Source organism: Luteolibacter sp. SL250 (assembly GCF_026625605.1).
Taxonomy (GTDB): Bacteria; Verrucomicrobiota; Verrucomicrobiia; order Verrucomicrobiales; family Akkermansiaceae; genus Luteolibacter.
The window spans coordinates 2,692,874-2,747,336 of record NZ_CP113054.1 but is presented as its reverse complement, the minus strand read 5'-3'; the positions used below and the strand labels follow the sequence as shown (position 1 = coordinate 2,747,336).

At 61.2% G+C, this 54,463-nt stretch carries 63 protein-coding genes and 2 tRNA genes (2 of these 65 cut by a window edge); 40 read left to right on the top strand and 25 right to left on the bottom strand.

All coding sequences use genetic code 11. From position 1 onward, the window contains the following. The 3 genes from OVA24_RS12130 to OVA24_RS12120 form a co-directional block, all read right to left on the bottom strand. On the bottom strand, positions 1–607 hold the 5' portion of the coding sequence (locus OVA24_RS12130; protein WP_267670074.1) for a hypothetical protein. It extends 149 nt beyond the left edge of the window; only the first 607 of its 756 coding nucleotides appear in the window; the start codon lies at positions 605–607; its stop codon lies off the left edge, out of view. A 74-nt stretch (positions 608–681) separates the two neighbouring features. Beyond that, a complete protein-coding gene (locus OVA24_RS12125; protein WP_267670073.1) occupies positions 682–2,304 on the bottom strand; it encodes a LamG-like jellyroll fold domain-containing protein in 1,623 nt (540 codons plus the stop codon). Between the two features lie 6 nt (positions 2,305–2,310). Then, positions 2,311–2,856, bottom strand: a complete 546-nt coding sequence (locus OVA24_RS12120) for a sigma-70 family RNA polymerase sigma factor (protein ID WP_267670071.1) — start codon at positions 2,854–2,856, stop codon at positions 2,311–2,313. A 173-nt stretch (positions 2,857–3,029) separates the two neighbouring features. Between OVA24_RS12120 and OVA24_RS12115 the strand changes: the two genes are divergently transcribed. From OVA24_RS12115 to OVA24_RS12095, 5 genes are all read left to right on the top strand, one after another. Continuing rightward, positions 3,030–3,896 carry a hypothetical protein gene (locus tag OVA24_RS12115; RefSeq protein WP_267670070.1) on the top strand — a complete coding sequence of 289 codons (867 nt, stop codon included), beginning with the start codon at positions 3,030–3,032 and terminating at the stop codon, positions 3,894–3,896. Positions 3,897–3,985: 89 nt separating this feature from the next. Further along, positions 3,986–4,879 (top strand): phosphatidylserine decarboxylase, encoded by an 894-nt coding sequence (locus OVA24_RS12110; protein WP_267670069.1) that lies wholly within the window; start codon positions 3,986–3,988, stop codon positions 4,877–4,879. 43 nt (positions 4,880–4,922) lie between these two features. After that, a complete protein-coding gene (glnD, locus tag OVA24_RS12105) occupies positions 4,923–7,676 on the top strand; it encodes a [protein-PII] uridylyltransferase (RefSeq protein ID WP_267670068.1) in 2,754 nt (917 codons plus the stop codon). Positions 7,677–7,816: 140 nt separating this feature from the next. Then, on the top strand, positions 7,817–8,068 hold the full coding sequence (rpsP, locus tag OVA24_RS12100) for a 30S ribosomal protein S16 (RefSeq protein WP_267670066.1): 252 nt from the start codon (positions 7,817–7,819) through the stop codon (positions 8,066–8,068). An 86-nt stretch (positions 8,069–8,154) separates the two neighbouring features. After that, positions 8,155–9,120, top strand: a complete 966-nt coding sequence (locus tag OVA24_RS12095; RefSeq protein ID WP_267670065.1) for an SAM-dependent methyltransferase — start codon at positions 8,155–8,157, stop codon at positions 9,118–9,120. Between the two features lie 225 nt (positions 9,121–9,345). Here OVA24_RS12095 and OVA24_RS12090 read toward each other — a convergent pair whose 3' ends face one another. After that, entirely contained in the window at positions 9,346–10,698 is a 1,353-nt protein-coding gene (locus OVA24_RS12090; RefSeq protein WP_267670064.1) for a hypothetical protein, read from the bottom strand. Between the two features lie 146 nt (positions 10,699–10,844). Here OVA24_RS12090 and OVA24_RS12085 point away from each other — a divergent pair, with 146 nt between their 5' ends. From OVA24_RS12085 to OVA24_RS12055, 7 genes are read left to right on the top strand one after another with little or no spacing between them, the layout of a single operon-like run. Further along, positions 10,845–11,345: a low molecular weight protein-tyrosine-phosphatase gene (locus OVA24_RS12085; RefSeq protein WP_267670063.1), complete on the top strand. Its 501-nt coding sequence runs from the start codon at positions 10,845–10,847 to the stop codon at positions 11,343–11,345. 40 nt (positions 11,346–11,385) lie between these two features. Beyond that, positions 11,386–12,357, top strand: a complete 972-nt coding sequence (locus OVA24_RS12080) for a UbiA family prenyltransferase (RefSeq protein ID WP_267670062.1) — start codon at positions 11,386–11,388, stop codon at positions 12,355–12,357. An 8-nt stretch (positions 12,358–12,365) separates the two neighbouring features. Beyond that, the gene (locus tag OVA24_RS12075) at positions 12,366–12,785 is read left to right on the top strand and encodes a SufE family protein (protein ID WP_267670061.1); all 420 of its coding nucleotides are present in this window, start codon (positions 12,366–12,368) and stop codon (positions 12,783–12,785) included. A 13-nt stretch (positions 12,786–12,798) separates the two neighbouring features. Continuing rightward, positions 12,799–13,602: a TerC family protein gene (locus OVA24_RS12070; protein ID WP_267670060.1), complete on the top strand. Its 804-nt coding sequence runs from the start codon at positions 12,799–12,801 to the stop codon at positions 13,600–13,602. A gap of 3 nt (positions 13,603–13,605) precedes the next feature. Beyond that, a complete protein-coding gene (locus OVA24_RS12065) occupies positions 13,606–13,974 on the top strand; it encodes a winged helix-turn-helix domain-containing protein (RefSeq protein WP_267670059.1) in 369 nt (122 codons plus the stop codon). Positions 13,975–14,025: 51 nt separating this feature from the next. Next, a complete protein-coding gene (locus OVA24_RS12060) occupies positions 14,026–16,245 on the top strand; it encodes a TonB-dependent receptor plug domain-containing protein (protein ID WP_267670058.1) in 2,220 nt (739 codons plus the stop codon). Positions 16,246–16,263: 18 nt separating this feature from the next. Further along, the gene (locus OVA24_RS12055; RefSeq protein WP_267670057.1) at positions 16,264–16,749 is read left to right on the top strand and encodes a molybdopterin-dependent oxidoreductase; all 486 of its coding nucleotides are present in this window, start codon (positions 16,264–16,266) and stop codon (positions 16,747–16,749) included. Positions 16,750–16,777: 28 nt separating this feature from the next. Here OVA24_RS12055 and OVA24_RS12050 read toward each other — a convergent pair whose 3' ends face one another. The 6 genes from OVA24_RS12050 to OVA24_RS12025 form a co-directional block, all read right to left on the bottom strand. Beyond that, positions 16,778–17,212: a hypothetical protein gene (locus tag OVA24_RS12050; RefSeq protein ID WP_267670056.1), complete on the bottom strand. Its 435-nt coding sequence runs from the start codon at positions 17,210–17,212 to the stop codon at positions 16,778–16,780. A 2-nt stretch (positions 17,213–17,214) separates the two neighbouring features. Beyond that, positions 17,215–17,634, bottom strand: coding sequence for an ExbD/TolR family protein (locus OVA24_RS12045; RefSeq protein WP_267670054.1), 420 nt, complete (start codon positions 17,632–17,634; stop codon positions 17,215–17,217). Between the two features lie 8 nt (positions 17,635–17,642). Next, positions 17,643–18,281 carry a MotA/TolQ/ExbB proton channel family protein gene (locus OVA24_RS12040; RefSeq protein WP_267670053.1) on the bottom strand — a complete coding sequence of 213 codons (639 nt, stop codon included), beginning with the start codon at positions 18,279–18,281 and terminating at the stop codon, positions 17,643–17,645. 30 nt (positions 18,282–18,311) lie between these two features. Then, entirely contained in the window at positions 18,312–19,112 is an 801-nt protein-coding gene (locus OVA24_RS12035) for an energy transducer TonB (protein WP_267670052.1), read from the bottom strand. Positions 19,113–19,310: 198 nt separating this feature from the next. After that, entirely contained in the window at positions 19,311–20,450 is a 1,140-nt protein-coding gene (locus tag OVA24_RS12030; protein WP_267670051.1) for a glycerate kinase, read from the bottom strand. Continuing rightward, the gene (locus OVA24_RS12025; RefSeq protein ID WP_267670049.1) at positions 20,447–21,346 is read right to left on the bottom strand and encodes a YihY/virulence factor BrkB family protein; all 900 of its coding nucleotides are present in this window, start codon (positions 21,344–21,346) and stop codon (positions 20,447–20,449) included. The genes OVA24_RS12030 and OVA24_RS12025 overlap by 4 nt, the downstream gene beginning before the upstream one ends. Before the next feature lie 212 nt (positions 21,347–21,558). On the opposite strand from OVA24_RS12025, the gene OVA24_RS12020 reads away from it, so the two are divergent. From OVA24_RS12020 to thiH, 4 genes are all read left to right on the top strand, one after another. Beyond that, positions 21,559–21,906 carry a hypothetical protein gene (locus tag OVA24_RS12020; RefSeq protein ID WP_267670048.1) on the top strand — a complete coding sequence of 116 codons (348 nt, stop codon included), beginning with the start codon at positions 21,559–21,561 and terminating at the stop codon, positions 21,904–21,906. A gap of 255 nt (positions 21,907–22,161) precedes the next feature. Next, complete coding sequence (rpoN, locus tag OVA24_RS12015; protein WP_267670047.1) at positions 22,162–23,562, top strand: RNA polymerase factor sigma-54; 1,401 nt, start codon at positions 22,162–22,164, stop codon at positions 23,560–23,562. 103 nt (positions 23,563–23,665) lie between these two features. After that, positions 23,666–24,859: a carboxynorspermidine decarboxylase gene (gene nspC / locus OVA24_RS12010; protein ID WP_267670045.1), complete on the top strand. Its 1,194-nt coding sequence runs from the start codon at positions 23,666–23,668 to the stop codon at positions 24,857–24,859. A gap of 262 nt (positions 24,860–25,121) precedes the next feature. Beyond that, positions 25,122–26,255, top strand: a complete 1,134-nt coding sequence (gene thiH / locus OVA24_RS12005) for a 2-iminoacetate synthase ThiH (RefSeq protein WP_267670044.1) — start codon at positions 25,122–25,124, stop codon at positions 26,253–26,255. A 13-nt stretch (positions 26,256–26,268) separates the two neighbouring features. On the opposite strand, the gene OVA24_RS12000 is transcribed toward thiH, so the two are convergent. Continuing rightward, positions 26,269–26,604, bottom strand: coding sequence for a hypothetical protein (locus OVA24_RS12000; RefSeq protein WP_267670042.1), 336 nt, complete (start codon positions 26,602–26,604; stop codon positions 26,269–26,271). A gap of 115 nt (positions 26,605–26,719) precedes the next feature. Between OVA24_RS12000 and OVA24_RS11995 the strand changes: the two genes are divergently transcribed. Continuing rightward, on the top strand, positions 26,720–27,616 hold the full coding sequence (locus tag OVA24_RS11995; RefSeq protein ID WP_267670041.1) for a nucleotidyltransferase family protein: 897 nt from the start codon (positions 26,720–26,722) through the stop codon (positions 27,614–27,616). A 15-nt stretch (positions 27,617–27,631) separates the two neighbouring features. Here OVA24_RS11995 and OVA24_RS11990 read toward each other — a convergent pair whose 3' ends face one another. The 4 genes from OVA24_RS11990 to obgE all read right to left on the bottom strand — a co-directional run bounded on the left by OVA24_RS11990 (position 27,632) and on the right by obgE (position 31,000). Then, entirely contained in the window at positions 27,632–28,153 is a 522-nt protein-coding gene (locus OVA24_RS11990; protein WP_267670040.1) for a P-loop nucleotide/nucleoside kinase family protein, read from the bottom strand. A 311-nt stretch (positions 28,154–28,464) separates the two neighbouring features. Then, positions 28,465–29,121 (bottom strand): class I SAM-dependent methyltransferase, encoded by a 657-nt coding sequence (locus OVA24_RS11985; protein WP_267670039.1) that lies wholly within the window; start codon positions 29,119–29,121, stop codon positions 28,465–28,467. Between the two features lie 417 nt (positions 29,122–29,538). Continuing rightward, complete coding sequence (locus OVA24_RS11980) at positions 29,539–29,937, bottom strand: gamma-glutamylcyclotransferase family protein (protein WP_267670038.1); 399 nt, start codon at positions 29,935–29,937, stop codon at positions 29,539–29,541. A 10-nt stretch (positions 29,938–29,947) separates the two neighbouring features. After that, positions 29,948–31,000, bottom strand: a complete 1,053-nt coding sequence (gene obgE / locus OVA24_RS11975) for a GTPase ObgE (RefSeq protein WP_267670037.1) — start codon at positions 30,998–31,000, stop codon at positions 29,948–29,950. A 106-nt stretch (positions 31,001–31,106) separates the two neighbouring features. On the opposite strand from obgE, the gene OVA24_RS11970 reads away from it, so the two are divergent. The 11 genes from OVA24_RS11970 to OVA24_RS11920 all read left to right on the top strand — a co-directional run bounded on the left by OVA24_RS11970 (position 31,107) and on the right by OVA24_RS11920 (position 38,937). Continuing rightward, positions 31,107–31,622: a hypothetical protein gene (locus OVA24_RS11970; protein WP_267670036.1), complete on the top strand. Its 516-nt coding sequence runs from the start codon at positions 31,107–31,109 to the stop codon at positions 31,620–31,622. A 7-nt stretch (positions 31,623–31,629) separates the two neighbouring features. Then, a complete protein-coding gene (locus tag OVA24_RS11965; protein WP_267670035.1) occupies positions 31,630–32,694 on the top strand; it encodes a M23 family metallopeptidase in 1,065 nt (354 codons plus the stop codon). A gap of 6 nt (positions 32,695–32,700) precedes the next feature. Next, positions 32,701–33,162, top strand: coding sequence for a RidA family protein (locus tag OVA24_RS11960; RefSeq protein WP_267670034.1), 462 nt, complete (start codon positions 32,701–32,703; stop codon positions 33,160–33,162). Positions 33,163–33,189: 27 nt separating this feature from the next. Continuing rightward, on the top strand, positions 33,190–33,966 hold the full coding sequence (locus tag OVA24_RS11955; protein ID WP_267670033.1) for a TatD family hydrolase: 777 nt from the start codon (positions 33,190–33,192) through the stop codon (positions 33,964–33,966). Between the two features lie 292 nt (positions 33,967–34,258). Continuing rightward, complete coding sequence (gene pdxH, locus OVA24_RS11950) at positions 34,259–34,894, top strand: pyridoxamine 5'-phosphate oxidase (RefSeq protein ID WP_267670032.1); 636 nt, start codon at positions 34,259–34,261, stop codon at positions 34,892–34,894. Positions 34,895–34,911: 17 nt separating this feature from the next. Continuing rightward, on the top strand, positions 34,912–35,370 hold the full coding sequence (locus tag OVA24_RS11945) for a hypothetical protein (RefSeq protein ID WP_267670031.1): 459 nt from the start codon (positions 34,912–34,914) through the stop codon (positions 35,368–35,370). 219 nt (positions 35,371–35,589) lie between these two features. Continuing rightward, a complete protein-coding gene (locus OVA24_RS11940) occupies positions 35,590–36,051 on the top strand; it encodes a MarR family transcriptional regulator (RefSeq protein WP_267670030.1) in 462 nt (153 codons plus the stop codon). 108 nt (positions 36,052–36,159) lie between these two features. After that, positions 36,160–36,786, top strand: coding sequence for a laccase domain-containing protein (locus tag OVA24_RS11935; RefSeq protein ID WP_267670029.1), 627 nt, complete (start codon positions 36,160–36,162; stop codon positions 36,784–36,786). Beyond that, positions 36,783–37,622 carry a 4-(cytidine 5'-diphospho)-2-C-methyl-D-erythritol kinase gene (gene ispE / locus OVA24_RS11930; protein ID WP_267670027.1) on the top strand — a complete coding sequence of 280 codons (840 nt, stop codon included), beginning with the start codon at positions 36,783–36,785 and terminating at the stop codon, positions 37,620–37,622. The genes OVA24_RS11935 and ispE overlap by 4 nt, the downstream gene beginning before the upstream one ends. A gap of 266 nt (positions 37,623–37,888) precedes the next feature. Continuing rightward, positions 37,889–38,587, top strand: coding sequence for a phosphatase PAP2 family protein (locus OVA24_RS11925; protein WP_267670026.1), 699 nt, complete (start codon positions 37,889–37,891; stop codon positions 38,585–38,587). Positions 38,588–38,766: 179 nt separating this feature from the next. Next, complete coding sequence (locus OVA24_RS11920; RefSeq protein WP_267670025.1) at positions 38,767–38,937, top strand: hypothetical protein; 171 nt, start codon at positions 38,767–38,769, stop codon at positions 38,935–38,937. A gap of 601 nt (positions 38,938–39,538) precedes the next feature. Here the strand turns inward: OVA24_RS11920 and OVA24_RS11915 are convergent. Beyond that, positions 39,539–39,608: transfer RNA gene (locus tag OVA24_RS11915), tRNA-Ser, on the bottom strand. 6 nt (positions 39,609–39,614) lie between these two features. Between OVA24_RS11915 and OVA24_RS11910 the strand changes: the two genes are divergently transcribed. From OVA24_RS11910 to OVA24_RS11900, 3 genes are all read left to right on the top strand, one after another. After that, positions 39,615–39,809: a hypothetical protein gene (locus tag OVA24_RS11910; protein WP_267670024.1), complete on the top strand. Its 195-nt coding sequence runs from the start codon at positions 39,615–39,617 to the stop codon at positions 39,807–39,809. 207 nt (positions 39,810–40,016) lie between these two features. After that, positions 40,017–40,994 carry an adenine-specific methyltransferase EcoRI family protein gene (locus OVA24_RS11905; protein ID WP_267675284.1) on the top strand — a complete coding sequence of 326 codons (978 nt, stop codon included), beginning with the start codon at positions 40,017–40,019 and terminating at the stop codon, positions 40,992–40,994. Continuing rightward, positions 40,991–41,797, top strand: coding sequence for an EcoRI family type II restriction endonuclease (locus tag OVA24_RS11900; RefSeq protein WP_345783441.1), 807 nt, complete (start codon positions 40,991–40,993; stop codon positions 41,795–41,797). The genes OVA24_RS11905 and OVA24_RS11900 overlap by 4 nt, the downstream gene beginning before the upstream one ends. Before the next feature lie 191 nt (positions 41,798–41,988). Here OVA24_RS11900 and OVA24_RS11895 read toward each other — a convergent pair. The 6 genes from OVA24_RS11895 to OVA24_RS11870 all read right to left on the bottom strand — a co-directional run bounded on the left by OVA24_RS11895 (position 41,989) and on the right by OVA24_RS11870 (position 46,564). Beyond that, a tRNA-Asn gene (locus OVA24_RS11895) sits at positions 41,989–42,063 on the bottom strand. A gap of 119 nt (positions 42,064–42,182) precedes the next feature. Then, complete coding sequence (gene thiS / locus OVA24_RS11890; RefSeq protein WP_267670022.1) at positions 42,183–42,395, bottom strand: sulfur carrier protein ThiS; 213 nt, start codon at positions 42,393–42,395, stop codon at positions 42,183–42,185. Beyond that, a complete protein-coding gene (locus OVA24_RS11885) occupies positions 42,392–43,765 on the bottom strand; it encodes a DUF2851 family protein (protein WP_267670021.1) in 1,374 nt (457 codons plus the stop codon). Before OVA24_RS11885 ends, thiS begins: the two co-directional genes overlap by 4 nt. 37 nt (positions 43,766–43,802) lie before the next feature. Beyond that, positions 43,803–45,320 (bottom strand): TIGR03790 family protein, encoded by a 1,518-nt coding sequence (locus OVA24_RS11880; RefSeq protein ID WP_267670020.1) that lies wholly within the window; start codon positions 45,318–45,320, stop codon positions 43,803–43,805. Positions 45,321–45,426: 106 nt separating this feature from the next. Further along, a complete protein-coding gene (locus tag OVA24_RS11875) occupies positions 45,427–45,837 on the bottom strand; it encodes a hypothetical protein (RefSeq protein ID WP_267670019.1) in 411 nt (136 codons plus the stop codon). 43 nt (positions 45,838–45,880) lie between these two features. Further along, entirely contained in the window at positions 45,881–46,564 is a 684-nt protein-coding gene (locus OVA24_RS11870; protein ID WP_267670018.1) for an MBL fold metallo-hydrolase, read from the bottom strand. 196 nt (positions 46,565–46,760) lie between these two features. Here OVA24_RS11870 and recN point away from each other — a divergent pair, with 196 nt between their 5' ends. From recN to OVA24_RS11830, 8 genes are all read left to right on the top strand, one after another. Next, the gene (gene recN / locus OVA24_RS11865) at positions 46,761–48,410 is read left to right on the top strand and encodes a DNA repair protein RecN (protein WP_267670017.1); all 1,650 of its coding nucleotides are present in this window, start codon (positions 46,761–46,763) and stop codon (positions 48,408–48,410) included. A gap of 2 nt (positions 48,411–48,412) precedes the next feature. After that, a complete protein-coding gene (locus tag OVA24_RS11860) occupies positions 48,413–48,931 on the top strand; it encodes an ATP-dependent zinc protease family protein (RefSeq protein WP_267670015.1) in 519 nt (172 codons plus the stop codon). Between the two features lie 108 nt (positions 48,932–49,039). Further along, complete coding sequence (locus OVA24_RS11855; RefSeq protein ID WP_267670014.1) at positions 49,040–49,432, top strand: ArsR/SmtB family transcription factor; 393 nt, start codon at positions 49,040–49,042, stop codon at positions 49,430–49,432. After that, entirely contained in the window at positions 49,429–49,908 is a 480-nt protein-coding gene (locus OVA24_RS11850) for a DUF6428 family protein (protein ID WP_267670013.1), read from the top strand. The genes OVA24_RS11855 and OVA24_RS11850 overlap by 4 nt, the downstream gene beginning before the upstream one ends. Before the next feature lie 7 nt (positions 49,909–49,915). Beyond that, complete coding sequence (locus OVA24_RS11845; RefSeq protein WP_267670012.1) at positions 49,916–50,596, top strand: MIP/aquaporin family protein; 681 nt, start codon at positions 49,916–49,918, stop codon at positions 50,594–50,596. Continuing rightward, positions 50,593–51,030 carry an arsenate reductase ArsC gene (locus OVA24_RS11840; protein WP_267670011.1) on the top strand — a complete coding sequence of 146 codons (438 nt, stop codon included), beginning with the start codon at positions 50,593–50,595 and terminating at the stop codon, positions 51,028–51,030. The genes OVA24_RS11845 and OVA24_RS11840 overlap by 4 nt, the downstream gene beginning before the upstream one ends. A gap of 217 nt (positions 51,031–51,247) precedes the next feature. After that, positions 51,248–51,625 (top strand): Hsp20/alpha crystallin family protein, encoded by a 378-nt coding sequence (locus tag OVA24_RS11835; protein WP_267670010.1) that lies wholly within the window; start codon positions 51,248–51,250, stop codon positions 51,623–51,625. A 38-nt stretch (positions 51,626–51,663) separates the two neighbouring features. After that, positions 51,664–52,029 (top strand): Hsp20/alpha crystallin family protein, encoded by a 366-nt coding sequence (locus OVA24_RS11830; protein ID WP_267670009.1) that lies wholly within the window; start codon positions 51,664–51,666, stop codon positions 52,027–52,029. Positions 52,030–52,049: 20 nt separating this feature from the next. Here the strand turns inward: OVA24_RS11830 and OVA24_RS11825 are convergent, their stop codons facing one another. Beyond that, positions 52,050–52,172 carry a hypothetical protein gene (locus OVA24_RS11825; protein WP_267670008.1) on the bottom strand — a complete coding sequence of 41 codons (123 nt, stop codon included), beginning with the start codon at positions 52,170–52,172 and terminating at the stop codon, positions 52,050–52,052. A gap of 7 nt (positions 52,173–52,179) precedes the next feature. Here OVA24_RS11825 and OVA24_RS11820 point away from each other — a divergent pair, with 7 nt between their 5' ends. Further along, positions 52,180–52,857, top strand: a complete 678-nt coding sequence (locus OVA24_RS11820; protein ID WP_267670007.1) for a hypothetical protein — start codon at positions 52,180–52,182, stop codon at positions 52,855–52,857. Positions 52,858–52,890: 33 nt separating this feature from the next. On the opposite strand, the gene OVA24_RS11815 is transcribed toward OVA24_RS11820, so the two are convergent. Beyond that, positions 52,891–54,144, bottom strand: coding sequence for an MFS transporter (locus tag OVA24_RS11815; RefSeq protein ID WP_267670006.1), 1,254 nt, complete (start codon positions 54,142–54,144; stop codon positions 52,891–52,893). Positions 54,145–54,156: 12 nt separating this feature from the next. After that, positions 54,157–54,463: the final stretch of an FAD-dependent oxidoreductase gene (locus OVA24_RS11810; protein WP_267670005.1), read on the bottom strand. The gene runs 1,241 nt beyond the window's last position; the window shows 307 of its 1,548 coding nt (coding positions 1,242–1,548); its start codon lies off the right edge, out of view — the gene reads right to left on this strand; the stop codon is at positions 54,157–54,159.

Sequence of the window (54,463 nt, the reverse complement as noted above, 5' to 3'; positions counted from 1 at the left end):
CGGTGAGGAGGATGAGTTCATGCCACTCCGTGTCCGCCTTGAATGGAACGGTGACACTCTTGGTTTTCAGCAGCGCTTCCAGATCGGCCGGGATCTTTCCCCCCTTCGCCAGAGCTTCGTCCCGGCGGCGGCGGTTCTCCAGGTTCATGATCCCCGTCTTGTGATCCACCAGCGTCACCGTGCCTTGGCGGACAAGACCGTAGCAGAGATGGCCCGCGTGCACGCCTTGGGTCGCGCGGTCCACAAAGCCGAGTTGCAGCACCTCATCCCGATTCATTTCCGGGAAACGGAAGCGAATGACGGCTCCCCCATCCGTGAATCCGGCCTCGTGGTGGATGTGGGCCGCATGGCCCGCTTCCTTCGTCGCGCTGGCCACCTTGAGGATCCCGTCATCCAGATCCGCCTGCTTGATCTCCGGCACGCGATCCGCCGTGGCGCTGTTCCAACCGTTGCCGATCGCCTTGGCCAGATTGCCCTGCTCCTCGCGGTCGAAGGCGTCGTGGAAGACCAAGGTGGCGTGCTTCTCCAGCCAGGCGGTCGAGTCCTGCGCCCGCACCGGGGCCACAAAAAGCGGAATCAGCAGAAGCGGACACAGGATGGAGTTCATGGCGGATGTTCCCGGATGCAGGGACACACGAATTTCAGGATAGTCCGACGAAGGGCAATCCCAAAGCCGGAATTTCAGCGCGCGGCCCGGCGGATTTCCTCGTTGCTCAGGCTGCGGTTGATCATGGCGAATTCGTCGATGCGGCCGTTGAAACTCCGGCTCTCCCCGTACTTGACCCGTTCACCGGGAGGCGCGTCGAAGTTCCCGAGATTCGCAAGACCCAGCCGGACCGGAGTCGGGCGGCTGATGGGGCCGGAGGCGACCTGCTCGCCGTTGACGAAATGCCTCATCACCTTCGCATCGCCATCAATGACGGTGGCGATGTGCATCCAGCGGCCGAGATCCCTCCGCGTCACCACCACGGGACTTTCAAGACGCTCCCATGAGCTGTACTTGAGCTCTTTCGAAGCGCGCATTCCAATGATGATCCGACCGGATTTCCCCAGTTTCCAGTGAAGTTCCCCGACTTCCTCCGGACTCATCGTGAGGAGCGAGCTGTGTTCAAGAAGGATGCTGTCCACGCGCACCCAGGCCATCAGCGTGAGGGAGGGCATACTCCCGGAAGTCCGGAAGCGGACCCGGTCGCTGGTCTTGGTGAAGCCGATGGCACTTTTTCCCGGCCAGCGCCCCGAGAGCGCTTCGCAACCGACCACCGTCCCGGAACTTCCGATGTCCGCCTTGGCCGCCCGGTTGGGAAGGATGGAGCTGCCCGGCTCACGGTTCTCAAAATCGAAATAGACCAGGAGGCCCGGAGTCGAACGGAACGAATCCGACGCCTCCCTCCATGTCTTCCATTGCGCCTCGCTTTCGAGCGCCTCCTCCTTGTAAAGCACGGCGGGATCCATGAACGAACCACGGTCCGCCCTCAGGTTGACCACGGTTCCCTCCCGGATCGCCAATGCGTCCCCCTGCCGGAGTTTGCGCGGGGCGGAGACGGGCACACTTCCCTGGAGCTCCACCTCCCCCTTGAAGACGTGGACCTCGCAATCCCCTGGCTTTCCGACGTTCATGCCGAACTCGGTCCCCCTGTCCACCACCTGGAGATCCGCGCTCACGATGGTGAAGCCTTCCGCGGGGGGCGGCACGTTCGCCGTCAGCTTGCCCTTGTCGAGCCTCATGCGAAACGGAGACAGCAATTCGAGCGAGGCGGGCCCCTCCACGATCACGGTGGCTCCGCTGTAGAAATCCAGGCGGAGGGTCCCCTTTCTGAAATGCAGCCACCCCTTCGGCAGCGGGCTTCCCGCCACCTGGCGCGGAGTGCCGTCACTCCAGTCCACCCCCGTGGTCTGGCCCAGCATCGCGACATCCGCATGCAGTGGATACTTCCGCGGCTGCGCGGAGATCCGGGGTATCTCCGGCGTTTTCTCCAGCACGGTCGCCGGAGGATCTACAGGGCGATGGAAACCCTGCCATGCCAGAAACAGGCAGGCGGCGATACCAGCCCCCGCACAAAGGAGCTTCAGCAACCGCCGCGGTGGCCGGGGCACGGGTGTGACGCTCTCAGGCGGAGATTCCAGCGACATTTCCCTCAACGCCCATTCGCGCGTGAGGCCATGCCAGTTGGTATGATCGAGAAAGATCTCCCTTGCCCGCGATGAGCCGAGCAACATCGCTTCGAACTCCTTTTTCTCGTCCGGCGTCAGCCTTTGGTCGAAATAGGATTCAATGAGGTGGTTCAGTCTGGCTTCGTCGAACATCGGGGATCAAGGCGTGCTGGTGGACATCTTCCGGGTCACACATTCCCTGAGGAAAGCGCGCGCCCGTGAGAGGGTGACATTCACCGATTGAACGGTGCATCCCATGAGATTCGAAATTTCAGGGGGCAGATGGTCGTTCTGGTAACGGAGGATGATCGAACGCCTTGCCTGCGGCGCGAGTTCGGAAAGGCAGGCGGCCAGAAGGCACAGACGTTCGTCCGTCTGGAGGGGGAACTCCCTCTGTTCCGCACCCAACGCTTCGAGAACCTCTTCCGAGAGCGTTTCGAACCGGCCACCGACCGACGTCCGGATCGTCTCCAGTGCCTTGAACCGGGCGATGACTTTGACCCATGCCGGAAAACTCGACCCGAGGGTGAAGCTGCCGGCTTTCCTGGTGATCACCAGAAACACCTCCTGCATCACGTCATCCGCGAGGGAAAAATCCGGAATCATCGAGAGGATGTAACTCCGTATCGCGGGCTGGTGCTGCAGATACAGCCTCTGGACCGCCTCCGTGTGGGCTGCTTCATGGATTTCGGAATTCTCGGACATTTTGCAAAGGCTCTTATCAAGAATGATTCCAGGAGCCGCGAAACTTAGCACGCCAGCCTCATTTTCGTGCGAACTGGCAAAAATTTCGTCCAGTCATGCTAAGTCGGGAGGGGTCGCAACTCATTTTACCATAACGCATGGGAACAATCCATGCCGTCAAAAAACCAAACCCAATGAAAAGAATCCCATCCTTGGCCATCGCGGTCCTGGGCTTGGCCGGCGGACTTTCATCCGCCGCAAATCTCATGCTCGATTTCGGACCGACCGCGGTCGGCTCCGACTACCAGACCCTGAGCCCGGGACACAATTCCGGCACGGTTCCCACCAGCCAGGTGACATGGAACCAGATCAGTTCCACGACCCCGCCGTCCCTGTTCTACGGAGATGGAACCGCGGCAGCCGCGTTAACCCTCACGATGGGGCAGGAAAGCACCCCCGGCAGCAATACGGTCGATTTCTTCACCCCCATCACCAACCAGGCTCTGGCAGGCACCGGAGGAGGCACCGCCGGAAGGCAGAACCTGCTCACCACCGGCTCGATCTATGGCAACAACTCGAGCAGCACCGCGGTTTCCAGGGATGGGTTCTTCGGCGGTGGCACCGGCTCCGTTGGTTCCGCCGTCGGCCTCCGGGTGGACGGACTGGCATCCGGCCAGTACCTGATCTACGTGATGGCGAGAAACACGAACTCCAATGCCAGCCCCGGCGCGGCGATGAACATTTACGCGAATACGGCGGAGGTTTCGGGAGAGAGTGGCGGATCCTTCGATTTCAGCTCCCTGTCGGCGTTCAGCCAGAGCAACATCACCTATGCGACCTCGGGCTACACCGACCAATACACCCATTTTGTGAATGGCGGAAACTATGTGGTGATCGACATCACCATCGCCGACAATACCTCCCTCTTCCTTGCGGTCGATGGCACGGGTTCCGAGAACCGCGGTTTCCTGAACATGGTGCAGATCGTCCAGGTTCCGGAACCGGCGTCCGCATTTCTGGGGGCGGCGGGATTCCTGCTCTTTCTCCGCCGCAGGAAGTGAGACCCGGCGGAAACGGCCCCGGAAGCCATCACATCAATCTACGGTGAGTCCCTCTTGCCCTTGTCCGCTTCCCGGTCTAGAAGCGCGCCGTGGAATCCATCCAGTACCATAACCGCGAAACCGGCGCCCTCGAAACGGAGAAAGTCTACGGAGAATCCTTCCTGCGCTGGGCTTACGGGAACCCGCTGGGACCGCTCGCGCTGAACTCCTTCATCAAGAAGCCGTTCTTCTCCGCGTGGTATGGGAAGCGGATGAGCACGCCGGAGTCGAAGTCCCGCGTCGCGCCTTTCATCGCGGAATACGGGCTGGATCCCGCCGATTTCGCGGAATCCCCGGACGCCTATGGGAGCTTCAACGAGTTTTTCTACCGCAAGCTGAAGCCGGAAGCCCGGCCCATCGACCGGGATGCGAACAGCGTGGTCTTCCCGGCGGACGGCCGGCACCTGGGCTTCCAGAAAGCGTCGGCCATCGAAGGTGTGTTCGTGAAGGGCCAGAAGTTCGATCTACCCGCACTGCTGGGTGACGCCGCGCTGGCGGAGAAGTATGCGGACGGCGCGCTGGTGCTGTCGCGCCTGTGCCCGGTGGATTACCACCGGTTCCACTTCCCCGCCGCGGGCATCCCGTCGGAAACGGTGGTCCTCAACGGCCCCCTGTTCTCCGTCTCCCCCATCGCCCTGCGGAAGAACCTGGGCTACCTGTGGGAGAACAAGCGCACGCTCACCCGGCTGGAGACGCCGAACCTGGGCACCGTGCTGTGCCTGGAGATCGGCGCGACCTGCGTGGGCACCATCGCGCAGACCTTCGCACCGGGCAGTCCGGTGGACAAGGGTGCGGAGAAGGGCTACTTCGCCTTTGGCGGCTCCTCGACGATCACGATTTTCGAGCCGGGTTCCGTGTTGCTGGAGAACGACCTGCGGCACCACTCCGCGAAACAGGTGGAACTCTACGCGAAGATCGGCACCCGCATGGGCTACGCGTCTTGACCTTCGGCCGGAAAGGCGCAGTTTTCATCCGCCCCGACTTTCCATGCCCACCCACCTGAAAACGCTCGAAACCCACGCCCGGAAGGCTCTCGAACCGGCGTTGAACGGACAACTGTCCCCCGCGGAACGGATCTCCCTCTACAAGCGTTTCCTGAAGATCGAGCAACACCGCATCTACCTCCGCCACCGGGCCGGAGCCGGCGGGCTGGAGATCGCCCGCGCCCGGGCCGGGCTGATCGATACGGTGGTCGGCTCCATCTACCAGGCAGCACTGAACAACCGTGGTGGCAGCGAGCTGCCGATGGCGGTGGTGGCGATCGGCGGTTATGGCCGCGGAACGCTCAACCCGCGCTCGGATGTCGATATCCTCTTCCTCCTCCCACGGGCCTCCTCGAAGCTCCCCAAAGCCCAGCAGGAGCTGTTGCAGGAAGTGCTGTATCTCCTGTGGGACGTGGGCTTCAAAGTCGGGCACGCCTGCCGCTCCATCGCCGAGTGCATCCAGGAAGCCGCGAACGACCAGCTCAACAAGACGGCTTTGATCGATGCCCGGTTGGTGGCCGGCGACGCGGGCCTTTTCGCCGAGTTCGAGAAACGCTTCGCCACGGACTGCCTGGACAAGAAGAAGGATGAGTTTTTCGACCTGCGGAGGCAGGACCTCCGCAGCCGCCACCAGAAGTATTCCTACACCGTCTTCCTCCAGGAGCCGAACGTGAAGGAAAGCTGCGGCGGTCTGCGGGACTACCAGAACATCCTCTGGGTTTCCCGTGTGAAGCGGGGGAACTCCGACCTCCGGTCACTGGTGGATGACCGACTGCTGACCTCCACCGCCTACAAGGAAATCGAGGAAGCCTACGATTTCCTGCACCGGGTCCGCAACGAGCTGCACTACCACACCCGCAAGGGCACGGACCAGCTCACCCTCCAGCTCCAGGGCGTGGTCGCCACCTCCTTCCGCTATCCCCAGCGCGGCATCCTGCGCCGGACGGAGGAGTTCATGCGGGACTACTACCGCCACACCCGGAACATCTACCAGCACACCACCTCGCTGATGGAAATCTTCGAGATCGAGCAGGAGCACAAGGCGGACACCCGCCTCACCTCCTTCCTCACCTTCCGGAAGAAAAACCGCGAGGAGTTCGACGGGTTCGTGGCCCGGGATGGCCGGATCTACCCGGAGAACAACGACATTTTCAAGGACGACCCGAACCGGTTGATGCGCCTTTTCCAGCACCTCCAGGTGCGCGGACTGCGCCTCAGTCCGCCGATGCGGAAGCTGGTGAAGGCCCACTGGGAGGACATCGACCGCCCTTTCCGCTACTCGAAGGCGAACCGCCAGACCTTCCAGGCGATCCTGGAGCGGAAAGGCGATGTGGCCCGTGCATTGCGGCGCATGCACCGGGTCGGCGTGCTGGGACGCTATCTGCCGGAGTTCGGTGCCCTGGACTGCCTGGTGCAGCATGAATTTTTCCACCGCTACACTGCGGACGAGCACACGCTCCGCTGCATCGAGGAACTGGACAAGCTGGTCGGTGAGACGAATCCGTCCCGCGCGATCTACAGCCGCCTTTTCCACCAGATCGAGGACGCCTACGGCCTCTACCTCGCCGTGATCCTGCACGACACCGGCCGCGCGGAGAACGTACGCGAGCACATCGACGGATCCGCGATGCTGGCCGCGCGGCTCTGCAACCGCCTCCAGATCCACGGGGAACGCCGCTCCCTCATCATGTATCTGGTGGACAACCACCTCACCTTCTGGCGCACCGCAACCACCCGGAACCTGGAAGATCCGGAGGTGATCGACGAGTTCGCCTCCATCGTCAAAACGCAGTCACGTCTGGATGCCCTGTTCCTTTTCACCTTCGCGGACTCGAACGGCACATCACCGGATTCCTGGAACAGTTGGAAGGAATCGCTGATGCTCCAGCTCTACAAATCCACGACGAACTTCCTGAAAAGCGGCCGCGAGCAGTATTCCAGGCAGCTCGACGAGGACCGGACCGCGCTGCGCGACGAAGTCATCTCCATCATGCGGGAGGACTACCATCCCGATGTGCAGCGGCATTTCGAACGGATGCCCGCCGCCGCTTTCACCTTCCGCCAGCCGCAGCACATCGTCACCCAGGTGCGTACCATCCGCCATTTCCTCCAGCGTGAGGCGGACTCGAACGACCCGAACGCGACGTGCATCAAATGGATCGACCACCCGGACGGCGGTTACACGGAAATCGTGCTCGCCACCTGGGACAAGCCGTTGCTGCTGGAAAAGATCTGTTGTGCCCTCGCCGCGGAACAGATCAACATCCTTTCCGCCGATTTCTTCACCCGCACGGACGGCATCGTGGTCAACATCTTCCGGATCAACACCACCAACTTCGAGCCGGTGTCCGACGCCGGGCTGCGGAGACGATTCCTCGAGACTTTCGAGAAAATCCTCCGTTCGGAAAAGCACGAGCCGGAACTCTACCTGCGGCGCAGGGTGAATTTCCTGAAGCCGCGTCCGGAGCAGGATCTCCCCATCCCGGTCCGCGCCCACGTGACCAACGACGTCCACCCCACCTGCACGACGGTGGAGATCCAGGCACTGGACCGGATCGGCCTGTTGCACGATCTCTTCCACACCATCAACCGCCACGGCCTGAACACGGCCCACGCCCGCATCTGCACGGAAAAGGGTGTAGCGATGGATACCCTCTACATCACGACCCAGAATGGCGAAAAGGTGGGCGATCCGGTGGTGCTCGAGCACCTCCGCGAGGACTTCGCCAAGCTGGTGGAACGCAGCGAGAATGATTGATCCAACCGCGGGAATCCGGAGATCATTTAAGGAATCTTAAGAAAAATGAGAAATCACGGAAGATTCTGCTTGGCATCCGCCAACAAATGATCCAATTTCCGCGCCCGCCCGCTACCGGGCAACCCGAAACTTCTTCTATCATGGCCGTAGCTCTCCGTCTCAACCGCAAGGGAACCAAAGACCGCCCTTATTACAAAATCGTCGCTGTGGACAGCCGCAAGCGCCGCGATGGACGTTATATCGAGCAAGTCGGCACCTATGATCCCCTTCTTGAAGGCGTGAACTACACCATCGACCTGGAGAAGGCTGACAAGTGGCTCGGCGTCGGCGCGAAGCCTTCCGAGACCGTCAACAGCATCATCCGCAAGGCCCGCACCGCCTCCAAGGCGTGATTGGGCGCTGGCATCCGCCGGCATATCCTTCTTACATCAACCGCGTTCCTGAAAGGGATCGCGGTTTTTTCTTTTCGTGACCCCGCATGTCCGGAAACCAGCCACTCATCCGCTTCGACCGGTTCATGGATCGTGCCCTGCATGATCCGGAGACGGGATACTATGCCCGGCGGATCACCGGCGTGGGCCGCGGCGGAGACTTCACCACCGCCCCCACCCTTTCCAAAGCCACTGGAAAGGCAGTGGCCGCGTGGGCGGCCGCGGCGATGAAGGAATGCGGCAGCTTCGATCTGATTGAGATCGGCCCGGGCGAAGGAAAGCTGGCTGCGGCGATGCTGGAGCATCTGCCGTGGTTCACCCGCCTGCGGACGAAGCTGCACCTGGTCGAGACGTCCCGTCCCTTGGCGGAGATCCAGCGGAAACTGCTGGGAAACCGCGCCACCTGGTACCGGACACCCGCAGAGGCTCTGCAAGCCTGTGGCGGCAAGGCGGTCATTTTCTCCAACGAACTGGTGGACGCCTTTCCCTTACGTTGCTTCCAGAAGACGGAAAGTGACTGGAAAGAACTGGCGGTAAGACTGGGGCCACCGGTGGAGGAGGTGCTGCTGGATGTGGACGCCCTGCCTTCATCCTCATCCTTCGCTGTGGGGCATCCTGTCGGCCAGCGGATCGAGGTCCATGAATCCTACCAGCACTGGCTGGCTGGATGGATGCCCCTCTGGAAAGCGGGGCGGATGCTCACCATCGACTACGGCGCGGAAGCGGGCGACCTGTACCACCGCCGCCCCAGAGGTTGCCTCAGGGCCTACCTGCTGCAGCAGCGGCTGGAAGGCCTGGCCATCTACGGAAATCCGGGAAGACAGGATCTCACGGCGGATGTGAACTTCACCGACCTGCGTGACTGGGGGCGGGAGTGGTCAAAGAACACCACCCTCCGGACTTTCGGAGAGTTCCTGGGCCCCTTTCTCGATCCAAGCAAACCGGCGGACGCCTATCTGGCGGACCCCAGCGGCCCGGGCGGGGCGTTCCTGGTGCTGGATCAGGGGAAGTAAGGAGATCGGTAAGGAGGGAGGACACTCCTGTCCTCCGGCGGCATTGGCGAATCATCAAAGATCTACCGCAAAGTCGCAAAGGTTGCTAAAGAGGCGCAAAGAGGAAATGGGATTCCTCAAGTTCGTGGTGATCTGTCTTCCGTTTTCTTCCCTGAAAACTGAACACTGAAAACTTCTCCTCCTTTGTATGCCATTGCAGCCGGAGGACAGGAGTGTCCTCCCTCCTCACCTCCTTGGACCGCGGCCACCCCATCGGCCACCACCCTCCAACATGCGTTGCTTCATGTTGTCCGGGATCGACGCCGAGCTCTGGATGTAGTTCTTCGCCGCGGTCTCATCCTCGCGCATCCAGCGCATGGCGGCCATGCCGACGGTGCGGTTGCGGTCGCCTTCATCCGTGATGGTTTCCGCGAGGGCGATGAGTGTGGAAGGCTCGCTCTTGCGGTCAAACTGGATCATCTCCTGAATCCCGCGGTCGCGGACCGGTCCCTGCGCCAAGCCCTGCACATAGTTCAGGGCGGCGGCATTGTCCGTGGCGGCGAGGTTCTGGATCACCGGACCGATGGATCTTTCCTGCTGTTCCGGAGTCAGCGTGGAAAGTTGTTTGAGGGCTGCCGTGGAATTCTGCTTCGACAGATTCTCCAACACGTTGCGGAGCGCGCGGTTCTTGTCGTCACCGTCCGGCATGGCCTGGGCCTTCGTCCAGGCGAGGTCAGGACTGGTCTGTGAGAGGCCCTCCAATGCGGATGCCATCGCCCGGCCCTGTTCATCCGCCGGCAGGGAGCGGACCCAGGTTTCCGCCTCGGCGAAGTTCTTCGCTCCGTAGCTGCGGGCAATGGATGAGTAGGCATCCCCCCGTTCCGCCGGATCCATCGACCCGGCCATCTCGGCCGCCTTCTTGGGATCGTTCATGGCCACCTCCCGGATGACGGAGGTCATGGCGCGGTTCTTGTCCCCACCGGGCAGCGAACTTGCCCAGGCGAGCGCGGCCTGGGGATCCTGCTTGGCCCATTCGGCCGCGATCATGGAGGCACCGTTGCCACCACCCGGACCAGGCCCGCCCATCATGGCGAACTCCCGCGGGTTCTCGTTGTAATACTTCGCCGCGTTCTCCGGGTCCACGCTGGCCCAGCTCTGGAGAATCGTGGGACGGACGAAACCAGCGGCGAAGCCCATGGTGTTCGCGTGCGCCATGGCGGCGGTCGGATCCACCTCCGCCCAGCGTCCGAAAAGGAGGAAAGACGCCATGATGCGTTCGCTCATCGGCATGCCTTCCAGTTTCTTGGCCTCCTCGGCCAGTTGCTCTGGGGAAAGACCGGAGTAGAAATCGAGGAGATTTTTGATGCGGGCGGAGTGCCCGGGGGTGTTGATCGCGTCTTCCAGATTCTTCATCCGGGCGGCTCCACGGCTGTTCTCATCCCCGGCGTCGATGGCACGTTGCGAGGCCCTTGCCCTCTGGCCGGCCTCTGATGCGGCGGCACCCGCGTTGTCCGGGGAGCTGGAGCCCTTGCCGGTGATGAAGCCACCGGCGGCTCCCAGTGCGAGGGCGGCGGCAGGGAGAATCCATGGGTTTTTCATAGTGATTTTGATGATCCTTCCAGTGAAACCGGCAGGGTTCAACAAAGTTGCGGAAAATTTCACCTTACGCGATGCCGGGTGACGGAACCACTTGAAATGCGGGAGGTTTGGGGATTGGATATCTCCGTCAATCCCCCCTGACGCCAATGATGGAAAGCTTCCAGAAGCCCCACCACGTTCTTTTCGTGTGCATGGGCAACATATGCCGTTCCCCCGCAGCAGAGATCATTTTCCGGAAACTCGCGTCCGACGCGGGACGTGCCGGTGAATTCGAGATCGATTCCGCAGGGACGATCAGCCATCACCACGGCTCCCCGCCGGATGAGCGGATGGCCGCCACCCTGCAACGCCGCGGCTATACCGTCAGCGGACGGGCACGCCGGATCAGCACCCGCGATCTGGAGAAATTCGACCTGATCCTGACCATGGATGAGGACAATCTCGCTGCGGTGCAGCGGCTCGACCTGAACAACACCCATCACCACAAGATCCGTCCGTTTGTCGAATTCTGCAGCCACGGGATGGATCTCCGGGTTCCGGACCCCTACTACGGCGGCCAGCGCGGCTTCGATCTCGTGATGAATCTGCTGGAGGATGGTTGCCAGGGGATCCTGGAGCATTTCGCCCCGGTCAAAATGGCGGGTTGAGATTGCCCGCGGCAGGGCACCGGGGTACACCTGCCCCCAGATGTCACATCAAGGAAGAATCCGTCCGCTGCTCGCCACGGCCCGCATCGCGAATGTGCCGAGCGTGGCCAGCAACGTGTGGGTGGGCATCGCCATCGGCTCGATCGTCCAGCGGTGGGAGCATGGCGGCCAGCCTGTCTGGCTGCACGCGGTCCTGCTGATCCTTGCGGGCGTCTTCCTCTATATTGGAGGGAACTTCCTAAACGACTGGCACGACCGGGACTGGGACGCGAAAAACCGTCCGGAACGCGCGCTCCCGGCCGGGCTTTTCTCCCCTGCCACCTATTTGCTGATCGCGCTTCTGTGCGGAGCCGCCGGTCTGGTGCTTGCCCTCCTGGTGAGCTGGAAGTGCGCGGTGGTCGCGGCATTGATCATCCTTCTGATTGTCATCTACACCCGCTGGCACAAAAAGGCCGCCTGGGCGGTCATCCCGATGGGACTGTGCCGCGCGCTCCTGCCGGTCATGGGGTTCGTGGGCTTCGCGGTCATCGTCCGCTTCCGTCTCACTCCGGAGTTCGGGCTGCCACCGCCATCGATGTTCATCACCTACCACGCAGCGGCGTTGCTCATCTACATCGCCGGACTTTCACTGGGCGCCCGCCATGAATCATCCCCCCACCCGTCCGCAGCGGCGCTGGCGGTCTCCAAGGCAGCGCTGGTATTCTCCGGCCTGCTCGCGGCGGCGTTGTGGATCTTCCTCAGTGTGAAGGCAGGGATCATCGGATTCCTTCCATTCGCCGTATGGATGCTGGTCTGCCTGACGAGGTACCGCCGCCCCATCCCCGTCCATGTTTCCGCGCTGCTGGCGGGCATCCCGCTCATCGACTGGATCGCACTGCTGGCCTACTGCCTGTTGATGCCTCCCCTGTCCTACCCGCCGGCGATCCAGCCCTATGTGATTGCCTGCCTCATCATCCCGCCGCTTGCATTCACCGCCGGCAGGTTGTTGCAACGCCTCGCGCCCGCCACCTGATTTCCATCATGACCATCACCGAGAAACAGAACGAACTCCTCGAGGAACTTGGATTTTTCCAAGACTGGACCGAACGCTACGAATACGTGATCGGCCTCGGCAAGAAACTCGCGCCGATGCCCGAGGAAGCGAAGGACGCGGAGCATCTCATCAAGGGCTGCCAGTCCCAGGTGTGGCTGGACGCCCATATGGATGGTGGAAAGGTGCGCTACCTGGCGGATTCCGACTCCCTCATCACGAAAGGCATGATCGCTCTCTTCGTCCGGGTCCTCGATGACGAGACCCCGGATGCCATCCTGACCGCGGACATGTCCTTCATCGACCGCACCGGCCTGAAGGAACACCTCGCGCCGACCCGCGCGAACGCGCTCAACCTCATGGCCACCCAGATGAAGCAGCGGGCGCTGCAACTCTCCACCAACCTCTGATCCCCATCACCCCATGTTCGATTGGTTCAATGATCCCACCGCTTGGGCAGCACTGCTGACGCTGACGCTGCTTGAGATCGTCCTCGGTATCGACAACATTGTCTTCATCTCCATCCTCGTGGACCGGTTGCCGGAGTCCATGCGGAAGAAGGCGCGGTTCATCGGCCTCGCGCTGGCGATGATCATGCGGCTGCTGCTGCTCTTCACCCTCAAATGGATCATGGGCTTGGTCGATCCGGTGTTTCACATCCCGATCCATCCTGCGCTGCACGATCCGCTCTTCGGCCCGGATGTCACCACCAAGCTCATCGCCTCGGCCGGCATGCTGGGTATCTCCATCAAGGATCTCATTCTTCTCGGCGGCGGCTTCTTCCTGATCTGGAAGTCCACCAAGGAAATCCACCACAAGTTCGAAGGCGACGAGGAGAGTGCCGGTTCCATCAAGAAGGCCGCCAGTTTCGGAGCGGTGCTCGTGCAGATCGCGCTGATCGATATCATCTTCTCGCTGGATTCCGTGATCACTGCGGTTGGCATGGCCAAGGATCTTTCCGTCATGGCGCTGGCGGTCATCATCTCGGTGGCGGTGATGATGCTGTCGTCCGGAGCGATCAGTGCCTTTGTCTCGAAGCACCCTTCCGTGAAGATGCTCGCGCTGTCCTTCCTCATCCTCATTGGCACGGCGCTGATGGCGGAGGGCCTCCACTTCCACATCCCGAAAGGCTACATCTACTTCGCCATGGCCTTCTCCCTGGGAGTGGAAATGCTCAACCTGAAGCTCCGCAGCAAGGGGGGATCGACCCCATCACCGAACATCTGAACCATGTCCACCAGCCCCATCCGCCTCCTGCTCCCCGCGCCGCTCTCCTTCGGACCGGGAAAGGCGGAGTTGCTGGAACACATCTCCCGCACCGGCAGCCTCCAGGCTGCGGCAGCGGCCATGGACATGTCCTACATGAAGGCATGGAGGATGGTGAAGGGATTGAACGCCATGTTCAGCAGCCCGCTCGTCACCATGCAACGCGGGGGCAAGGACCAGGGTGGAGCTGGACTCACTCCCGCGGGCCACGAAGTGCTGACCCTCTACCATGAAGCGGTGGCAACGGCGGAGGCGGCGCTGGAACCGGTGTTGGTCCGAATGAACTCCCTGCTTGCACCCCATGATGCGGATTCATCCGGATCGACCGGTTAGAGGCTCGTTATATTTTGCAAAGTATATCGGAATCTTATTGGATCGCCGCCGATGAAATTCCGCCGGCTGCCCTTTTTTCCATCCGCTTACCCCATCCAGTCCCGTTTCACCGGAAGCTTCGCCCTGGCAGCGGCCGGGTTCATGATCATCCTGCCATGTCCGGCGCAGGCGCGGGAGGAAACCGCCGATCCAAAAAGCCATGAAAAGGAGGAGAAGCCCGCCATCCCACCCGCCACAGCCGGGAATGCAGCGGATCGCTTCGAACTCGGCCAGCTCACCGTCTACGGGAAACGGCACAGCGGGGGCATGAGCGGCCGCGCCCTGTCCCAGAGCGTGGTCACTTCGGAGGATATCCGCATCCAGAACCGCAATACATTGGACGACGCGCTGCGGACCACCCCTGGTGTGCAATCATCGAATTCCGGAGGTGCCCGGAATGAGCGGATGATCTACGTGCGGGGCTTCGAGCGCTGGCAGGTGCCGCTTTCCATCGATGGCGTGCGCATCTACCTCCCCGCCGACAACCGCCTGGACTACGGCCGTTTCCTGACGCCGGATCTCTCGGAGATTCAGATCCACAAGGGCCATGCTTCGGTGCTGGATGGACCGGGCGGCATGGGCGGCGCCATCAACCTCGTCACCCGCAAGCCCACCCGTGAGTTCGAGGGCGAACTGCGCTCAAGCACCGAGTTCGGAAACACGGGTGATCCCGCCACCTACACCCTTTTCGGCTCCGCCGGCAAGAGGCAGGAACTTTTCTACCTGCAGGCGAGCGCCTCCCTGCGGGACAGCGACGGATACTATCTCTCACGCGACTACGATCCACGGAACGTCGGAGCGGGCGGTCCCGTACAAGGCAAGGGCAAACGGGATTTCAGCGAGGTGAAGGATTGGCGGGTGAACATCAAGGCAGGACTGACACCGAACGCCACCGATGAATACGCGGTCAGCTATACCTTTCAGGAAGGCGAGAAGTTCGCCCCCTATCATGTCAGGCAGCCGGTCCGCGGCATCACTCCCGGTCCGCTGCCAGCCGGAACATCCTACCAACAGGACTGGACATGGCCGCAGTGGAACATCTCCACCACCTCCTTCAACTCCCACACGCAGATCGGCGGGGACTCCTACGTGAAGTCCAGGATCTACTACAACACCTTCGAAAACCTGCTCTCCACCTTCGATGACCGGAGATTGGCCACACAGGCAACGAACCGCGCGTTCGACAGCTACTACGATGACTTCGCCTACGGCTTCAGCCTGGAAGGCGGCACGGAGCTGATCCCGATGAACACGCTCAAGACCGCCGTCCACTACCGGAGGGACGCCCACCGGCGCTGGCAGCACAACTCGCCGGGCCTCACCCCCGCCAATATATCGCCCTTCCAGCGCAGGACGGAGGACACCTGGTCGGTCGCCGTCGAGGACACGTTCCACGCCACGGACAACCTGGATCTCGTCGCGGGTGCCAGCTATGACTGGTACGAAACCCAGGAGGCGGAGTTTTTCAACTCCGGCGTTTTCGGAGAATATCCGCTCTTCGACAATGACGCCTTCAACTGGCAGTTGGCGGCGATCTGGCGCCCCACCGACATCACCGAACTCTACGCGGGCGTCTCCAACCGCACGCGCTTCCCGAACCTGTTCGAACGTTACAGCACCCGCATGGGTGATGCGGTACCCAACCCAGACCTGAAGCCGGAAAGGGCGGTCAACTACCAGATCGGCGGAACCCACGAGCTTCTCGACGGAGCGATGCGGATCGGCGGCGCGGTATTCTACAGTGACATCAAGGACGCCATCCAACCGATCTCCATCGGCGCCCCTCTGGTGCAGAACCAAAACGTTGGAAGAGGAGAAACCCATGGCTTCGAGGTTTCCGGCGAATGGGATGTGATGCCGGCACTGACGCTGGGCGGCAACTACACCTACCTCCACCGGAGCGTCGATGATCCGCAGCGCCCGAATCTGAAGCCGGTGGGGACTCCGGAGCAACTGGCCTACCTCTACGTCCGCTGGCGTCCCCTCCAGAAACTCACCATCACCCCCAGCGTGGAGCTATCGGACTCAAGCTGGTCGACGAACCGGTTCGAGGATACGTTCACGCGTGTTTCCGGCTACAGCATCATCAACCTCAACGTGGAGTATGAGATCAACAGCCACACCTCCGTCTCCGTGGGGATCCGCAATCTCTCCGACAAGCACTACGAGCTGGCGGATGGATATCCCGAGCCGGGACGCACCTTCCATCTGGCCACCCGGATCACGTTCTGAATTCCATCCATCGCCGCCATGAAATCCAGTATCCTCCTTCCTGCCTTCTTCTGCCTCACCTCCCTCCTCCTCGCGGAGCCGGTGTTCCGGATCCATGATGGAAAGGAATGGCGGGATTTCGATGCCTCCTCTTGGGAGAAACTCCCCCGTGCGGAAATCAAGTCGATGGCGCGGGACAATACGGAGCGCACCTACTCCGGAGTGCCGCTGGCGGAGATCCTGAAAGCAGTTCCGGTGCCGGCAGGACCAACCCTGCGGGGACCGGAAATGGAGCGGGTGGTGGTCATCACCGCCGCGGATGGCTACAAGGTTTCCTTCTCACTCGCGGAACTTGATGCCAGTTTCAGAAAGCAGAACGTCATCCTGGCGGACAGGGTGGACGGCAAACCTCTCAGCGACCACGAAGGGAAGCGGATGCTGGTCTGCGGAGACGACCTGCGCCACTCCCGCTGGATCCGCCAGATCACCGGTGTGGTGGTCACCAGACCGGTGATGCCGGAGTGATGGGAGGGGACCTATCCCCCCTTCCACATCAGCGGGCGCCGGCCTTCTTCAGCTCGGTGATCGCATCGTCCAGCCGCTTGCGGGTGGCGATGAGGGAGGAGTTCAGCTCGGTGATCTTCGCGTTGCGGTCGGTCACCGCCTGGTCAAGCGCGGTGAGGTGAGCGGCGGCGAACGAAAGGCCGGTGTGCTGGTGGTGGGCCAGTTCCTTGCCTGCCTCGATCTCCTTCTTCATCATCTCTTCCCCGGCTTTCAGGGATTCGATGGAGCCCTTCAGGGTATCGATGTCCACTTGCATCTGGACCACGCGTTGCTCGACGAGAACTTTCTCATTCTGGACGTTCCGCTCGCTCAGGCGGGCGGCGCGCAGGGCCTTGTCGAGCTTCTGGCCGTCATGCCACTGGATGAAGATGAAGCCGACCAGGAACACACAGCCCGCGGCATTGAGTATGGAAAGGACTTTCAAAATCAGTTCGGTTTCTGCGTTTCGAAACTCACCTTGCTGATGCCCGCGGATTTCACCGCATCCAGCACCGCCATCACCTGCTTGTGCTTCGCCTCCTCGTCCGCGCCGATCATGACGGCGGTATCATCAGTGGGCGGCAGGGCCTTGAGCCGGTCGGTGATCTCCGTTGCGGTGACGACGGCGGTGTCCCAGGAGATCACTCCGTTGGCATCGATCGCCAGGTGGATCGGCGGCGCTTTGATTTCCGGCTGTGAGTTGGAAACCGTCGGCAGTTTGAGCGGCACCCGGTTGAGCTGGGTCATGGAGATGCTCACCATCATGAAACTGGCGAGCAGGAAGAACATGATGTCGATCAGCGGGACGACCTCGATCCGGGCCTCCTCCTCTTCACCGGAGGCACCTCCTTGGAGTTTGACAGGCATCGGGACGGTCAGCGGGAGATGTGGAGCTTGGTGGAGAATTCCTCCAGGTCATGGCCGTGCGCCTTGGCGGACGCGGCCAGCAACTCGGTATGGTTGATCCAGCGTTCGAATTCGCCGCGCAGCGCGGACACCCGCTTGCGGAAGTAGTTGAAAGGCAGGAGGCAGGAAATGGCGATGCAGATGCCAGCCGCAGTGGCGATGAGCGCTTCAGCAATACCCCCGGTCACCTTGGAAACCGCCAGTTGGTCGTCCCCCAGCGAGGCGAACGATCCCATCAGACCGACCACCGTACCGAAGAGACCGAGAAGAGGTGCCAGCGTGATGATGGTGCCCAGCACCCACATGCGGGCCTCGGATCTCTCGATCCAGTGCGTCGCGTCAAGCTGCATGGCGGCAAGCAGGGAGGTGTGGGCATGGGAGATGCCGTCACCGAGGTTCTTGACGAACGGGTCGCTGCTCTTGTTGCTCAGGTCCCATGCGGAGCCGAAGTTGCCGGTCCCCAGTGCCTCACGGGCTTTGATCTGGTCCCTGCTGCGGATGTTTTTCTTGAAGCCAAGCCACCAGATGGTGCGCTCGAGCAAGACACAAAGGGCGAGAAACGCGGTGGCGACGATGGGGTACATGACCCAGCCCCCCTCGTGGAACATTTCCAGAACAACATTGGCGGTATACATGAACTATCTGAGCGTGAAACGGACGGGAAGCGTGCAGGTACCACGGCGGCCGGGGACTTTCCAGCGGCGGATGGTGGACAGGATGGACTGGTCGTGCAGCGATGGATGGGAGGCACTGACGATCGAGCAGCTCAGCACTTCACCGCTGTCCCCGAAGGTGATGGATACCTTGACGGTTCCCTCGATACCCTGCTTGCGGGCCGCCGCCGGATAGGTGGGGCGTGGAGTCCTGCCACCGGAAATGCGGCCGCTGCCATGCTCACCCGCTCCGGAACCGCTGTTGTTGGCGTTGCCACTTCCGGATCCGGTGCCGGATTCCGTGCGACGGGCCACCGGGCGGTTGGAGCCGGGACGGCTGGTCTCGGTCTTCCTCACCATCGGCTTTCGGGCCACAGGCTCCTTTTTCTTCTCGATGGCGAAAGTGTTCTCGGAAGGCTTTGGTTGGGGCTTCTCCGGCTCGGGCAGTTCCGGCACTTCTGGGAGTGGTTCCACTTCGGCGATCTCCGGAACCTCGGGAACATCCGGGACCACTTCCTGGACTTCCGGGGTGAAAGCTTCCTGGGCGAAATTCTCCTCGATGTTGTTTTCCTCCGCCACCTCACTGGTGTTCGCGGATCCCCCGGACATCATGTCCACCTCCATGAATTCGCCATCCGTCATGACGATGTCAGGCATTTCAACCGTTTTCAGCTCCGGCAGGACCTGGGGCTTTCCCGGAACCATGATACCCACCGTGCTGGCCCCGGTCACACCCAGCCATGCTGCGAAGGTGCCGATGCTGGCTGCATAAAGGAGCGGATTCATCGTTGTGGCGGCGATCAAAGGTCTTAAATATTATTGAGAACAAGTCTCAGTTACCCGACCAATTAAATGAGCACCCTCCCCCCCTGTCAACGTGTTTTTGTCCCAGTCACGACTCAGGGATTCCCAACGCTCCGCTCTGGAGAAAATCCGGAGATCTCCCCGCCAAGGGCAAACCCACAGGGATCCAACGCGCCTGAATCACTCAATCGTTCCCTGGGCCAACAGCGACGAAAGAACCGGCATGTCCTCCCTCACGATCACCTCCAGCCACTGCGCCGCCTCCGCCATGGAGCGCTCACGCTCCAGGCCGAAGCGTTCCAAGCTCATGACATGGTCAAACAATGGCACTGCGGCGTCTTCCACCCTTCCCGCAACGGCGACCACGGGCTTCCCGGCCTGCCGGGCCATCGCGGCGACACCCGCCGGACCTTTCCCCCCCAAGGTCTGCGCATCCAGAGATCCCTCCCCCGTGATGACCAGATCCGCAGCGGCGATCCGACCGGCGAGCTGAAGGGCATCCGCCACGATGTCAAATCCAGCCACCAGCCGCGCACCGGCGAAACGCATGAGACCGAATCCCAGGCCACCCGCCGCTCCGGCCCCCGGGACACGGGCGATCTCTCCGCCATGTGAGACGTCAGCAAGTTGCCCGAGGGCACCGTCGAGAAACGTGACATCCTCCGGAGATGCGCCTTTCTGCGGCCCGAAGACAGCCGAAGCCCCCCGACCACCACAAAGCGGATTAACCACATCACAGGCCACGATCAACTCTGGGAGCGGCAAGCGGGCAGCCTCATCGACAGCCGCCAGCGAAATCAAGCTTCCGGGAGATCCATCCAACTCCCCCCCATCCCCATCGAGGAACCGCACTCCCAGGGCGACGGCCATGCCAGCGCCTCCATCGTTGGTCACACTGCCACCGATGCCGATGTAGATCCGCTCCGCCCGGGACTCTTCAACCGCATGACGGATGAGCATTCCGGTGCCGAAGGTGGTCGCCTCCCGCGGTCGCCGGTCTTTCTCCGCAACACGCCAGATACCACTGGCAGCACTCATCTCGATGAATGCCGTCCGCACGCCCTGCAAGTCCGCCACGCCGTAGTCCGCCAGACAAGGCCGTCCCATGGCGTCCACTGTCCCGACGGAAATCTTCCGCCCTCCCGCACCTGTGAGCATCGCGTCCACGAAACCCTCCCCACCATCCGCGATGGGGCACTTCTCGACATGCCAGCCATTCCCCAGGCCCGCTTCAACCGCTTCCGCGACCCCGACCGCCGACAGGGATCCCTTGAACTTGTCGCATGCCACCAAGGCTGTGGGTTTTTCTCCGTTTTTCATGATTTTTCCAGTTCCTTCGCCACCTCACGCTTCCTCTCGATGAAGCCCGCCGTTTCCGCCCCGATGAAGAAAATCTGGATCGTAAAATAGATCCACAGCAGCACGACAACCAGGGTCACCGCCGCTCCATACGCGGTCGTGACACTGCTCTGGTTGAAATAAAAGCCGATCAGGCTTCGCAGCATCACCAGCAGGACGCAGGTGACGACGGATCCGGCCAGAGCTGATGAAAAGCGCGGCGGATTGGGAGGAAGCCACTTCAGGATGGCCGCGAATAAGAGCGCCTCCATGAAAAGCGGCACCACGCGCTGGCCCCACTCCCACAGCGCCCAGTTCGCGGGGAGATATTCCGTCAGATGGATCGCCACCACCTTCAGCACCGCGGCGGCAAGCGCGGACACCACGAGGATCGCCCCGAGGGCGAAAACCAGCAGAAGCGGGACCATCTGCCCCATCACGAGATCGATGATCACTCCGTGCCGGCCCTCCCTGGCGCGGTAACCGAAGATGACCCCCAAAGAGCCCCTCATCTCCACCACCATCTTCGAGGCGGTGAAAAGGAGAATGAGAAAACCAATGATGGATGAGATACCCGTGAATGTCTGATCCGGACGGGCACTCAGCAGCTCGGCCAGATAGTCGCCGGAGCGCTCGTCGAACAACAGTTCCGCCGCATGGCTGATGCCTTCCTGCGCTTGCTCCTCGCCAATGAAGGTGGACGCCAGACCAGTGACGATCACCAGAATCGGCACCATGGAAAACAAGCTGTAGAACGCGATGGCCGCCGCAGCCCTCGAATGGCTGTGGCGCCACCACCGTTTCCCGATCTCCAGCAGCAACTCGCCTAAATGTCCGGTCGTGCGCCGCACCATCACCCGCATGACGGCAAACCTCACACGGCCTGCCGTGAATCTCAAGCATTCTCCCCCCGCCACAAACCTCATTGTGATGCTGGAGATCCACCTGGATGCCAGCCGGAGCATCTCCCGACCTACGCCATCACGTGATTCCAGATGGCCGGAAATGGGTTATGGTGATCACGTTCCCCCCCGGAACTTCCCCCACCCTCCCCCCAAGGGTTCCCCCACCCCAATCCCCCCCCACGATCATGGATCGCATCCCATCCCCCTATCATCACTCCGCCCGCAAGCCAGGCATCGTGAGCAAGGTCTTCATCACTCTCTGCTCCCTCGTCACCATCGCCCTCCTCATCTTCGCAGGCAGCCGCGATTGGAAGTCGGACAAAACCGCCTCCACCACCCTGTCCGATACCTCGGATCTCCGCGACCTCGCTACGGATCTCCTGAAAGCAGGCGTGGCCAAAGTGAACGGCGAGCAAGCCAGCGCCCCCGAATCGAAAGAGCAAGCCTCCCTCATCAGCCACGGCACGCTCCTGCAGCGTCAGACCACCGACAAATCCCTCCCCGCGGGCATGGCGACAGCCTCCGCCTACTGATTTCCCCCCCGAAATAAACGGGTCGGCGGTAGGTTCCTTGGAACCGCCGCCGGCCTTTTTTTGTCTTTTTTCCGCCGTTTTCCGACGATTTCGGATGCAGGAAGGAATTTTCCGGATAGCATTGACGGTGATCGTCTCCCCCGGGCTGTGGCGACCCGCCTGAAATAAAATCATCTCCTGTGGCATAAAAGTTGCTGCAATTTTCGAAAGAGGCTCTTAAATGATGCCGGGCATCATCAGACGCCCATGTCATCCATGGCCGAAGCTTCTCTCCATCAGTCACTTTCCCAGCAGCAAACGCTTGCGCCGCAGATGCGCAAGAGTCTTGAGATCCTCCAGGCGAGCACGCTGGAGCTGACCCAGGTGGTGAGGATGGCACTGGAGACGAATCCCGTGTTGGAAGACATCACCGAATCGGTCTCCCTTGATGAAGAAGGTCCTGACCCGGAAGAGGCGGACTCGATGGAGTATCTCAACGAAACGGATGATGACTGGCGTGACCGCTCCATCATGGAAGGCCGCTCTTCCCCATGGACGAGTGAAGACGAGGAACGCCGCCAACGGCTCTACGACTCCATCGTTGCTCCTGAAACACTGCAACAACATCTGCAGAATCAACTCGATCTTTCGATGGTCGATCCGGATATCAGGGAAGCGGCCCAGGCTATATTGGGAAATCTGGACGAGCGAGGCTTCCTCGACATGCCATTGAAAGATCTGGCCGTCCGGATGGAAATCCGTCCGGCGAACATGAACGCCGCGCTGAAGCTGGTGCAGTCATTCGACCCTGCGGGTGTCGGGGCCAGCGGCATTCCGGAATCCCTGCTCCTGCAACTGGAGCGTGCGGAAGGAACCGAAACCATCGAATACAAGATCGTCCGCGACCATCTGGAGGATCTGGCACGGAAACGCTACCCGCAGATCGCCAAAACACTGGGGACCAGCATCGAGCGGATCACGGAAGCGGCATCGCGCATCGGCCGGTTGAGCCCGAATCCCGGCGGGGACTTCGATCCCACGGGAAATCCTTACATCCTGCCGGATGTGGTGATCGAGAAGGATGACGAGGGCAACTGGAGCGCCCGCCTGACCGGAGAGCATCTGCCGAACCTGCGGATCAACGACTTTTACAAGGACATGATCGGCCGCAATGGCACGGACTCGAAAGCCCGCCAATTCCTCCGCGACCAGATCCGGGAAGGACGCAGTCTCATCCGCTCCATCTCCCTGCGGCAGGAAACCATTCTGGCGATCGCCCACCAATTGATCAAACACCAGCCCCAGTTCCTCACCAAAGGCCCCCGTTTCCTGCGCCCGCTGACCATGAATGACGTGGCGGATGAACTGAATCTCCACGCCACCACCGTCTCCCGGGCGGTGGCCGGCAAGTACGTCCTCACCCCGCACGGCTTGATGGAGATGCGGGCGTTCTTCGCCACCGGCTACCAGACAAGTTCCGGGGAGGAAGTCTCCAATGCGGGTGTGAGGGAAGCCATCCAGCAGCTCGTATCCCAGGAGAACCCTTCGAAGCCGTTGTCCGACGACGCGCTGGCGAAAAAACTGGCAGCCCAGGGCATCAAGGTCGCACGGCGCACGGTGGCGAAGTACCGGGAGCAGCTCAACATCCTGCCGTCCCACCTCCGGAAGTCGTTCTGACCCGGATAGACGTGCTCGACGCGCGATACCCCGACCTTGCGGAATCCGGCCGGCTGCCTACGTTAGCCGGCCTCCGGGAGTTTCCCGCCAACTTTTTCCAGCCATGTTCGTCATCTCCATCCCCGCCCTCCAGCGGAACACCTCCATCCTCCGCGAAGTCCGGGAGCAATCCGGCGCCCGCCTCGTGCTCGCGCTCAAGGGCTTTTCCTGCTGGAAGGCATTCCCCCACATCAGCGCGGATCTGGACGGCTGCTGCGCCTCCGGCCTGTGGGAGGGCCTGCTGGCGCATGACCATTTCAAGAAACACGTTGTGACCTACTCCCCGGCTTACGATGACGAGGACGTCGCCGCGCTCTGCGAATTCACGGACCATCTTGATTTCAACTCCCTCTCCCAGTGGTTCCGCTTCCGGGAGCGGATCATGGCCCACCCGCGCTTCATCAGCGGAGAGATGAAATGCGGCCTGCGGGTCAACCCGGAACACTCGACGGGGGAAACGGCGATCTATGATCCCTGCATCCCCGGCTCCCGTCTGGGCATCACCGCCGACCAGCTCAAGGGCGCGGATCTCACCGGCCTTTCCGGCCTCCACTTCCACACGCTCTGCGAACAGAACTCCGATGACCTGGAGACGACGCTCGCCGCCGTGGAAGAGAAATTCGGCCATCTGCTGCGCTCGGATCAGTTCACCTACCTGAACATGGGTGGCGGCCACTGGATCACCAAGCCGTTCTATGATCGGGAAAAGCTCGTCGGCCTGGTCCGGGAAGCGCGGGAGAAGTACGATGTGGAGGTCTGGCTGGAGCCGGGCGAAGCCATCGCCATCCACACGGGTGTACTGCGCGCGACGGTGATGGATGTCTTCGAGTCCGCCGGGCACAAGCTCGCCATCCTCAGCATCTCCGCCACCGCCCACATGCCGGACGTGCTGGAGATGCCCTACCGCCCGGATGTTTTCCTGGTGGAACGGAGCGCGGACTTCAGTCCGCATCTGCCCGTCCCCGCCGTCACCTTCGCCGGGGAATCCTACGTTCCCGCCGCGGAGGAAGGTGAGCACCTCTACCGCCTCGGCGGCCCGACCTGTCTTGCCGGCGATCTCATCGGCGACTTCGCCTTCCCCCGCCCACTGGAAACGGGTGACGTGCTGGTGTTCGATGACATGGCGCACTACACGATGGTGAAAACCACCACTTTCAACGGAGTGAAGCACCCGCCCATCGTTCTCCAGCATGGCGATGGCACGCTGGAGACCATCCGTGAGTTCGGCTACCCGGATTTCCGCGACCGCCTGTCCTGAGGTGCCGTCCAGGGTCACCTCATTTCGGAAGCTCCATCCGAAATCGGAAAAGAATTACCACTGATTGCACTGATTGGACTGATTTGAAGAAGAGAGGAATGGACCGTCTTCCGACATATTGCCGGATTCTGAATCAGTAAATCAGTGCAATCAGTGGCAATCCAACGGCTTTCCTCCAGCAATGCCCGAAATGAGGTGGCTCTGAAGGTGCCGTCCGTTCCCACTTGATCCCCCGGCCCACCCGCAGCACATTCCGCGCGCGATGTCCTTTTCGGAAGTCTTTCCCCAGCTCATGTCCAGCCCGACGCCCCTGATGCGGCGGTTCATGGCGATGATCTCCGAGGAGAACGGCCCGCCGTTGGAAATGCTTGCCAAGCAGAGCCAGCAGGTGACCCGCCGCCATTTCGGCCGGACCATGCGCCTGTTCGCTCCGCTCTACGTCTCCAACGAGTGCGTGAACAACTGTAAATACTGCGGCTTCTCCCGCGATGCGGCCATCCTCAGGACCACGCTCACCGTGGACCAGGTGGTGCGGGAGGCCAAGCACCTGCACGGCCTCGGTTTCCGGAATATCCTTCTGGTTGCCGGAGAGCACCCGAAGTTTGTCTCCGACGGCTATCTCCAGGATTGCCTGGACGCACTGAAGCCCTTCGTCCCCACCCTCGGCCTGGAGGTCGGCCCCATGGAGGATGACCAGTACGCGGAGATCGTCGGCCACGGTGCCGAGGGTCTGGTGGTGTATCAGGAAACCTACCACCGGGAAACCTACGAAACCCTCCACACCGCCGGACCAAAGCGGAAGTTCGACTGGCGGCTGGATTGCCCCGAACGGGCCTATGCCGGGGGATTCCGCCGCATCGGCATCGGCGCGTTGTTCGGCCTGGCCTCATGGAAATATGAGGCCCTCGCCCTCGCCGCGCACCTCGAGTATCTCTACAAGCACTGCTGGAAGGCCCAGTTCACCGTCGCATTCCCCCGCATGCGCCCCTACGCCGGGAACTACGAGTATCAACCGGACGCCGCGCTCTACCTGCCGGACCGCGCTTTGGTCCGCCTGATCTGTGCCTTCCGCGTGCTGTTCCCGCAGGTGGGCGTCGTCGTCTCCACGCGCGAGCCCGCCGCACTGCGTGATGCCATTGCCACGCTGGGCGTCACCCACATGTCCGCGGGCGCCCGCACGGAACCGGGGGGCTACACTGGCGCCGGGCATGACGACCTGCACCTCACGGTCAAAGGCCGGAGGGTGGAACTTACGGAGAAGTCCGGCTGCGAGAAAGCCACCGAGCAGTTCCAGATCACCGACCACCGTTCCGCCGCCGAGGTCGCCGCGATGCTCCGGACACAAAATCTCGATCCGGTCTGGAAGGACTGGGACGAGTCGCTGCTGGCGGTCTGAGAAAGGCGAGCCGCTATTTGCGGAACTTCAGGACCTTCTCCCCTTCACGGTAGAGCCCCCAACGGTCGCGGGCATGCACTTCCAGGAACTCCGGATCCTCCCGCAGGGCCTTGTGCTCCGTGATCATGTTGTCCCGGTCAGCCAGAGCGAGCTGTTCCCGTTGTTGGGCTTCCTTCAAGCTTGCTTCCATTTCGTCCAGCCTCTGCCGGTGCGGAAAAGCCATCGCCACGCAGGTGAATCCGGAAGCCGCACAAAACACGACGAAGAGCATCCGGCGGAGACTGTTGATCGCCTCCGTGCGGGCTTCGATCCGGGCAAGCTTGCCCATCACCGGTTTCGTCACTGCCATGGTCGCACCCCGTTGAAGCTGAACCTACCGGAATTGTCAAGAATGCCTGAGTTTCCGGCCCACATTTCACACCCGTTCTTGCCACGGACGGCAGCGGCAGTCATAACCCGCCGCGATGCAACCCACCCTCCTCGTCCTCGCCGCCGGCATGGGAAGCCGCTACGGCGGCCTGAAGCAAATGGACCCGATGGGGCCGAACGGGGAAACCGTCCTCGACTACTCCGTTTTCGACGCGATCCGGGCGGGATTCGGAAAAGTGGTGTTCATCATCCGCGAAGATTTCGCGGAGGCATTCAAGCAGGGAATCGGCTCGCGTTTCCCCGACCGCATCGAGGTCGGCTACGCGTTCCAGAAGCTGGATGACCTGCCCGCTCCATTCGGTGTCCCGGAAGGGCGCACCAAGCCATGGGGAACGGCCCATGCCGTCCGCGCCGCACGCGATGTGGTGAAGGAGCCCTTTGCGGTCATCAACGCGGATGATTTCTATGGGCAGGATGCCTACCGTACCGCCGCCGCTTTCCTCCGCGAAGCTGCCCCGTCCCACTATGCCATGGTGGGCTACCCTCTGGAAAACACGCTTTCCGAACATGGCGAAGTCAACCGTGGCATCTGCTCCCGGGACTCCGCCGGACTCCTCGCCAACGTGGAGGAATACGTGAACATTTCCCGCGACGGCGACGGTCTCGTCAGCGGAACCGCCTTGGACGGGAATCGCAAACCCATCACCGACGGCACGCCCGTTTCGATGAACTTCTGGGCATTCACCCCGGACTTTTTCCAGCACCTGGAGTCCCACTTCACATCCTTTCTGGAAAGTCAGGGCAACGGCGGGAAGACGGAATGCTACATCCCGACGGTGGTCGATGCCCTCATCCGTTCCGGCGAAGCGGATTGCCGCGTTCTGGACACCAGCAGCCATTGGTTCGGTGTGACCTATCCCGATGACAAACCCCACGTGGTGGCATCCATCAACCATCTCATCGTCCAAGGCGAATATCCATCGCCACTCTGAGCCAGGCGCGGGAATCTACCCCGGAGTACTGGTTCCGATGAATTGGTGGGGAAACACCGGCCGTTCCTCCCTGCAGGTGGCCAGGTAGGCGTCCCACGCGGCCAGTTTCGGTAGATCCCTTTCCGCACCGCGGACGATGATCCGGCGTTTCCGCTCGTCCGGTGGACACCAGACGAAGTGAAACTCCGGCATGACGCCCAGACGGGCCTCAAGGCGGTCCGGCCAATCCGGCTCCCCTCCCTCCCGGGTGAAGGGACCGGCGATGACGACAGGCACGTTCGGCAGATTCGAAACCGCCAGATCAAACAGCGTCTCATAGACGGGATCCCGGAAGGTGCGCTTGTATTCCGGCGAATGACGGTCATCCGGATCATGGCCCGCAAGTCCCAGTCCTGCCCGCACCATCCGCTCGGTCACCTCATCACTGTCGAGGAGACAGGCCCCCAGAGCGGCTGCCAACGCGCGGGAATAGACCGTCTTTCCGGCAGCAGGCGGCCCAAACACAATATGGAGTCTGCCGGAGGTGGATGGGGTCACGGCCGGAGCGAATCCGAGATACCCTCCATCGGAAAGTCAAAAGGCGCGGACCGTTTCCGATCCGCGCCTTCAAATGAACATTCCCCCCAAATGACCCCGGCTGCTTCACTGTTCCATCGTCCGAATTCCCCCCGGATATCGAACGACTCATACAGTGCTATGACCGGAATCTGGAAATGTCTGAAAGGCATTGCTGCCTTCCGTTGACAAAGAGAATGCGATAGTCCGGGTGTCTTTAAAGATCTAAATTATCCCAAAATCGGCCACAAGGACTCAAAACCGGCCATAACTGCCATTCCAGAGGGCAAAACTCACGATTTTCGGGAAGCGATCCACTTTCCGCCCACCTCTTTGCGCCATCGTTCTCCCTTCAACAATCCCCAACTCCACGTCATTCGCGCGATACGGATGAGTCCCGCCTGTTCCAATGCTGCATCCGGTGGATGGAGATCCCGCGCCTGGACACCGGCCACATTACCGAAAAACAAATACAGCAACCGGAGGATGACGCGGCTCCGCCATCCTGCGGCTACGCCTTCAGGCAGATTGAAATCGGCGATCCACCATTCCGCATTTGGCATGGTCAAACCTCCAAGCTTGGCAACGGTCTCCTCCACCCCGCGCTGCGGCAGGCAATCCAGCAGGAAGTTCGTCACGATCAGATCAAACCGCTGGTCGGTATCCCAGTCCTCGACCCGGGCATGGACGAAGGTAACACCACGGTGATCCCCCAGCCTGCGGCGTGCGATCTCCAGCATTCTGGCGCTGGCATCAACCACGGTCATCTCCGCGTCTGGAAAGCGGATTCGGAATGCCTTGAGGAAGCGCCCTGGCCCCTCTCCGACCATCAGCACTTTTGCCGGCACATGGTTTCCCTCCATTAACCAAAGGCGGGCCCGATGCATGCATCCACCCGCCAGAAAACCCTCCATCGGGCCATACCACGGGGCGATGCGATCAAAGCTCATCCCGGAACCCCGCCTCCCTCCCTGCGCCCCGGGTCTCCTGAAGCCCCGAACGCAGACGCTGCAGAAGTCCGCATGTCTCCGCACACAGGGAAGCCTCCCACTCCCTGACGCCCGGATCCTGTGCCATCGCCGGGACTGTGGCCGTCGTCAGGCGGTGTCCGGCAAGGTACTTTTCCGCTTCAGCCCCGGTCGCGGTGCTGAAGAGACCAGCATAGAACCACGGCTTGGGGTCTCCGCTTTCGTTCCATTTCCGGATCATTAGCCGGGCCGCGTCACACGATTTCCGCAGACGCTGCGGATCCGATGCAGCCAGATGATTCATCCAATCCTCCGCCCGTTTGCCCAGTCCCTGATGGACGATCCAGCGCTGGTTGATCCTGTTCGCCCATTCCACCGGGCGCTTCATTTCATCATCTTTCATTCATCGCCGGGTTGGACCGCAATCCAGTCACCCTGAGCGAGAAGATCCTTCGCGTCAAATGGTCCGATCCATTCCCACACCCAGGCTGACAGGGTCCCCCCTTCCGTCCTGGACACGACCGACTTCACCCGCCGGTATTCGCTTCCCTCGATTTCCCCTGCGGACAAGCCCTCGAAAGCATCCAGCTCCAGCAGTTGGGCGGCATCCACCGAATAGACCTCCCCTTTCACCTCCCCCTCATCCCCCAGAACCAGGCCCGGATACCAGGAGATGCGGTAGATCCTCCCCTTCACCGTGCCTTCCGCCACCAGATCCGCCCCGGACATCCGGAAATGGTTCGTCCCACCACGTCTCAGCGTGCCATAGACAAACACCAGTTCACGGGTCCCGGACATCGGCGCAGGGTCAGCGGCCGGGGCGATAACCGACTTCGTTGTCGAGCATCTGCTTCAGGTCATCCAGGCCTTCTTCCAGGTCGGCGGAGATCGGAAGCACCTCTGCCTTGGGAAACCGGTTGCGGAACGCCTCAAGATTTTCCGCGGAGCCTTCCAGGTCCATTTTGTTCGCGATCACCTTCCACGGGAAACGGGCAAGCTCCTCGTCGTATTCCTTGATTTCCTTGCGGAGGATCTCAAAGTCGGACACGGGATCCCGTCCCTCGCTGCCGGCCATATCGAGCACGAAGAGAAGCATCTTGCAGCGGGTCACGTGGCGGAGGAACTCATGGCCCAGTCCGCGGTTGTCATGCGCGCCCTCGATGAGCCCGGGGATGTCCGCGACCGTGCAGCGGCGGAAACCGGGGAACTCCACCACCCCGACCATCGGCTGCAGCGTGGTGAACGGGTAGGAAGCCACCTTTGGCTTCGCCGCGGACAGCTTGCCCAGAAGGGTGGATTTCCCCGCGTTCGGGAAGCCAACGAGGCCGGCATCGGCGATGCGGCGCAACTCGAGATAAAACACGCCCTGATCACCCGGTGTGCCAAGGGTGTGCTCCACCGGAGCCCGGTTCGTCGGAGTTTTGAAATGCCAGTTGCCCTTGCCGGGTTCCCCACCCTTGCAGAGCACGAATTCCTGTCCTTCCTCCGTCAGGTCCGCGATGGGCTCAAGGTCGATCCCTTCATCGCTCCGCTCGAAATCCACGGCTTCGTTGATCGTCACGGCATTGCTCCGATAGATGACCGTGCCTGGAGGCACCTTGCCGATGATCTTCTTGCCGCTCTTTCCCGTCTTCCGGGTACCCGCGCCGTTCTTCCCGTTCTCGGCGATGAGCTTGGGATCGTAATGGTACTGCCGGAGGTTGTCGGTCGAGTTGTCCACGACCAGCACAACGTCCCCCCCCGCTCCTCCGTCTCCACCGTCCGGGCCGCCGCGGGGAACGAATTTCTCCCGGCGGAATGCCACGACGCCGTCTCCGCCGTCGCCCGCCTTGGCCAAAATCCGGATGTGATCAATGAACATGCACGCCTGCCATGCCATCCCCTACCGCCGCGGTCAACGGGAATGAGGCTTCCTTTCAACTCCGTTTTTGCTTTCCGCTGTCCCGTCCTGCCGGTTGAATCCCGCCATGCTCCACCGGATCAAAACCCTCGCAACCCTTTTCCTGCTCTGCCTGGCCCCTGCCGCGGATGCCGGCGGCAAGAAAGAGGACACTCCGGTCATCTCGTTCCACATGGAGACGGATGCCACGGACAACCCGAAAATGATCACCGAAGTGCCCATCGGCGGCAACCAGGTCAAATACTTCCGCCGGATGTCCGAGATCACCATGAAAGACGTGGTCGCCTTCGGTCCGTTTCCGGATGACCTGGGCGGCAATACCTATGGCATGGCGCTCGTCCTCAAGCCGAACGCCAAAAGACGGCTGGCCGCCAGCACCGCAGTCAACATCGACCGCTGGATGATCGCCCGCGTTAATGGCACCGTCCGCGATGGCGTCCGCATCGACAAGCCGGTCGAGGACGGAGTGCTGGTCATCTGGAAAGGCGTGACCATCGAGGAAATCAATCATCTGGACAAGACCCTGCCCCGGATCGGTGCCGAGGCGGCGAAGGAAAAGAACAAGGAAAACAAGGAGGACTGACTCTCCCATGGCTTTCCGTTTTCTCTCTCCATTCCTGGCCCTCGCACTGTGCGCGTCCGCGCAGCAGGTTCCCACGGACACACCGCCTGCGATCGATCTGCGCCTCCCCACCGAAAACACCCATCTCTTTTCCGGTGAACCGGAGAAGTTCTACATGTATGTGGACCGGAATTTCGAAGGCCAGCACACGAAACCGTGGGAGGCAGGTTCCTTCGGCTTCGTCCGCACGCCCATCCGGGTGAACGAGGAAGTGGTTCTGACGAAGTTCCACGAAGGGATCGACATCGCGCCCATCAAGAGGGACGCCGCGGGAAATCCGCTCGATCTGGTGAGCAGCATCGCCGACGGAACCGTCGTCCACATCAGCCCACTGGCGGGACGCAGCAACTACGGCAAATACGTGGTGGTGGAGCACCGCTGGGAGAATTCCTCCGTCTATTCCCTCTACGCGCATCTTTCAAAGATCACCGTGAATCCGGGCGATCCCGTGAAAGCCGGATCCGTTCTCGGCCAGATGGGATTCACAGGGGATGGCATCAACCGGGAACGCTCCCATGTCCATCTGGAGATCGCGTTCCTGATGAGCCGCCACTTCGATGACTGGCAGAAGAATTTCGGAGGCGGCATCAACTACCAGGGTTTCTTCAATGGCATGAATCTCGCAGGGGTGCCCGTCGCGGAATTCTACCTCGCCCACAAAGCGAAACCGGAACTCTCTTTCAGCGAGTATGTCCGGTCCGTACCTGTCTATTTCAAGGTCTCCGTCCCGGCGCCCCAGACAGGCACCTTCGACTTCATCGAACGCTATCCCTGGATCGTGCAGGGGGATGCGAAGAACGCTGTTTCCTGGGACATCGCCTTCAGTGCGACCGGGCACCCCATTGCTTTCATCCCCGGCACGAAGCCGGTGGTCGCGCCCATCCTCTCCAGCATCCGTCCGTCCGCCGTCCCCCACCGCCTGCTGACGCGCGGACTGGTCATCGGGGAGGGTAACCAGGCCTCCCTTTCCCCCAACGGGAAAAAACTCGTCGCCCTGCTCACGGACGATTTTCCGAAGACCCCGGCCCAATAATCCACTATGTCCACCATCCTCGACAAACTCGCCTCCCTCGGCCTCACCCTGCCCGCCGTTCCAGCTCCTGTCGCAGCCTATGTGAACTGCGTCCGCACCGGGAACCTGCTCTTCCTCTCCGGCGGCCTGCCTATTGACGGCGACAGGAAAGTGATCGGCAAGGTCCCCACGGACGTCTCCATTGAAGAAGCCCAGGAGGGTGCCCGCATCATCGTCCTCAACAGGCTGGCGATCATCCAGGAAGAGATCGGTTCTCTGGACAAGGTGAAGCGCATCGTCGCCCTCAACGGTTTCGTCAGTTCCGAGCCTGACTTTTACGGCCATCCCCAGGTGGTCAACGGCGCCTCCGAGCTGCTGGTGGAAATCTTCGGCGACAAGGGCAAGCATTCCCGCACCGCCCTCGGCGTCGCAGCCCTGCCCCTGAACGTCGCGGTCGAGATCAACCTCATCGTCGAGGTGGAGGATTGATGCCAACCTCAGCCTGCCGGGTTCCGCATGTGGATCGACTCCCACAACCATCTGCAGGATCCCCGGCTCGCTGATGGTCCGGACCTCATCCGCGCCATGCGAAAGGCCGGAGTGGAACGCTGTGTGGTGAACGCCACCCGCGAGGCTGACTGGCCCGCCGTCAGGCAGTTGGCGGAGACTCACTCTGACTTCGTCCTCCCCGCCTACGGCATCCATCCGTGGCAGGCGCACACCGCCACCGCCGGCTGGCAGGACCGCCTGCGGAGCTTGCTCCTCGCGGATACCCGGGCAACCGTCGGGGAGATCGGCCTCGACCGATGGATCGCGCAACCGGACATCGGCATACAGATGCCGGTGTTCCTGGACCAGTTGGAGATTTCCAGGGATCTCGACCGGACTGCGACGATTCATTGCCTGAAGGCGTGGGACGCCCTTTTCACGGCGTTCAAGGAACAGCCTCCTCCCACCCGATTCCTGATGCACTCGTTCGGCGGCTCCATCGAGATCGCGGGCAGGCTTATCCCGCTCGGCGCGTATTTTTCTTTCTCCGGTTATTTCCTCCTACCACGGAAAGCGAAGGTGCTGGAAACCTTCCGCCAGTTGCCGGAGGACCGCATCCTGCTGGAGACGGATGCTCCGGACATGGCTCCTCCCCCGGAAGCCATCACGCACCCGCTGCCGGATGGCTACAATCATCCTGCGAACCTGCCGTCCATTGCCGGTGGGCTTGCCCGCGGCATGGGCATCCCGCCGGAGGAGCTGTCCCTCAGGACCGGGGATAACTTCCGGCGTTGCTTTCCTTGACGATCCTTCCCAAAGGGGAAGTCCCCTGACGCGGCAGCGTCATGGAGTGCGGCGGCCCTCCGCCGCTTTTGGGGGAAGAGATCACCTGCCTGACGATGTGGGAGAAATCACCCCGTCACAACCTGTGGATGGCGTTTTCAGTTGGGATACAGTCCCATCCGCAACTGATAGCGGCAGGGACTGCCGCACTCCATGACGCTGCCGCGTCGTGAGGCGGACGCCCACGGCCATCGGGAATAATAATCCAGCGTTCAAGGTTGGACGTCACGCGCACGATGTTCATGCTCCCGCCGTGAACCTCGCTGATTTCCGCAAAGAATATTCCGGTCGCGGCCTGCACCGCTCCGAGATCCACGACGATCCCATCGCCCAGTTCTCGGCCTGGTTCGCGCAGGCGGTGGAGCTGGAAGTTCACGAGCCGAACGCGATGACACTGGCCACCGTGGATGAAACAGGGATGCCCTCCCAGCGCACCGTGCTGCTGAAGCGCTTCGACGCGCGCGGATTCACTTTCTACACGAACTATCACAGCCGGAAGGGTCGGGAACTGGCAGCGAACGCGAAAGCCAGCCTGCTTTTCCCGTGGCTCATCCTGGAGCGACAGATCATCGTCCAGGGAACCGTTGAAAAGACCACCGCTGAGGAGTCCGAGGAATACTTCCTCGCCCGCCCGCGCGAATCCCAGATCGGCGCCTGGGTTTCCGAACAGAGCAAGGTGATCCCGGACCGGGATTTCCTCACCGCCCGTCTCGCGGAGTTCGGTGAGAAATTTTCCGATGGCCCTGTGCCGCTCCCGCCACACTGGGGCGGTTACCGGGTCATCCCGGAAACCATCGAGTTCTGGCAAGGCGGTCCCGCGCGGCTCCATGACCGTTTCCTCTACCGGCGGGAATCCGGTGGTTGGAACATCGAACGCCTTTCCCCCTGATCCCACATCCTTTGCCCATGACATTCCTGTTTTCCTCCACCCCTGCCCGTTGCCTCGCGGTTCTCCTCGCACCGATTTTCTGCGCACTGCTCCCTTCCTGTGCGACGGACGAGGAGCCGATTCCAGTAACCAAAAGCGGAGAGGTGATGCGCCCCCGGTTGGTGGGCAGAGTCGCCAGCGTGCCTTCGGACAAACGCTTCATCCTCATCCAGAGCTACGGAGACTGGAAAGTCGCCGCGGGGACCGTGCTGATCGCCCACGGCGCGGATGGCCGCACGGCCAACCTGCTGGCAACCGGCGAAGTGATGGGCCAGTACGCTGCGGCTGATGTCCAATCCGGCGAAGTCCAGCGCGGTGACTCCGTGTACTCCCGGGAACTCACGAAATCCGTTGCTCCGGATGCAGCGCCCACCAGTCCCGGGACACCCGAGATCCCCCCACCCGCTCCCGCCACCAACGAGGTCCCGATTCCATAATGTCAATTTTAAAAAATAGTTAGCATTCCTCAATTTCTTTTCTTTCCAAATTAGCTGCTTTTTTATAAAACGATTTCGTCCCGATTGAAATCAGTGCAGCCATTTTGGAAATCCATTAACTTTAGGGTTGATAACTATCCGGTTTTCCGGGTAGCTTCGGATTCGCAATGGCTGTGCTCCCTTACATGTCCCCAAACATGAACACTACAACCAGCCATAATGAAACTGAGTACATCGAGCGCTCCGGCCTCGTCGGTGAAAGCCGACGCAGACCGACTTGCTGACTTCGTCCTGTTCACGCAACGAAGCTGCATCCTGAACCTGTCAACAGAACTCAACAAAGGTAACATTTCGTTTCCGCAGTTCTTCCTCCTCACCTATCTGTCCAGCGAAGATTATCTGACCATGTCCGACATCGCGAAGAAGATGGGCCACTCGACCGCAGCCGCCACCGGCCTGGTCGATCGGTTGGAGAAACTGTCCTATGTTGAGCGCATGCATGCCGCTGAAGACCGCCGCAAGATCATGGTGCGCATCACCAACAAGGGAACCGAACTGGTTTCCAAGATGCGCAAGGAGATTGCGACCGATCTCGCCGGTATCCTGGCAGGGATGGATGAAGAAGAGGCGGAAACCGTCGAGCATACGAAGCGCGCCATCCATGGCCGCGCGATCGCATGACCGCCGCCCGCCCCTGAAAACAGCTTGGCGAAGCTTCAGTGCCTCCGTTACGGTCCCCGCGTGACGGAGGCGCTCCCATTTTTAGACCCTATCAATGCCATCCCCGGCATGAAGGCGGCATGGGTCGGCCGCATCCCCGGTTTGGAAATCACCGGCGACCGCGTGGTCGCGATGGAGCAACTCCGGCCCATCCATGAGACCTCCGTGGAGGAATTCGCCGGCACCGGGGCCGCTTGGTGGCGTGCGGAGCAGGTCCATGGAACCGAAGTGGCCGTCGTTCCCGGCACCGCCACAACGGATGCTCCGGACGGCCTACCGGTGGTCCCCGGCGTGGACGGCCTGCTCACCAATGAACCCGGCGTGGTGCTGGCGATCTACGTGGCGGACTGCGGTCCCATCTGGCTCGCGGACAGGGTGACGGGAGCCATCGGCCTGCTGCATTCGGGGAAGAAAGGCACGGAGGGCAACATCCTCGCAAAGGCGCTGGAGACCATGGCGCTCAAGTTTGGGACCGTCCCGGAAGACGTGACCGTAGTTCTGGGTCCGTGCATCCGGCCTCCGCAGTATGACGTGGATTTCGCCGCGGAGATCGGCAGACAGGCGGGTTCCGCCGGGGTGCTTGATTTCCATGATCTCGGAGAGAATACCGGTGCCGACCTTCGGAAGCACTACAGCTACCGAATGGAGAAAGGCATCACCGGCCGGATGATGGCGCTGATCTGCAAGGAGCCATGACCCAATACGCCATCGAAGCCCCCGCCAAACTCAATCTTTCCCTGCGCATCCGCGGGAAGCGGCCTGACGGCTACCATGAGCTGGAAACCCTGATGGTCACGCTCCCGGGGCTCGCCGACCAGCTCACCGTCACCCCGGCGGAGGCATTCTCATTCACCTGCGACGATCCCTCACTGCCGACCGACGGGACAAACCTCGTCGTCAAATCCGTGCGTGCCTTTGAGACCGTCAGCAGCCTGCCCTGCCATGTCCACATCCATCTGGAGAAGCGGGTGCCGCATGGCGCCGGACTGGGTGGAGGCAGCAGCGACGCCGCGTCCACGCTGCTCGCGCTCAACTCCCTGCACGGTTCCCCACTGGACCTTGCTGCGCTCACGGACATCGCATCCAGCCTCGGCTCTGACATTCCGTTTTTCCTCACTCCGGAGCCTTCCTGGTGCACCGGTCGGGGTGAGATCGTCCAGCCCGCGAAGCCGTTCTCTCCCCTCCCCGTCCTCCTCTTCAAGCCCTCCTTCGGCGTGTCCACCCAGGACGCCTACGGACGTTTCGCCAGTGGTGATGAAATTTCAGGGATCGACTACAGCGCTCGGAAATTTCCATTCGGGGATCTCATCAACGATCTCGAGCGACCGGTTTTCGCGAAGCATCGCTTCCTCGCGGAACTGAAGCAATGGCTTCTCGATCACCCGGCAACGGAAGCTGCCCTGATGAGCGGCTCCGGCTCCACGGTGTTCGCTATTCTGAAAGATCCTTTGCAGGCAGACGTCGTCGCTGACCAAGCCCGCAAGGCCCTGGATCCGCACCTGTGGTCATGGAGCGGTATAACGGGCGCGTGACGGGAGCTCAGGGTAGCGGGATGGCGCAGCCATCACGCCGGCTCAGGGGCGGGATGACGAAGCCATCGCCGTTGTAACGTGCTAGAACATGCGGTTTGGGAAATGTCCATGTAGGACGAACCGAGCGTAGGCGTAGGATCATTGAGCTGGTGCGATTCTTCCAGATGACGCGCCTATCTCGCCACCTTGCTTGAGGCTGGGCGGTCCGGCGCGAGACGGCCAAATTCTCTTGCCCGGAGATGCTTCCTCGGAATGGTAATTCCGTGATGCTGAACAAACTTTCCGAAAGGTTGAACCGGCTGCTGGTCCGCTGGAAAGAGGAGCCGCTCATTCCCTTTGTCCTGCTTGTCATCGCGGGCAGCCTCTGGGGTTTCACGGAGATCTCGGACGAGATCGGGGAAGGTGATGCGCATTCGCTGGACCGGCAGATCCTGCTTTCGATGCGGGAGCCGGGCAATCCCTCGGATCCGATCGGATCGGTGAAGCTGGAGGAAATGGGGCGGGATCTCACTGCACTGGGCGGCTTTACCATCCTCACCGGCCTGACCGTATCTGCGGCCGGGGTGGCTCTCGTGATGCGGAAGCGACGGCTGGCAGGGATCATCACGGTGGCGGTGATGGGAGGAATGATCCTGACCACGTTCGTGAAACGCGGATTCGATCGTCCACGGCCTGACTTGGTGCCGCACGGGGTGGTGGTCACGAACGCCAGCTTCCCAAGTGGTCATGCCATGATGGCCGCGGTGGTGTATCTCACGCTCGGCCTGCTGTTGGCACGGATCCAGCCGCTCCGTCCGCTGCGGCTCTATATCGTGGCGCTCTCGGTGATGATCACGCTGCTGGTGGGCGTCAGCCGAGTGTATCTGGGTGTCCATTGGCCGACAGATGTACTGGCAGGGTGGACGCTGGGAGCTGCATGGGCGCTTGCTTTCTGGCTCATCGCAATCCGACTGGAGCAGAGATAGTGCGGTTCTTCGCGTATTCTACAGCCATCCCGAGACGGAAGGGTCAGATTGCTTTCATGACCAAGGCGACAAGACCCACGTGAACCACCAGCAGCAGTCCGCAGAGGATCATGATGAACCGGGCAGCCTTTCGCCGCGCATCGGGAAGCCTCCAGCTTTTCCACAGATCCATGGCGGCCATGCCCAAGAGGCTCCAGAGGCCCGTGTATCCGGTCCACAATCCGATGAAGCTTCCGACCTCCACAACAATATGCCCGGATGTGGAATCGACGATGGACGCCAGCACCATGGCGACGACGCACACCGCTGCGGACTTCGGTATCGGCATGCGGGACAAGGTCACCCGGTAAGATGGAGGCGGACAGCGTCCTGTCCATTCCCGCTCCGCCCTCACACCCGGGCGCTCTCGTTTTTGAATCGGGCGTCTTTTTTAAATCGGGGACATTTCCTTCACTTTTGGGAGATGTCCGGCGAATGAATGCGACTCCTTTGGCAATACCCCCCCTCCCCCCATGAGGCAGTGGCCTGCCTGGCATGAGGTTGTGGAAGAGGGTGACCCTCCGCACCTTGTTTAGGGTGGCGTGCGGACATAGCCCCTGCCACTCGGTTGCCCCCTGGATGTTGTCGAGGTTGGGGGGATGGAACTCGGCCGGATTCCCCGGTCCATGAAAGGAGCCGGGCCAGCTCGCTCCGGACCCTTCCCCCCAACCGTCCGGCCCCGCATGGCGGGAAATCCGGAGGCCCGGAGGAGGCTCGTCGCGATGGGGCTATTGAACCACAGGCGGAAAGCCGCGCCAACCTGACACTATTCACAAGAACACCACCGAGCAACTTGCCCAAAGGCCTTTGACTGATGAACTATCCACTTCAACACACGATCCCTTTCACAGCCCCATCGATTCGTCCGAAAAACCTCAAAGCCCGAACCTCCTGAGGGTCTGGCTTTTAATATGGCTCCGGCGATTGGGATCAAACCAACGACCTAGTGATTAGCAGTTACCCGCTCTGCCGCTGAGCCGGAGGATGTGTGCGTGGCCCTCTGGAACTCAGGGATTGCGAGAAAGGATTCGCCGGCATCAACCAGAACTTCGAACAGATCGGCGCGGCGGTCCATTCCCTGATCGGCATGCTCCATCGCGGCGAACTGGGAGTCCCTGCCACCGCCCAGAAGATCCTGATCGATGGAACATGGACGGACGGTGACACGCTCGGGCACGTTTGAATCGCCTCCGGTGTTTGCCCACCCCTGCGCAACGAAAATCCTCCTGCCCAACCTCCTCTCTGCCAACCACATAGCGGCTATCATAGCCTTGATCGGCTTGACCAAGCTCCCTGAAATCAGTAAGATACTGACTTCATGCTGGATCCAGAAGCCGAAGATATTCCACCGCTGAAACCTCCTCAGGTTACGCGGAAAACCAAGAGGAATATGCCCCGCTCACTGCTGACGGAAGCGAAAGCCAACAAGAAAGACGAGTTTTATACCCAGCTCGTGGACATTGAGCGGGAGTTACAACATTACAAACATCATTTTCAGGGCAAGGTCGTCTACTGCAACTGTGACGATCCCCGGATCAGCAACTTCTTCAGATATTTTTCAGATAATTTCGCGCGGCTCGGCCTGAAAAAGCTGATCTCTTCCTGCTACAAAGAACAGCAAGTTGATCTGTTTTCAGAGAAAGAAAATGAACCCGCCATCTATATTGAATGCGATTCCGGAGACGCCAGTCCTGATTTCGTAAAGGAAAACATCAAGACCTTGGAGGGCGACGGAGATTTCCGAGGCCCCGAAAGCACCAAATTCCTGACCAAGTCCGATATCGTTGTCACCAATCCCCCATTTTCCCTATTTCGCGAGTACATCGCACAATTGATCAGGCACGATAAGAAATTCCTGGCGATCGGAAACATAAACGCAATCACCTACAAGGAGATTTTCAGCCTGATTCAGCAGAACAAGGCATGGTTGGGAATCAACCTGGGGCGGGGCATCTCCGGATTCATCGTCCCGGAGCATTACGAGCTTTACGGAACCGAGGTTGAAATTGACGCATCAGGCAACAGGATCATCTCCCCCAACAATTGCCTTTGGCTCACAAACCTGGATACCTTCAAGCGCCACGAGGATATCATCCTCACAAAAACGTATGCGGGCAATGAATCCCATTATCCGAAATATGATAATTTCGACGCCATAAATGTCGACAGAACGCAAGACATCCCCAAGGACTATTGCGGCCATATGGGCGTCCCGATCACCTTCTTGCACAAGTTCAACCCGGATCAGTTCGAAATAGTAAGGTTCAGAAAGGGAAACGACGACAATGATCTGTCGATCAACGGGAAATGCCCTTATTTCAGAATCATCATCAGAAACAGGAGACCTGCAATCCCACAACAATCATAATGAGCAAGAGACAAACCGGCAGACTGACGGACCAGCATGTTACATCAGGTGGCGCAGTTGGGATTTTTGGCGAAGACGCCCAGGAACACGAGAAGGTTGTAGGTCAGGCGAGCAAAAATGTTCACAAAATGCTCGGGGATGCCTACCCCCGATATAAGTTCAGATTGCGCCAGGCAATCAAGAAGCAGGAGATAAACGAGAAGCTGAACTCCATTGATCCACGTTTGGGAGAGACGCTGGTCGTCAAGGATTCGAAGATCAGGCCCGACGGCGGTGTTATTGAAGTTTTGGACCGGGATGGCAAGTGGCGGGTCATTCTGGTCACCGAGGCAAAATTCCAAGGCAAGGACATCGAAAACATCAGAGCCGGAGTGCTTGTTGGAAAGAACAAGAATCAGGTGCTGATGGTGGCCGGCAATGCAATCGAGCGGGTCTACAAGAACATCAACGAGGTAAGGAATTTCATGCTGGATGAATACCACTTCCCTTACGTGGTGTTCTTGCAGGGTTCAAATTTCGCAACTGAGACGATTCAGGTTTACAAGCCAGATGGCACACTTCTCGAAATCAGACATGATGTGGGTTCTTTGAACCGAATCGACCGGGTATCGGCGGCCAATTTCTGCATGAAAATAAATAGAAATTATTGCAGGAACATATTTATAGCCCACAAAAACGCTTCGATCATGCTCCAAGCCGCCTCAATTTATGCAAGGTGCGATCCATGGAGTATGGAGGAAATGGAGGCTGTTATGCTCGAGATTGCAAATACCTCGTTAGGGACACTGAACCAATTGGGATAGTGCCAGTCAGATTGTGAAGCGCCGCCTCGACCGGCTGGAGAGTCTATGAATACCACCGTTTTCTGAACAAATCTCAACAGGCAAGACCTCCTGATTGAGGGAATTTCGAAACAGCCCGCTTTTACAGCCCCCCGGTGACTTTCACCAAAAACAACAAAGGACTGAACCCCTTGGGGTTCAGTCCTTTGTGATGGCTCCGGCGGTTGGGATCGAACCAACGACCTAGTGATTAACAGTCACCCGCTCTGCCGCTGAGCTACACCGGATTTTCCATTCGCATCCGCTTCCGCGGCGCGGGCGGACGATGCGACGCGATGGTGGTATCACGCAAGGGAAAAATGGTTCAAATGCATCAAATATTTCACACGGCGAATCCGCCTGCTGTTCAACCACCTGCAGCGAGGGTCACGATCTCCACACGGGATCCATCCTTCACGCTGGTGTTGCCGTAGTTTCTGGGGAAAACAGCTTCCTCATCCACCTCGATGACCACGGGCTTGCCGCCGAGGCCGAGGTTCTCCAGCAGCTCGCTGAGGGTCATGGGACGGTCAAGCGGATGGGAGTTTCCGTTGAGTGTGATGGTTGTCGCTGGGGTCATCTCCATTGGGAAAGTTGCTCGGGGAACGGACAGTTCGCACAGTCCGAGAAATCCTCCAGGCAGAAGTCCTGGTAGATCTGGAGGAGCGCCTGGTGATGGGCCACCCGCTTCAGCCACGGCTCCGCCGCTTCCATGGAACCGAAAAGACGGAGGGCGCAGCGCTTCACCTTTTCGTTCGGCGCGGAGCTGCGGAGCTTGTGATACTCGCGGAACGGGATGGCATCATCGTGAAGGGCCAGTGGAATGAGGTGGTTGGCAAGCAGTTCCAGCGCCTGCGTGCGTCCGAACAGGGCGATCTTCGAGGTGGATGCGCCGGAGGTGAGTGTATGCCTGCGGGACCAGAATGGATGCTCCAGTTCCTCAAGGAACTCGATGACCGGACGCGGCTGGAAGGGCCGGGCGAGGGCGAGCTTCCGGTAGGTGGGCCATTTCCTGACCAGCGTGGCGAGCGTGCCGATGCGGCGGTGCGGATGGTTCGCCGGGCGTTGGCCGCCACAACGCCACGGGATGGCACGGGCTGCGGTCGCTTCATAGGAGGTACGTTCCCGCCACCAGTTCTCCCACAGGTCGCGGAGATATTCCCGGGTGTCATCGGGTGCCTTTTCGTGAAGTTCAGGAGAAAGGAATCCGGCCGCGCCGAAGAGGATGGCATCCGTGCGGTTCGCATCCGCACCCAAGGCGGTGAGAGGCACCCGCTGGGTGAGCATGCGCATGGCGAGCGAGTTCCCCCGGTAGCCGAGCGTCTCCGCCGTTGCCTGGAACAGGGCGGCATCCGTGCCATGGACATCCGCCACACGGCGGTAGCGGGCGGCCTTCAACTCCGCCCGATGTTCCGCCGCTTCACGCAACAACCGCTCGACCGCACCCACCGGCAGATGCCGCAACGGGGCGACACAGCGGCCCGGCCGGGCGATGGCTACTTCCTGCTGCGGACGGTTGAGCGCGTCCGCGAGCTGCGCGGACGAGATGAGAACCTGTGGAATGCCGCGGTGGTCGCAGGTGCGGACGTAGGTGCGCCGCGCTTCCGGCTGGAAGCTGACGTGGAGGATGACATCCCTGAACGATTCGTTCGAGCCATGGCGGTGCCATTCCCAATCGGCGGCGGAGGTATCCAGCTCGAGATCCCCCGTTTTCATTTCCCCGTCCAACTCGATGGCGACCTGGCGGAAATCCGGCCCGGGTCCACGGTTCCATTCTCCGAACTGGACGAGCTTGACCGACTGTCCATCCACGGTGCGGAAATCCCTGCCGAACGCTCCGGAAAACCAAAGTGCCTGCAACTCCAGCTCCGGAGGCAGGGTCCGGCTCGCCGTCTCGGCAAATGCGAGCGGAGGATGCCAGACGGACTCGAGCAGGAAGGTGTAGGTCATGGATGCGATGCCGGATTTACCCATTTGATCTCGTGCATCATTGCTTCGGTGTGGCCGGCGGCGGCGCGGGAGGATCCAGGATGTCCAGCCAACCTTTCGCGGCGGTGGCCTCGGGCAGCGAACCGTAGACCTCCCCGATCGCCTTGAGATCCCGGATGGCGAGATCTTTCCGCCCCTCCTTCCGCTCGATGGCGGCCAGGTTGAGCCGTTGCCGCAGCTTGTCCTGCGGAGATTGGTAGTTTTCCTCCGCATTGCGGAACCAGAGGGTACCTTCCGCCATGCGTCCGGCCTCCACGGCTTCCAGTGCGACCGCCTCGGAAACGATGCCGCTCTTCATCCTCACCGCCGCGCCCATCAACTGCTTTTGCCGGGTGGCGCTGTCGGAAGGCCATTTCATGGCGGCGGCCCGGAGGGCGCGGAAATCATTGTCACCCGCGGCCATCCCGCCCGTGTTGTCCAGATGAAGAAAGGGACGGTAGAACGGGTCCCCGAGGATGATCCCCTGCCATGAAGCCACCGGGATGGACATCCAGCAGGCTTCCACCCAGGTGTGCCCGGCCAGCAGCCGCTTGTGGAGGATCTCGAAATAATGGGTCAGCCCCAGGTAGGGCTCATAGACGTTGCCGATGGTCGCCGCAGCGCCCTTCTCCAGAAGACCCGCGCTCCAGTTTTTCGTGGGATCCTGCAACTGGTCCGCGCTGAAGGAGTGGAGGTGCATGGCCACCGCGCCTTTGCGGAATCTGAATGCCGGGTTCACGAAAGGTCCGCTGAGATTCCAATCATACCACCCGTAGTAAAGGGAGGCGTCCGTCATGGGGTAGTTCATCGGCAGCGTGTCGTTGAACCGGTCCACCACCGTGGGGATACCCACGTTCCGGTTCTCGATGACGATCGCGTTCAGCCAATCATCCCCTTGGGGGAATTTGTTCGCGATATCGACGTAGGCCCTGCCCCACAGCCCGGTTTTCTCCACTTCCAGGGCATCCTGGATCATGCGTGCGCAGGTGGCGAAGCTGGCGCCATCAATCCGTGAAGTAAGGATCAGGAATGGAAAGGCGCTGTCCGAGATGGGCTTCTCACTGCCAAAGAAGGCATTCTTCAGCACACCCTGCGCCGGGAGACCTTCCGCGCCGAACATGGCCAGTTCGGAATCCACGGACGCTTCGTTCCGGCCCGCGATGGGATCCTTCTCCGGCACCTTGAAGCCTTCCGGGAGCGGCGCTGGCTGGATCTTCAGGGGGACGCCCTTCATGATGACCAGCACGCGCATGTCGTTGGAGGTGGGGAGCAGCACCCCGCTGGCATCCTTGCCGCGGCTCCACCATGAGCGTTTGTCGAACTCCCCGCGGAGAGGGTTCTGGATTTTCGTGATGTAGTCTTCCCGGCTGATGTCCTGGGCGACCGGCATCTCCAACCCGATGAGATTCCCCTCCGGGATGTCGCGCGCCTGGCGGAATGTCTCCGCAAGCTGCTTCGACTCCGGGACCGCGGTGTTGTACAGAACGGCCACGGCATGCGGGTCCAGCTCCTTCGCGGAAACCGGCAGCACGGCCACCAAACAAAGACAAATCCGGGCGATCCTTCTCACTCCGGCAAATGATGACCGCTCCGCGACACCTTGCAAGCCGTCTGATGCCACCTCCTCCTCCCTCGGACGAATCTCAGTCCCCCAGTTTCGAGAAACTCATCCCACGTGCGGAAATGCCGAATGTGCCACCTTCATTCCTCCCGAGGTAGGCGGTGTATTTCCAGCCCTGCTTCAACTGGGGCGGTGGTGACGGCCCCACCCATCCTTTCGCAGGCACCGGCCGGTGGTAGGTGATGGTGATGGAGTCCCCCTCCTTCACCCCGGAGCCGGTGCGGGTCACCCCCGTGACGGTGGCTCTCACGGTCTCCGTGTAGGAGGACCTGTCGAGAAATCCCTTCGGCTTGGAATCCACCTGGTCCACCCGGATCCGCAGGACCTCCGCCGCCTTGTTCCGGAGATCATCATACACCTGTGGTGGCAGCTCCGCCCGGAGGGGCGTGACGATGGCGGCGACCGCCCCGGCGGCCCCCAGGAGATGCTTCATGTCCATGGTGGGAATGCTGGTCATCCCGCCGGCAAAAATCAAGTTACCTCAGTTCCAGTCCGTCCCAAGCCACCTTCACGTGGTCCGGGATCATGGAAGAAAGCTTCTCATGATCATTCTCATGCCCCAGGTGCGTGAGCCAGACCTCGGACGCCTCCGTTTCCTCCGCCACATGCAGGGCTTCGCCCACGGAAAAATGGGTGGGGTGCGGATCGTTCCGCAGCGCGTCCACGATCAACACATCCACCCCTTTCATCAGCGCGATGGTGGACGGCGGGATCACTTTCACATCCGGGATGTAGGCCATGCCCTTCGCCTTCGGATGCTCGAAGAGAAATCCCATCGTATCCACCGAGCCGTGGTTCACCGGCAGCGGAGTGACCCTCAGCTCGCCATAGTGGAAAGGCCCATCGATCACGACGGCCGCAGGTTTCACATAGCCGGGATAGCGGTTCTCCGGAGCAAATGCCCACGCGAACATCCGCCTCAGGTCCTCCAGCGTGGCCTTGGAGCCATGGATGGGAAGCGGCTGGGTCCTGCGCCAGCAGAAGGCCCGCAGATCATCGAAGCCTACGACATGGTCCATGTGGGCATGGGTGTAGAGCACCGCATCCACCTGGCTGAGGCCCTCGCGGAGAGCCTGGGCGCGCAGGTCCGGCCCGGTATCCACCAGCAGAGAATATTCCCCTGTGGTGACCACCACGGAGGCCCTGGTGCGTTTGTTCATCGGGTTTGAGGAGAGGCATACCTCACAGCCGCAGCCGATCACCGGCACCCCCACCGATGTCCCGGTCCCCAGAAATTTCAACGATAACGCGCCCACCCGGGCAACGTCGCAAACGTGTTCCATTTCCGCCACCCCATTATTCGATGTTCGCTTGATCACCCGCCCGGTTTGCCCTCATCTATCGGTTGTCCATCCCATGCTCACCCTTCTCAAGATCCGCAACCTCGCCCTCGTCCATGAACTTGTATGGGAACTCGGCTCCGGGTTGATCGGTGTGACCGGGGAGACCGGCGCGGGGAAATCCGTCATCGTTGGGGCGCTGAAACTCATCCTCGGGGAGAGGGCGGACAAATCGCTGATCCGCACCGGAGAGGACTCCTGCTCCGTGGAGGCTGTCTTCGAGCTTTCCGATCCTGCGGAGATCAACGCCATCCTGGAGGACGGCGGCCTGGATGCCTGCGATGACACGCAGCTCATCGTCCGCCGGGTCATCGGCACCACGGTGAACCGGCAGTTTGTGAATGATTCCCCGGTCACCCTTTCCCTGCTGAAGAAGATCGGCGAACATCTGGTGGATCTCCACGGCCCGCACGACCACCAGTCGCTTCTTTCCACGGACAGGCAGCTTTCCATGCTGGACGCCTACGCCGGGGCGGAGTCCGCGCTGACCGCCTACCGCCAGACCTACCGGGCATGGCGGGAAAAATCCGCCGAGCTGGATGAACTCCGCCACGCGGAAAGCGCCAGCGAGCAGGAACTGGATCTGCTGCGCTACCAACTGGAGGAGATCAGCAACGCGAACCTCAAGCCTGAGGACGAGAGTGATCTGGAGGACCGCTGGCGGCGCGCGTCGAATGCCTCACGCCTGCTGGAGAGTGCATCCGCCGCTGCCGCCGCGCTGAACGGCGAGGACGGCATCCTTGAGAAGCTGGGCGAAATCCAGCGGCTGGTTCGCGATCTCCAGAAACTCGATCCATCGATCACCGAGCGCACCGGCTCACTGGAAACCGCCACGCTCGAACTCCAGGATCTGGAAGCGACACTCGCCGACTACGTCGGGGAACTTGAGATCGACCCTGCGGAGGCTGCGGGCCTGGAGGAGCGTGTGAACCTCATCGAGACCCTGAAGCGGAAATATGGTCCGTCCCTCCAGGACGTACTTGCTCGCCGGGATGCCGCCGCCACCCGCCTGGACAACATCGAGAACCGCACGGAGAAACTGGAAACCCTGGAAAAGGAACTGGCCGCGGCACGGTCCGCCGTGGAAGGCAGCGCGAAGACGGTGACCGCCGCGCGGAAAAAGGCCGCTCCGAAGCTGGCGAAAGAGATCGCCGCACAGCTCAAGGATCTCGGCTTCAAGCAATCTTCCTTTGAAGCCCCGCTGCTCTCCCTCACCGAGCCGGGTTCCCAAGGTATGGAGAGCGTGGATTTCCAGTTCGGCCCGAATCCGGGCGAGCCCCTGCTGCCACTACGCCAGATCGCCTCATCCGGCGAAATTTCGCGTGTCATGCTGGCGGTGAAGTCCGCGCTCGCCGACCAGGACGCCACTCCGCTGATGGTGTTCGATGAGATCGACGCGAATGTGGGCGGAGAGATCGCCCGTGCCGTGGGCCGGAAGATGGCCGCGCTCGGCACCCGCCACCAGGTGCTGGCCATCACCCACTTTCCGCAGGTGGCCGCCATCGCCGCGCACCACTTCGTGGTGGAAAAGGAAGTCACCGGCGGGCGCACCCGTTCCAGGCTCTATCAGGTCACCGGGGAAACCCGCGTCCAGGAGCTGGTCCGGATGCTGGGTGGCGGCGGCGAGCAAGCCCGAGCCATGGCTGTTTCCCTGCTCAATCCCTGACCATGTCCCGGACTTACAAGGCCATCCCGGAATGCACCGAACTCCCGTCCAGGGATCTCGCCGCATCCCTGGGACTGCCATGGAAGAACCCCGGCATGCCACGTCTCATCATGGGCCGCAGGGAATGGATCGCCCTGCCGGACCTGGGCATCTCCCCGCTCAAGGCGAAGATCGATACCGGGGCGCGCAGTTCCAGCCTGCATGCGGAGAACCTGCAACTGTCGGAGGACAAGAAGACCGTCCGCTTCACCACCGTCAACCACCGCCGGAGGAAGATCGACTGCGAGTGTGCGGTGTCCCGCATCGCCCGGGTGAGAAGCTCCACTGGAGAAGCCTTCAGCCGCGTTTTCATCGAGACAAAGGCCATGCTCCCCGGTGGCTTCGAGTGGACCATCCAGCTCAGCCTCAATGACCGTTCGGTCATGCTCTGCCCCATGCTCCTCGGCCGCCGTGCGCTCAGCGGCTGGTTCCTCATCGACTCCCAGAGCGCCCACCTGATGGGGCCGTTGAAGGAGCTCTGAAGCACATGGAACCTCCCATGACCTGACTCACCTTGCCGCATACAAATCGTAATTTTTCGTCACGAAATTTTTCGTTACAAACTGGGGTTTCCATGATCATCCTGCCGCATGCCCTCACCCGTGGAATTCAGCAAGGCGTTGGCCGATCCGATACGCTGGCGGATCATCCGCCTCGTGATGCTGGAGCCGCTGTGCGTCTGCGAGCTGGCGGATATCCTGGAGATGCCCCAGTCTTCGGTATCCAGCCATGTCCAGATCATCCGGAAAGCCGACCTTCTGGAGAGTGAAAAGGTGGAGAAGTGGACGTATTTCCGGATCCGTTCCAACCACCTGAAACTCATCCGCAGCATCGCGGCCCTGTCCACGGAGGATGAGATCCCTCATCCGGGGGATACCGGACGGATGGATGCACGCCTGTCCCGCCGCCAGGGAAGTTGCTGTCCCGGCCCCGTCCATCTGAAAGGCCGCCGTCCCAACCAACCATCCACCGAATCACGATGACACTTTCCGAGATCAAGAAACTCCTCGCCGATCATGGCGGCCTCCACTTCCGGATCCGCCTTCCGGACGGAGGTGATGTCCCGCAGTCGTTCCATGTCACCGAGGTCGGCCGGGTGCACAAGACGTTCCTCGACTGTGGGGGCACATTGCGGGAATCCACCACCTGCCAGCTCCAGATCTGGGTCGGACCGGACTACGACCACCGGCTGGAAACCGGGAAAATGGCGGCGATCCTCGGCAAAGCGGCGTCCTATCTCCCGGATGAGAGCATCCCCGTGGAGATGGAATACGAGGACAAGGTCATATCCCAATACACCATCTCCGGCCACTCTCTGGAGGACGGTGCGGTGGTGCTCCACCTATCTCACAAACACACGGAGTGCCTGGCACCGGAGCTCTGTGGATTGCCTCCCCTGCCCGCTGCGGGAAAACTCAAAGCCCCATCCCTTTCGTGCGGACCGCGAGGTTGCTGCTGAGCCTCCCATGAAACATTTCCTGCCGGAGTTTCTTGGAACCTTCGTTCTCGTCTTCGCGGGAACCGGGGCGATCATCGTGGATCATGTCTCCGGCGGGCAGATCAGCCATCTGGGCGTCGGATTGGTGTTCGGCCTCGTTGTCTTTGCGATGATCCAGACGTTCGGCGGAGACGGCGGGGCGCACTTCAACCCTGCGGTCACCCTGGGCCTCGCGGCCGCCGGACGGTTCCCCTGGGCGCACTGCGCGCCGTGCATCACAGCCCAGCTTTGCGGGGCGCTCGCCGCGAGCGGCGTCCTGCGCAGGTTGTTTCCGGAATCCCCCACCCTTGGAGAGACCATTCCCTCCGGGGGAATTGCCGGCGCATTTGTGCTGGAAACCATCATCACCACCATCCTGATGCTCGTCATTCTCCGGGTGTCGGGAGGATCAAAGGAGAAAGGCATCACCGCAGGATTGGCCATCGGGGCCACCGTCGCCCTGGCCGCCGTGTTCGCAGGTCCCGTTACGGGAGCGTCCATGAATCCCGCCCGTTCCCTGGCCCCAGCGATGATCGGTGGCCGGACGCTCCACCTGTGGATCTACCCTGTTTCCTCGGTGGCCGGTGCATTTCTGGCCATTCCACTGTGCCTCGCCCTCCGGCGGAACGATCCCGATCCCGGCAACGCCCCCACATCCGCTCCACCATGACAAAGCCATTCACCATCCTCGTCCTCTGCACCGGAAACTCCTGCCGTTCCCACATGGCGGAGGGAATCCTCCGTGCCTCGCTCGGCAAGACCCACCGCATCGAAAGCGCGGGATCGAAGCCGGCGGGCTACGTCCATCCGCTCGCCATCCGTGCGCTGGGCGAGATCGGGATCGACATCAGCACCCACCGCTCGAAGCACCTGGACGAATTCCTCCACGATGACATTACAACGGTGATCACCGTCTGTGGAAATGCCGACCAGGCATGTCCCATGTTTCCAGGTCAGGTGAACCGTCATCATTTCCCCTTTGATGATCCCGCCCACGCCCAAGGGACGGAAGAGGAGCAGATGGCTGTTTTCCGCCGTGTCAGGGATGAGATCCGTGCGGTGTTCGGCGCCTATGCCGCCGGACTGACGGACAGCACCCGCTGAAAGGCGGACGACTGCATGCCATGACCGTGGCTCCTACCGCCGCGACCGTGTCATTCCGCCCCGGACAATCCGTCCCGGGATGTGCCAATGCTTCCCGATCCGGGCGTGGGAGAGGCGTGCGCAATCAGATCCATTACTTTCATTTCCAATGAATTGAGAGCAACGGACCATCCTTGCACACATCCTGCAATACCTCTGGCAACGAATTCACCAACACATGAACTTCCTGCACAGACCTACATCCGATCTCTCCTGGTTCAGCGAACTCGACCGCTTCTTCAATCCCGGCCGGGCACTCGCCAGCCACACCACCTTTCCGGAGGCGATCCATGAAAGCCCGGAGGCCTGGATCCTCCGTCTGGATCTCCCCGGCTTCACCAAGGAGAACGTCAACCTGAAGGTGGACAACCAGACCCTTTCCCTGGCTGCGGAAACCGCACCGGAAAACCCGTTCTCCCGTAAGGTGGACCGCCAGTGGAAGCTCGGCACCCGGATCGACACCGCGAATATCAAAGCCACGCTGGATCAGGGCGTCCTCGAAATCACGCTTCCGAAAACCGAAGCGCCCGAGCCCCGCCAGATCAACATCCTCTGAGCCTCTTCCGACCAACAACCTCATCACCGAGAACCATCATGAGCACACCTACCACCCAAACGTCTGGAGCGACGGACCGCGTCGTCCGGCAACCCGAATTCACCACCCGCGAAGATGAAACCGGAGCGCACCTGCTGGTCGCCCTGCCGGGCGTCCGCAAGGAGGATCTGAAGCTCACCGTGAACCAGTCCGTCCTCCGGATCGAAGCCACGCGATCCAGCAACATCGCGGAAGACTGGAAGACGCACTCCGGTCCGGCGAAGGATGTCACCTACACACTCAACGTGCGTCTCACGGCCAAGCTCGACGGCACCAATGCCAAAGCCTCGCTCACAGACGGGGTCCTCACCCTGGACATCCCCATCCGGGAGGATGCGAGGCCGCGCGAGATTTACGTGAACTGATACTTTCCGGGGGATGGTCATCATGGAGAGAGGGCGGGAGCTTCGGCTTCCGCCCTCTCGAATTTCCGCAAGGTGATGGGCATGCCGGACATGCAGCAGGGCATCCGGGCCATGGCCACCACAGCCCCCGTGGCATAGGACATGGGATACATGAAAAATCCCATCTCAGCGCTGCTTTTCCTTCTTTCCGTTCCATGCACCGCCGGCGCCGCGACACTGGCCACCTATGCCTTTGCCAATGGTCCGGCAACCCCACCGTCCACGCTGGGTGTCACTGCGGGCGTCATTGCCTATGGCCCGGGGCTGGGAACACCGCAGACCAGCGCGGCGACCTTCGGAACATCCGGCGCGAATGCCTTGGGCTTGTTCACGAACGCGACCACCCCGACCACGGTGCCCGCCGCAGTCAGCGCCAATTCCTTCTTCACTTTCACCCTCACTCCGGATCCCGGGACCTCCGTGGCGTTCACCGGACTGTCACTATGGGCGAACTACTCCGGCGATGACCGGTCGGCCAACGAACTCGCCCTCCAGATCGACTCCGGCAGTGGATTCCAGACCATCGGAACCGTCGTCATGAATGTCACCGGTGCCGCGTCACCCGGAAAGTTCTACAACATCCCCATTTCCGGACTGGATCCGGTGGAAGGGCCCGCCACTTTCCGCGTCGTGATGTATGACAGTGCCGGAGTCACCTGGAGTTCCTTCACCCGTATGGACGACATCGCCGTTTCCGGCACCATCATACCGGAGCCGTCCTCATGCCTGATTGCTTGCGCGGCGTCCTGCCTCCCCCTCCTCCGTAGGAACCGTCGAAGCCGCCGCTGAGGCAGGTATTTCCCCGGCACGCTCCTTTGACGGTCAGACGGCACGCTCGTCACCACGGACCAGCCGCGCGACAATGGCCGCCGCAATGAGATGCAGGCACCCCATGACCAGGAACACCGGCACGAAGCCCAGGGTGCCGACCGAGTTCCCGATCAACGCGTTGCTGACAAGGCCACCGAACGCGCCGAAGGAGCCCGATATCCCCAGCACACTGGCCACCGTATTGCGCGGAAAGACATCCGCCACCAGCGTGGTCAGATTGAAGAGCCAGATCTGGCAAACCACGGCCACGGCGCAGAACGCCACAACGGCGACCCATAGATGGGACGTCAGGGGAATCGCCACCGCCAGCGGGGCGAGCAACGCGGCCATCATCAGCACACGCTTTCTCGCCCGCCATGGCGCCACCCCCTTCGAGACCATCCGGTCGGATGCGACTCCGCTTCCCACGCCTCCGAGGTCAGCACAAAGAAAGGGCACCCAGCCGATGAGACCTGCCTGGATCAATGTCAGGTTCAGGTTTTCCTGAAGGTAGCCGGGCATCCAGAACAGGCAGAAGTACCAGACCTGGTCACTCACCATCCGCGCCAGGACGATGCCGCGCAGATTGCGGTTCTTCAGCAGCTCACTCCACGGCACCTTCACCGACTCCTTCGCCTCATCCCGCGGGATGTACTCGGCCGACGGCTGCCGGTAGATCCACCACCAGCCAGCCGCCCACAGAATGCCAATGATGCCCGGCACCACAAAAGTCGCCCGCCATCCCCAATGATGGGCCATGAAGGCGATCATCGGCATGGCGACCACCGCCGCCGTCGCGGATCCCGCCTGGTAGAAGCTCGACGCGAATCCCCGCAGCTTTGCGGGGAACCAGGTCGCGGCCACCCGCAGGGCGGCTGGATAGTTCCCCGGCTCCGCCGCGCCGAGCACCACCCGGCAGAGCGTGAGCTGTCCGAGCGTCTGCGACAGTCCGGTGAACACATTTGCCAACGACCAAACTCCGACAAAGGTGGTCATCGAAATCCGGCTCCCCACCTTGTCCACGAACCGTCCGCCCAGCGTGTAGGCGAACATGTAGGTGATGAGGAAAGCCATCACAATGTGGGAGTACCCCCTGTCATCCAGATCGAACTCCGCCTTGATCACCGGTTTCAGCACGGAGAGCGTCTGCCGGTCGAAGTAGTTGAGGAAGGTCGAGATGAACAACATCATCAGGATCACCCAACGCCATTTCAGATCCCTCCGGACGATGGGGGAAATGGTGGTGGTTGACGGTGTTCCGGACATGGATGGAGTGGATCAGGAATTCTTTTCGAACGGATTGTGGTGGCTCGCCTGCGCTCCGGAGCCCATCGCGCGTTCCAGCCGCAGGCCCTCATTCTTCGCGGAGGGGGTGTCCGCTTCCAGAAGATATTGTCCCTGTTCCAGCAACAGCCGTCTCACCTCGGAGACATCCACTCCACGGGACTTGATGCCATCCCGCACAGCCAGCGCCGCCGCCGTCCCCGCCCCCTGGCCGATGCCCATGGCGGTTGCCATCACCCGGATGGAGCCGAAGGCATTGTGCGTCGCGGAAATGCAGCGCCCCGCCACCAGCAGGTTGTCC

Excerpts from the sequence above, each read along its gene's own strand:
- OVA24_RS12085 (WP_267670063.1), top strand. The coding sequence starts at position 10,845 with ATGATGGAAAGCTTCCAGAAGCCCCACCACGTTCTTTTCGTGTGCATG.
- OVA24_RS11985 (WP_267670039.1), bottom strand. The coding sequence starts at position 29,121 with ATGAGCTTTGATCGCATCGCCCCGTGGTATGGCCCGATGGAGGGTTTT.
- thiS (WP_267670022.1), bottom strand. The coding sequence starts at position 42,395 with ATGACCCCAGCGACAACCATCACACTCAACGGAAACTCCCATCCGCTT.
- recN (WP_267670017.1), top strand. The coding sequence starts at position 46,761 with ATGCTCACCCTTCTCAAGATCCGCAACCTCGCCCTCGTCCATGAACTT.
- OVA24_RS12095 (WP_267670065.1), top strand. The coding sequence starts at position 8,155 with ATGTCCGGAAACCAGCCACTCATCCGCTTCGACCGGTTCATGGATCGT.
- OVA24_RS11885 (WP_267670021.1), bottom strand. The coding sequence starts at position 43,765 with ATGACCTACACCTTCCTGCTCGAGTCCGTCTGGCATCCTCCGCTCGCA.
- OVA24_RS12120 (WP_267670071.1), bottom strand. The coding sequence starts at position 2,856 with ATGTCCGAGAATTCCGAAATCCATGAAGCAGCCCACACGGAGGCGGTC.
- OVA24_RS11825 (WP_267670008.1), bottom strand. The coding sequence starts at position 52,172 with ATGTCCTATGCCACGGGGGCTGTGGTGGCCATGGCCCGGATGCCCTGC.
- OVA24_RS11860 (WP_267670015.1), top strand. The coding sequence starts at position 48,413 with ATGTCCCGGACTTACAAGGCCATCCCGGAATGCACCGAACTCCCGTCC.
- OVA24_RS11905 (WP_267675284.1), top strand. The coding sequence starts at position 40,017 with ATGCCCCGCTCACTGCTGACGGAAGCGAAAGCCAACAAGAAAGACGAG.
- rpsP (WP_267670066.1), top strand. The coding sequence starts at position 7,817 with ATGGCCGTAGCTCTCCGTCTCAACCGCAAGGGAACCAAAGACCGCCCT.
- OVA24_RS12055 (WP_267670057.1), top strand. The coding sequence starts at position 16,264 with ATGAAATCCAGTATCCTCCTTCCTGCCTTCTTCTGCCTCACCTCCCTC.
- OVA24_RS12020 (WP_267670048.1), top strand. The coding sequence starts at position 21,559 with ATGGATCGCATCCCATCCCCCTATCATCACTCCGCCCGCAAGCCAGGC.
- OVA24_RS11920 (WP_267670025.1), top strand. The coding sequence starts at position 38,767 with ATGCCCAAGAGGCTCCAGAGGCCCGTGTATCCGGTCCACAATCCGATG.
- OVA24_RS11945 (WP_267670031.1), top strand. The coding sequence starts at position 34,912 with ATGACATTCCTGTTTTCCTCCACCCCTGCCCGTTGCCTCGCGGTTCTC.
- OVA24_RS11830 (WP_267670009.1), top strand. The coding sequence starts at position 51,664 with ATGAGCACACCTACCACCCAAACGTCTGGAGCGACGGACCGCGTCGTC.
- OVA24_RS12000 (WP_267670042.1), bottom strand. The coding sequence starts at position 26,604 with ATGGCAGTGACGAAACCGGTGATGGGCAAGCTTGCCCGGATCGAAGCC.
- OVA24_RS11980 (WP_267670038.1), bottom strand. The coding sequence starts at position 29,937 with ATGTCCGGGACCCGTGAACTGGTGTTTGTCTATGGCACGCTGAGACGT.
- OVA24_RS11875 (WP_267670019.1), bottom strand. The coding sequence starts at position 45,837 with ATGAAGCATCTCCTGGGGGCCGCCGGGGCGGTCGCCGCCATCGTCACG.
- OVA24_RS11840 (WP_267670011.1), top strand. The coding sequence starts at position 50,593 with ATGACAAAGCCATTCACCATCCTCGTCCTCTGCACCGGAAACTCCTGC.
- OVA24_RS11815 (WP_267670006.1), bottom strand. The coding sequence starts at position 54,144 with ATGTCCGGAACACCGTCAACCACCACCATTTCCCCCATCGTCCGGAGG.
- ispE (WP_267670027.1), top strand. The coding sequence starts at position 36,783 with ATGACCCAATACGCCATCGAAGCCCCCGCCAAACTCAATCTTTCCCTG.
- obgE (WP_267670037.1), bottom strand. The coding sequence starts at position 31,000 with ATGTTCATTGATCACATCCGGATTTTGGCCAAGGCGGGCGACGGCGGA.
- OVA24_RS11820 (WP_267670007.1), top strand. The coding sequence starts at position 52,180 with ATGAAAAATCCCATCTCAGCGCTGCTTTTCCTTCTTTCCGTTCCATGC.
- rpoN (WP_267670047.1), top strand. The coding sequence starts at position 22,162 with ATGGCCGAAGCTTCTCTCCATCAGTCACTTTCCCAGCAGCAAACGCTT.
- OVA24_RS12030 (WP_267670051.1), bottom strand. The coding sequence starts at position 20,450 with ATGAAAAACGGAGAAAAACCCACAGCCTTGGTGGCATGCGACAAGTTC.
- OVA24_RS11940 (WP_267670030.1), top strand. The coding sequence starts at position 35,590 with ATGAAACTGAGTACATCGAGCGCTCCGGCCTCGTCGGTGAAAGCCGAC.
- glnD (WP_267670068.1), top strand. The coding sequence starts at position 4,923 with ATGCCCACCCACCTGAAAACGCTCGAAACCCACGCCCGGAAGGCTCTC.
- OVA24_RS11965 (WP_267670035.1), top strand. The coding sequence starts at position 31,630 with ATGGCTTTCCGTTTTCTCTCTCCATTCCTGGCCCTCGCACTGTGCGCG.
- OVA24_RS12080 (WP_267670062.1), top strand. The coding sequence starts at position 11,386 with ATGTCACATCAAGGAAGAATCCGTCCGCTGCTCGCCACGGCCCGCATC.
- nspC (WP_267670045.1), top strand. The coding sequence starts at position 23,666 with ATGTTCGTCATCTCCATCCCCGCCCTCCAGCGGAACACCTCCATCCTC.
- OVA24_RS12115 (WP_267670070.1), top strand. The coding sequence starts at position 3,030 with ATGAAAAGAATCCCATCCTTGGCCATCGCGGTCCTGGGCTTGGCCGGC.
- OVA24_RS12035 (WP_267670052.1), bottom strand. The coding sequence starts at position 19,112 with ATGAATCCGCTCCTTTATGCAGCCAGCATCGGCACCTTCGCAGCATGG.
- OVA24_RS11935 (WP_267670029.1), top strand. The coding sequence starts at position 36,160 with ATGAAGGCGGCATGGGTCGGCCGCATCCCCGGTTTGGAAATCACCGGC.
- OVA24_RS12060 (WP_267670058.1), top strand. The coding sequence starts at position 14,026 with ATGAAATTCCGCCGGCTGCCCTTTTTTCCATCCGCTTACCCCATCCAG.
- OVA24_RS12040 (WP_267670053.1), bottom strand. The coding sequence starts at position 18,281 with ATGTTCCACGAGGGGGGCTGGGTCATGTACCCCATCGTCGCCACCGCG.
- OVA24_RS11870 (WP_267670018.1), bottom strand. The coding sequence starts at position 46,564 with ATGAACAAACGCACCAGGGCCTCCGTGGTGGTCACCACAGGGGAATAT.
- OVA24_RS12075 (WP_267670061.1), top strand. The coding sequence starts at position 12,366 with ATGACCATCACCGAGAAACAGAACGAACTCCTCGAGGAACTTGGATTT.
- OVA24_RS11925 (WP_267670026.1), top strand. The coding sequence starts at position 37,889 with ATGCTGAACAAACTTTCCGAAAGGTTGAACCGGCTGCTGGTCCGCTGG.
- OVA24_RS11835 (WP_267670010.1), top strand. The coding sequence starts at position 51,248 with ATGAACTTCCTGCACAGACCTACATCCGATCTCTCCTGGTTCAGCGAA.
- OVA24_RS11995 (WP_267670041.1), top strand. The coding sequence starts at position 26,720 with ATGCAACCCACCCTCCTCGTCCTCGCCGCCGGCATGGGAAGCCGCTAC.
- OVA24_RS12125 (WP_267670073.1), bottom strand. The coding sequence starts at position 2,304 with ATGTTCGACGAAGCCAGACTGAACCACCTCATTGAATCCTATTTCGAC.
- OVA24_RS11855 (WP_267670014.1), top strand. The coding sequence starts at position 49,040 with ATGCCCTCACCCGTGGAATTCAGCAAGGCGTTGGCCGATCCGATACGC.
- OVA24_RS11955 (WP_267670033.1), top strand. The coding sequence starts at position 33,190 with ATGTGGATCGACTCCCACAACCATCTGCAGGATCCCCGGCTCGCTGAT.
- OVA24_RS12045 (WP_267670054.1), bottom strand. The coding sequence starts at position 17,634 with ATGCCTGTCAAACTCCAAGGAGGTGCCTCCGGTGAAGAGGAGGAGGCC.
- OVA24_RS12070 (WP_267670060.1), top strand. The coding sequence starts at position 12,799 with ATGTTCGATTGGTTCAATGATCCCACCGCTTGGGCAGCACTGCTGACG.
- OVA24_RS12090 (WP_267670064.1), bottom strand. The coding sequence starts at position 10,698 with ATGAAAAACCCATGGATTCTCCCTGCCGCCGCCCTCGCACTGGGAGCC.
- OVA24_RS11960 (WP_267670034.1), top strand. The coding sequence starts at position 32,701 with ATGTCCACCATCCTCGACAAACTCGCCTCCCTCGGCCTCACCCTGCCC.
- OVA24_RS11850 (WP_267670013.1), top strand. The coding sequence starts at position 49,429 with ATGACACTTTCCGAGATCAAGAAACTCCTCGCCGATCATGGCGGCCTC.
- thiH (WP_267670044.1), top strand. The coding sequence starts at position 25,122 with ATGTCCTTTTCGGAAGTCTTTCCCCAGCTCATGTCCAGCCCGACGCCC.
- OVA24_RS11970 (WP_267670036.1), top strand. The coding sequence starts at position 31,107 with ATGCTCCACCGGATCAAAACCCTCGCAACCCTTTTCCTGCTCTGCCTG.
- OVA24_RS11845 (WP_267670012.1), top strand. The coding sequence starts at position 49,916 with ATGAAACATTTCCTGCCGGAGTTTCTTGGAACCTTCGTTCTCGTCTTC.
- OVA24_RS12065 (WP_267670059.1), top strand. The coding sequence starts at position 13,606 with ATGTCCACCAGCCCCATCCGCCTCCTGCTCCCCGCGCCGCTCTCCTTC.